Source organism: Pseudomonas sp. GW456-12-1-14-TSB6, from assembly GCF_059424205.1.
This window is the reverse complement of sequence record NZ_JBWKZE010000012.1, coordinates 1-57,671: the sequence shown is the minus strand read 5'-3', so window position 1 is coordinate 57,671 and position 57,671 is coordinate 1. Positions and strand designations below refer to the sequence as shown.

General features: G+C 61.1%; 52 protein-coding genes and 1 pseudogene (1 of these 53 running past the window's edge). 52 read left to right on the top strand and 1 reads right to left on the bottom strand.

Features of this window, described 5'->3' with window-relative positions:
- The 52 genes from AC07Y2_RS13450 to flhB form a co-directional block, all read left to right on the top strand.
- On the top strand, nt 1-432 hold the 3' portion of the coding sequence (locus AC07Y2_RS13450) for a flagellar basal body rod protein FlgF (RefSeq protein ID WP_007958343.1). It extends 309 nt beyond the left edge of the window; only the last 432 of its 741 coding nucleotides appear in the window; its start codon lies beyond the left edge, outside the window; it ends in the stop codon at nt 430-432.
- A gap of 45 nt (nt 433-477) precedes the next feature.
- Nucleotides 478-1,263, top strand: coding sequence for a flagellar basal-body rod protein FlgG (gene flgG / locus AC07Y2_RS13445; protein WP_039765524.1), 786 nt, complete (start codon nt 478-480; stop codon nt 1,261-1,263).
- A gap of 53 nt (nt 1,264-1,316) precedes the next feature.
- Nucleotides 1,317-2,012, top strand: a complete 696-nt coding sequence (gene flgH / locus AC07Y2_RS13440) for a flagellar basal body L-ring protein FlgH (RefSeq protein WP_011333018.1) — start codon at nt 1,317-1,319, stop codon at nt 2,010-2,012.
- 27 nt (nt 2,013-2,039) lie between these two features.
- On the top strand, nt 2,040-3,128 hold the full coding sequence (locus AC07Y2_RS13435; protein WP_164747921.1) for a flagellar basal body P-ring protein FlgI: 1,089 nt from the start codon (nt 2,040-2,042) through the stop codon (nt 3,126-3,128).
- Between the two features lie 11 nt (nt 3,129-3,139).
- Nucleotides 3,140-4,432 carry a flagellar assembly peptidoglycan hydrolase FlgJ gene (flgJ, locus tag AC07Y2_RS13430; protein WP_207273868.1) on the top strand — a complete coding sequence of 431 codons (1,293 nt, stop codon included), beginning with the start codon at nt 3,140-3,142 and terminating at the stop codon, nt 4,430-4,432.
- 21 nt (nt 4,433-4,453) lie between these two features.
- Complete coding sequence (gene flgK, locus AC07Y2_RS13425) at nt 4,454-6,499, top strand: flagellar hook-associated protein FlgK (RefSeq protein ID WP_039765533.1); 2,046 nt, start codon at nt 4,454-4,456, stop codon at nt 6,497-6,499.
- Nucleotides 6,500-6,512: 13 nt separating this feature from the next.
- Nucleotides 6,513-8,084, top strand: coding sequence for a flagellar hook-associated protein 3 (locus tag AC07Y2_RS13420; protein WP_074692274.1), 1,572 nt, complete (start codon nt 6,513-6,515; stop codon nt 8,082-8,084).
- A gap of 117 nt (nt 8,085-8,201) precedes the next feature.
- The gene (locus AC07Y2_RS13415) at nt 8,202-11,795 is read left to right on the top strand and encodes a glycosyltransferase (RefSeq protein WP_103385731.1); all 3,594 of its coding nucleotides are present in this window, start codon (nt 8,202-8,204) and stop codon (nt 11,793-11,795) included.
- 222 nt (nt 11,796-12,017) lie between these two features.
- On the top strand, nt 12,018-14,033 hold the full coding sequence (locus AC07Y2_RS13410) for a calcium-binding protein (RefSeq protein ID WP_103385730.1): 2,016 nt from the start codon (nt 12,018-12,020) through the stop codon (nt 14,031-14,033).
- A 246-nt stretch (nt 14,034-14,279) separates the two neighbouring features.
- On the top strand, nt 14,280-15,053 hold the full coding sequence (gene rfbF / locus AC07Y2_RS13405; RefSeq protein ID WP_103385729.1) for a glucose-1-phosphate cytidylyltransferase: 774 nt from the start codon (nt 14,280-14,282) through the stop codon (nt 15,051-15,053).
- The gene (gene rfbG, locus AC07Y2_RS13400) at nt 15,035-16,117 is read left to right on the top strand and encodes a CDP-glucose 4,6-dehydratase (RefSeq protein ID WP_074687524.1); all 1,083 of its coding nucleotides are present in this window, start codon (nt 15,035-15,037) and stop codon (nt 16,115-16,117) included. The genes rfbF and rfbG overlap by 19 nt, the downstream gene beginning before the upstream one ends.
- Nucleotides 16,114-16,674 (top strand): dTDP-4-dehydrorhamnose 3,5-epimerase, encoded by a 561-nt coding sequence (gene rfbC, locus AC07Y2_RS13395; RefSeq protein ID WP_103385728.1) that lies wholly within the window; start codon nt 16,114-16,116, stop codon nt 16,672-16,674. The genes rfbG and rfbC overlap by 4 nt, the downstream gene beginning before the upstream one ends.
- Nucleotides 16,671-17,897, top strand: a complete 1,227-nt coding sequence (locus AC07Y2_RS13390; RefSeq protein ID WP_103385727.1) for a class I SAM-dependent methyltransferase — start codon at nt 16,671-16,673, stop codon at nt 17,895-17,897. Before rfbC ends, AC07Y2_RS13390 begins: the two co-directional genes overlap by 4 nt.
- Nucleotides 17,894-18,745 carry an NAD-dependent epimerase/dehydratase family protein gene (locus AC07Y2_RS13385; protein ID WP_207273867.1) on the top strand — a complete coding sequence of 284 codons (852 nt, stop codon included), beginning with the start codon at nt 17,894-17,896 and terminating at the stop codon, nt 18,743-18,745. Before AC07Y2_RS13390 ends, AC07Y2_RS13385 begins: the two co-directional genes overlap by 4 nt.
- Nucleotides 18,742-19,815, top strand: coding sequence for a class I SAM-dependent methyltransferase (locus AC07Y2_RS13380; RefSeq protein ID WP_103385725.1), 1,074 nt, complete (start codon nt 18,742-18,744; stop codon nt 19,813-19,815). Before AC07Y2_RS13385 ends, AC07Y2_RS13380 begins: the two co-directional genes overlap by 4 nt.
- Nucleotides 19,816-19,832: 17 nt before the next feature.
- Entirely contained in the window at nt 19,833-20,570 is a 738-nt protein-coding gene (locus AC07Y2_RS13375) for a cephalosporin hydroxylase family protein (RefSeq protein ID WP_039765554.1), read from the top strand.
- Between the two features lie 55 nt (nt 20,571-20,625).
- Nucleotides 20,626-23,541, top strand: a complete 2,916-nt coding sequence (locus AC07Y2_RS13370) for a TIGR00180 family glycosyltransferase (RefSeq protein ID WP_103385724.1) — start codon at nt 20,626-20,628, stop codon at nt 23,539-23,541.
- A gap of 30 nt (nt 23,542-23,571) precedes the next feature.
- Complete coding sequence (pseB, locus tag AC07Y2_RS13365) at nt 23,572-24,573, top strand: UDP-N-acetylglucosamine 4,6-dehydratase (inverting) (RefSeq protein WP_103385723.1); 1,002 nt, start codon at nt 23,572-23,574, stop codon at nt 24,571-24,573.
- Nucleotides 24,570-25,727, top strand: a complete 1,158-nt coding sequence (gene pseC, locus AC07Y2_RS13360) for a UDP-4-amino-4,6-dideoxy-N-acetyl-beta-L-altrosamine transaminase (protein WP_103385722.1) — start codon at nt 24,570-24,572, stop codon at nt 25,725-25,727. The genes pseB and pseC overlap by 4 nt, the downstream gene beginning before the upstream one ends.
- Nucleotides 25,728-25,758: 31 nt before the next feature.
- Nucleotides 25,759-26,379: a pseudaminic acid biosynthesis-associated methylase gene (locus AC07Y2_RS13355; RefSeq protein ID WP_011333034.1), complete on the top strand. Its 621-nt coding sequence runs from the start codon at nt 25,759-25,761 to the stop codon at nt 26,377-26,379.
- Entirely contained in the window at nt 26,376-27,071 is a 696-nt protein-coding gene (gene pseF / locus AC07Y2_RS13350) for a pseudaminic acid cytidylyltransferase (RefSeq protein ID WP_103385721.1), read from the top strand. The genes AC07Y2_RS13355 and pseF overlap by 4 nt, the downstream gene beginning before the upstream one ends.
- Nucleotides 27,068-28,570 (top strand): UDP-2,4-diacetamido-2,4,6-trideoxy-beta-L-altropyranose hydrolase, encoded by a 1,503-nt coding sequence (pseG, locus tag AC07Y2_RS13345; protein WP_103385720.1) that lies wholly within the window; start codon nt 27,068-27,070, stop codon nt 28,568-28,570. The genes pseF and pseG overlap by 4 nt, the downstream gene beginning before the upstream one ends.
- Nucleotides 28,567-29,619 (top strand): pseudaminic acid synthase, encoded by a 1,053-nt coding sequence (gene pseI, locus AC07Y2_RS13340; RefSeq protein ID WP_103385719.1) that lies wholly within the window; start codon nt 28,567-28,569, stop codon nt 29,617-29,619. The genes pseG and pseI overlap by 4 nt, the downstream gene beginning before the upstream one ends.
- 226 nt (nt 29,620-29,845) lie before the next feature.
- The gene (locus tag AC07Y2_RS13335; protein WP_039765565.1) at nt 29,846-30,772 is read left to right on the top strand and encodes a ketoacyl-ACP synthase III; all 927 of its coding nucleotides are present in this window, start codon (nt 29,846-29,848) and stop codon (nt 30,770-30,772) included.
- 86 nt (nt 30,773-30,858) lie between these two features.
- Nucleotides 30,859-32,151: a motility associated factor glycosyltransferase family protein gene (locus AC07Y2_RS13330; RefSeq protein WP_103385718.1), complete on the top strand. Its 1,293-nt coding sequence runs from the start codon at nt 30,859-30,861 to the stop codon at nt 32,149-32,151.
- Nucleotides 32,148-32,414 (top strand): hypothetical protein, encoded by a 267-nt coding sequence (locus AC07Y2_RS13325; protein WP_064378614.1) that lies wholly within the window; start codon nt 32,148-32,150, stop codon nt 32,412-32,414. Before AC07Y2_RS13330 ends, AC07Y2_RS13325 begins: the two co-directional genes overlap by 4 nt.
- Nucleotides 32,415-32,657: 243 nt before the next feature.
- Entirely contained in the window at nt 32,658-33,518 is an 861-nt protein-coding gene (locus tag AC07Y2_RS13320; protein ID WP_007958307.1) for a flagellin domain-containing protein, read from the top strand.
- A gap of 71 nt (nt 33,519-33,589) precedes the next feature.
- Entirely contained in the window at nt 33,590-33,946 is a 357-nt protein-coding gene (locus tag AC07Y2_RS13315; RefSeq protein ID WP_039765579.1) for a flagellar protein FlaG, read from the top strand.
- Between the two features lie 80 nt (nt 33,947-34,026).
- Nucleotides 34,027-35,490, top strand: coding sequence for a flagellar filament capping protein FliD (gene fliD, locus AC07Y2_RS13310; RefSeq protein ID WP_103385717.1), 1,464 nt, complete (start codon nt 34,027-34,029; stop codon nt 35,488-35,490).
- A 129-nt stretch (nt 35,491-35,619) separates the two neighbouring features.
- Entirely contained in the window at nt 35,620-36,018 is a 399-nt protein-coding gene (gene fliS / locus AC07Y2_RS13305; protein ID WP_007958302.1) for a flagellar export chaperone FliS, read from the top strand.
- Between the two features lie 10 nt (nt 36,019-36,028).
- The gene (fliT, locus tag AC07Y2_RS13300; protein WP_007958300.1) at nt 36,029-36,325 is read left to right on the top strand and encodes a flagellar protein FliT; all 297 of its coding nucleotides are present in this window, start codon (nt 36,029-36,031) and stop codon (nt 36,323-36,325) included.
- 172 nt (nt 36,326-36,497) lie between these two features.
- Nucleotides 36,498-37,973, top strand: a complete 1,476-nt coding sequence (locus tag AC07Y2_RS13295) for a sigma-54 dependent transcriptional regulator (RefSeq protein WP_039765583.1) — start codon at nt 36,498-36,500, stop codon at nt 37,971-37,973.
- Between the two features lie 110 nt (nt 37,974-38,083).
- Entirely contained in the window at nt 38,084-39,295 is a 1,212-nt protein-coding gene (locus AC07Y2_RS13290; RefSeq protein WP_039765586.1) for a sensor histidine kinase, read from the top strand.
- Nucleotides 39,296-39,300: 5 nt separating this feature from the next.
- Complete coding sequence (locus AC07Y2_RS13285) at nt 39,301-40,692, top strand: sigma-54-dependent transcriptional regulator (protein ID WP_103385777.1); 1,392 nt, start codon at nt 39,301-39,303, stop codon at nt 40,690-40,692.
- A gap of 127 nt (nt 40,693-40,819) precedes the next feature.
- A complete protein-coding gene (gene fliE / locus AC07Y2_RS13280; protein WP_011333048.1) occupies nt 40,820-41,149 on the top strand; it encodes a flagellar hook-basal body complex protein FliE in 330 nt (109 codons plus the stop codon).
- Between the two features lie 15 nt (nt 41,150-41,164).
- On the top strand, nt 41,165-42,952 hold the full coding sequence (gene fliF, locus AC07Y2_RS13275) for a flagellar basal-body MS-ring/collar protein FliF (RefSeq protein WP_007958290.1): 1,788 nt from the start codon (nt 41,165-41,167) through the stop codon (nt 42,950-42,952).
- Nucleotides 42,945-43,964 carry a flagellar motor switch protein FliG gene (gene fliG, locus AC07Y2_RS13270; RefSeq protein WP_007958288.1) on the top strand — a complete coding sequence of 340 codons (1,020 nt, stop codon included), beginning with the start codon at nt 42,945-42,947 and terminating at the stop codon, nt 43,962-43,964. The genes fliF and fliG overlap by 8 nt, the downstream gene beginning before the upstream one ends.
- A gap of 4 nt (nt 43,965-43,968) precedes the next feature.
- On the top strand, nt 43,969-44,775 hold the full coding sequence (gene fliH, locus AC07Y2_RS13265; RefSeq protein WP_039765590.1) for a flagellar assembly protein FliH: 807 nt from the start codon (nt 43,969-43,971) through the stop codon (nt 44,773-44,775).
- On the top strand, nt 44,765-46,123 hold the full coding sequence (fliI, locus tag AC07Y2_RS13260) for a flagellar protein export ATPase FliI (RefSeq protein ID WP_039765593.1): 1,359 nt from the start codon (nt 44,765-44,767) through the stop codon (nt 46,121-46,123). The genes fliH and fliI overlap by 11 nt, the downstream gene beginning before the upstream one ends.
- 6 nt (nt 46,124-46,129) lie before the next feature.
- Nucleotides 46,130-46,579 (top strand): flagellar export protein FliJ, encoded by a 450-nt coding sequence (fliJ, locus tag AC07Y2_RS13255; protein WP_011333052.1) that lies wholly within the window; start codon nt 46,130-46,132, stop codon nt 46,577-46,579.
- Between the two features lie 101 nt (nt 46,580-46,680).
- A complete protein-coding gene (locus AC07Y2_RS13250; RefSeq protein ID WP_039765597.1) occupies nt 46,681-46,986 on the top strand; it encodes an STAS domain-containing protein in 306 nt (101 codons plus the stop codon).
- Nucleotides 46,987-46,991: 5 nt separating this feature from the next.
- Nucleotides 46,992-48,695 carry an ATP-binding SpoIIE family protein phosphatase gene (locus AC07Y2_RS13245; protein ID WP_103385716.1) on the top strand — a complete coding sequence of 568 codons (1,704 nt, stop codon included), beginning with the start codon at nt 46,992-46,994 and terminating at the stop codon, nt 48,693-48,695.
- A gap of 30 nt (nt 48,696-48,725) precedes the next feature.
- Nucleotides 48,726-49,073 (top strand): Hpt domain-containing protein, encoded by a 348-nt coding sequence (locus AC07Y2_RS13240; protein ID WP_007951942.1) that lies wholly within the window; start codon nt 48,726-48,728, stop codon nt 49,071-49,073.
- Between the two features lie 105 nt (nt 49,074-49,178).
- Complete coding sequence (locus tag AC07Y2_RS13235) at nt 49,179-50,537, top strand: flagellar hook-length control protein FliK (protein WP_103385715.1); 1,359 nt, start codon at nt 49,179-49,181, stop codon at nt 50,535-50,537.
- Nucleotides 50,538-50,849: 312 nt separating this feature from the next.
- Nucleotides 50,850-51,353, top strand: coding sequence for a flagellar basal body-associated protein FliL (gene fliL / locus AC07Y2_RS13230; RefSeq protein WP_007951946.1), 504 nt, complete (start codon nt 50,850-50,852; stop codon nt 51,351-51,353).
- Between the two features lie 9 nt (nt 51,354-51,362).
- Nucleotides 51,363-52,331, top strand: coding sequence for a flagellar motor switch protein FliM (gene fliM, locus AC07Y2_RS13225; protein WP_003222890.1), 969 nt, complete (start codon nt 51,363-51,365; stop codon nt 52,329-52,331).
- A gap of 57 nt (nt 52,332-52,388) precedes the next feature.
- Complete coding sequence (fliN, locus tag AC07Y2_RS13220; RefSeq protein WP_007951948.1) at nt 52,389-52,847, top strand: flagellar motor switch protein FliN; 459 nt, start codon at nt 52,389-52,391, stop codon at nt 52,845-52,847.
- Nucleotides 52,848-53,306, top strand: coding sequence for a flagellar biosynthetic protein FliO (gene fliO / locus AC07Y2_RS13215; RefSeq protein ID WP_074687540.1), 459 nt, complete (start codon nt 52,848-52,850; stop codon nt 53,304-53,306). It begins immediately after the preceding gene.
- Nucleotides 53,306-54,064 (top strand): flagellar type III secretion system pore protein FliP, encoded by a 759-nt coding sequence (fliP, locus tag AC07Y2_RS13210; protein ID WP_007951950.1) that lies wholly within the window; start codon nt 53,306-53,308, stop codon nt 54,062-54,064. Before fliO ends, fliP begins: the two co-directional genes overlap by 1 nt.
- On the top strand, nt 54,061-54,330 hold the full coding sequence (fliQ, locus tag AC07Y2_RS13205) for a flagellar biosynthesis protein FliQ (RefSeq protein ID WP_007951951.1): 270 nt from the start codon (nt 54,061-54,063) through the stop codon (nt 54,328-54,330). Before fliP ends, fliQ begins: the two co-directional genes overlap by 4 nt.
- Nucleotides 54,331-54,333: 3 nt before the next feature.
- Nucleotides 54,334-55,119 carry a flagellar biosynthetic protein FliR gene (gene fliR / locus AC07Y2_RS13200; RefSeq protein ID WP_085611525.1) on the top strand — a complete coding sequence of 262 codons (786 nt, stop codon included), beginning with the start codon at nt 54,334-54,336 and terminating at the stop codon, nt 55,117-55,119.
- Between the two features lie 3 nt (nt 55,120-55,122).
- On the top strand, nt 55,123-56,262 hold the full coding sequence (gene flhB / locus AC07Y2_RS13195; protein WP_039765610.1) for a flagellar biosynthesis protein FlhB: 1,140 nt from the start codon (nt 55,123-55,125) through the stop codon (nt 56,260-56,262).
- A 191-nt stretch (nt 56,263-56,453) separates the two neighbouring features.
- Here flhB and AC07Y2_RS13190 read toward each other — a convergent pair.
- Nucleotides 56,454-57,671 (bottom strand): annotated as a pseudogene (locus tag AC07Y2_RS13190) (hypothetical protein); the annotation flags it as partial.

Genomic DNA, 57,671 nt, shown 5'->3' with positions numbered 1-57,671 from the left:
AGCCTCAACATCGATGCCCTCGGCGTGTTGCGTGCCGGCAACGGCATGCCGGTCATGGGCAATGGCGGGCCGATCGCGGTGCCGCCGGAGCAGCAGGTGGAAGTCGGCGAAGACGGCACCATCAGTATTCGAGCGATGGGCGAGGGCCCGCGCGTCATGGCCGAAGTCGACCGCATCAAGCTGGTCAATCCGGACATCAAGAACATGAACAAGGGCCTGGACGGTTCGATTTACACCAAGGACGGCCAGCCTGCGCCGGCCGATGCCAACGTCAAACTGGTGTCGGGTTTCCTGGAATCGAGCAACGTCAATGCCGTGGAAGAAATGACGTCGGTGCTGGCCCTGGCCAAGCAATTCGAATTGCACGTCAAGATGATGAACACCGCCAAAGACGACGACCAGGCCATGGCTCGGGTCTTGCAGATCAGCTAATTATCAGAACGTCGCGCCGTAAAACAGGCGCACGAGGAGAATCGAATGCTTCCGGCTCTATGGGTTGCCAAAACCGGTCTGTCCGCCCAGGACACCAACCTGACCACCATTTCCAACAACCTGGCGAACGTGTCGACCACGGGTTTCAAACGTGACCGCGCCGAGTTCCAGGACCTGCTGTACCAGATCAAGCGTCAGCCAGGCGCCCAGTCGACCCAGGACAGCGAACTGCCGTCGGGTCTGCAAGTGGGTACCGGTGTGCGCATCGTCGGCACCCAGAAAAACTTCACCGCCGGCAGCCTGCAAACCACCGAGCAGCCGCTGGACATGGCCATCGACGGTCGCGGATTCTTCCAGATCCTGCAGCCGGACGGCACCACGTCCTACACCCGTGACGGTACGTTCCACCTCGACTCCAACGGCCAGATCGTCAACGCCAGCGGTTTCGCCCTGGAACCGGCCATCGTCATCCCGAACAACGCCCAGACCTTCACTGTGGGCCGTGACGGCACCGTGTCGATCACCACCGCCGGCAACGCCGCCTCGCAAGTGATCGGCAACCTGCAAACCGCCGACTTCATCAACCCGGCCGGTCTGCAAGCGGTGGGCAACAACCTGTTCCTGGAAACCGCCGCCTCCGGTGCGCCGCAAGTCGGTACGCCGGGCCTGAACGGTTTCGGTACCACCCTGCAGAACACCCTGGAAACCTCCAACGTCAGCACCGTGGAAGAGATGGTCAACATGATCACCACCCAGCGCGCGTACGAGATGAACTCCAAGGTGATCTCCACCGCCGACCAGATGCTCTCGTTCGTAACGCAGAATCTGTAATCAAGTCTATGAGGCGGCCATGAGGCTGCCTGCAACACCGTGAGGTAAGGGTCATGAAACGCTTTGTATCTGTTGTGGCATTGAGCGGGGTCGTCTCGCTCGCGGGCTGCGTCGCTCCGACGCCCAAGCCCAATGATCCTTACTACGCCCCGGTGTTGCCGCGCACACCGTTGCCGTCGGCCGCCAACAACGGCTCGATCTATCAGGCCGGTTTCGAGCAGAACCTGTACAGCGACCGCAAGGCGTTCCGGGTCGGTGACATCATCACCATCACCCTGAACGAGAGGACCCAGGCCAGCAAGAACGCCAACTCGCAGGTGGCCAAGAACAGCAAGACCGGTATCGGCCTGACGTCGCTGTTCGGCGGCAGTGCCACCACCAACAACCCGTTGGGCGGTAACGACCTGAGCCTGGATGTCGGTTACAGCGGCGACCGCGCGACCAAAGGTGACAGCAAGGCCGCCCAGGGCAACACCCTGACCGGCTCGATCACCGTGACCGTCGCCGACGTGTTGCCCAACGGCATCATCGCCGTGCGTGGCGAGAAGTGGATGACCCTCAACACCGGCGACGAGCTGGTGCGGATCGCCGGTCTCGTGCGGGCCGATGACATCGCCACCGACAACACCGTGTCCTCGACCCGGGTCGCCGATGCGCGCATCACCTACTCGGGCACCGGTTCGTTCGCCGATGCGAGTCAGCCAGGCTGGTTCGACCGTTTCTTCCTCAGCCCGCTGTTCCCTTTCTAGGTGGCTACGTTGAATCTGAAAAGCTTCATGCTGGCGGCGGCCATGATGTCCGCCGCCTTTGGTGCCCATGCCGAGCGGCTGAAGGACATCGCCAGTATTTCCGGCGTGCGTTCCAACCAGTTGATCGGCTACGGCCTGGTGGTCGGCCTCAATGGCACCGGCGACCAGACCACGCAGACCCCGTTCACCCTGCAGACCTTCAACAACATGCTCTCGCAGTTCGGCATCAAGGTGCCGCCGGGATCGGGCAACGTGCAGCTGAAAAACGTTGCGGCGGTATCGGTGAGTGCCGATCTGCCGGCGTTCGCCAAACCGGGTCAACAGGTCGACATCACCGTGTCGTCCATCGGTAACTCCAAGAGCCTGCGCGGCGGCACGCTGTTGCTGACCCCGCTCAAGGGTATCGACGGCAACGTCTACGCCATCGCTCAGGGCAACCTGGTGGTCGGTGGTTTCGATGCTGAAGGTCGTGACGGTTCGAAGATCACCGTCAACGTTCCGTCGGCCGGTCGCATCCCTGGCGGTGCGTCGGTCGAGCGTTCGGTGCCGAGCGGTTTCAACCAGGGCAACAGCCTGACGCTGAACCTCAACCGTTCCGACTTCACCACCGCCAAGCGCATCGTCGACAAGATCAACGACATGCTCGGCCCTGGTGTCGCCCAGGCCATCGACGGCGGTTCGATCCGTGTGACCGCGCCGCTCGATCCGAGCCAGCGCGTCGACTACCTGTCGATCCTGGAAAACCTCGAAGTCGATCCGGGTCAGGCGGTGGCGAAAGTCATCATCAACTCGCGTACCGGCACCATCGTCATCGGCCAGAACGTGAAGGTGTCGCCGGCCGCCGTGACCCACGGCAGCCTGACCGTGACCATCACTGAAGACCCGATCGTCAGCCAGCCGGGCCCGCTGTCCAACGGCCAGACCGCCGTCGTGCCGCGCTCGCGGGTGAATGCCGAACAGGAAGCCAAGCCGATGTTCAAGTTCGGCCCGGGTACCACCCTCGACGAGATCGTCCGTGCGGTGAACCAGGTCGGCGCAGCGCCGGGTGACCTGATGGCCATCCTTGAAGCACTGAAGCAGGCCGGCGCGTTGCAAGCCGACCTGATCGTGATCTGAGGACGGCGACCATGGATATGCGCAAAAGCGGTCTGGTCAGCAGCAGCGATTCGGGTTCGTACTCCGACCTCAATCGTCTGAATCAGCTCAAGGTCGGCGACAAGAACAGCGATGCGAACATGCGCAAGGTTGCGCAGGAATTCGAATCGCTGTTCCTCGGTGAAATGCTCAAGTCGATGCGTTCGGCCACTGAAGCGCTGGGTCAGGACAACCCGCTGAACACGCCGGCGGCCAAGCAGTATCAGGAAATGTACGACCAGCAACTGGCGGTCTCCATGTCCCGCGAGGGCGGGGGTATCGGCCTCGCCGACGTGCTGATGCGCCAGATGTCGAAGAACAAACCGATGGCGCCGGGCGAGGCTGCGGCCGCATCCGCCGCCAAGCAGGAAGAAGCCAAGGCCAAGGCTGCAGCCGTGGCCACGCCGATTGCCGCCGGCACCGTGGCTACGAATGGTCCGTTGTCGCGACTCAATGGCGAGCGTCCGCTGTGGGCGTCGCGTTCGGTGCATGCGCCGAGCACCGAACTGACCCATCGCAATGACATGGAAATGATCAACCAGCGTCGTCTGGCACTGCCGCCGAAACTGGCGGACCGCTTGCTCGCCGGTCTGGTGCCGTCGGCCACGCCGGCGGCGGCAACTCAGCTGCCGCAACGCGCCACGACCGCCGCTGTCACCGGTTCCGGCCCGCTTTACAACGGCGACTGGCTGGACCGCGCCGAGGCAGATAAAGCCTCGGGCGGGCAGATGCAGATTTACGGCCGCGCCATGGCGCAGATCCCGCTGGCACCGGCGAAGAAAGCGTTCGGCAACGCCGACGAATTCGTCAACACCATGCTGCCGATGGCGCAGGAAGCTGCGGCACGCATCGGCGTCGATCCGCGTTATCTGGTGGCTCAGGCTGCGCTGGAAACCGGCTGGGGCAAATCGGTCATGCGCGCCCAGGACGGCAGCAGCAGTCACAACCTGTTCGGCATCAAGGCGAGCAGCAACTGGAAGGGCGATTCGGCCCGGGCGATCACCAGCGAATTCCGCAACGGGCAGATGGTCAAGGAGACGGCCGAGTTCCGTTCCTACGCCTCGTACAAGGACAGCTTCCACGATCTGGTGACTTTGCTGCAGAGCAATAATCGCTATCAAGATGTGCTGAAGTCGGCCGATAACCCAGAACAGTTTGTGCGCGAATTGCAAAAGGCCGGTTACGCGACCGACCCGAACTACGCGACGAAGATTTCGCAGATTGCCAGGCAGATGACGGTCAATCAGAACTACGCTGCGGCCGGCGTTTCAACAACGCCCTTATAAACACAAGGTAAGGTTTGAATCATGAGTTTGCTCAATATCGGGATGTCGGGGTTGGCCGCGAGTTCATCCTCTCTGGCTGTGACGGGTAACAACATTGCCAACGTCGACACCGCCGGTTATTCACGCCAGCAAACCGTGCAGGGCACCAAGTCCTCGATTCAATACGGTAACGTGTTCATCGGTACCGGTACGACCCTGGCCGACGTGCGCCGGGTGTACAACTCCTACCTCGAATCTCAGCTGCGTACCGCCACGTCGCTCAATAGCGAAGCCGCCGCTTTCGGTGCGCAGGCGACCGCACTGGACGGCTCGCTGTCCGACACCAACACCGGCCTGACCGGCGTGCTGCAGAAATTCTTCACCTCGATGCAAGGCGTATCGACCTCGGCCACCGACGACACTTCCCGTCAGTCGGTACTGACCGGCGCGCAGGCCCTGACCAGTCGCTTCAATGCACTGGCCAAGCAGATGAACGATCAGAACGCCACGCTCAATGGCAACCTGTCCGACATGGCGTCCCAGGTGAACAAGCTGGCAACCTCGATTGCCACGCTGAACCAGAAGATCGGCGAGATCTCCACCAGCGGCGGCCAGCCGAACGATCTGCTCGACAGCCGTAACGAAGCCGTGCGTCAGCTCTCCGAGCTGACCGGCGCGCAAGTCGTTGAGCGTGGCACCAGCTTCGACATCTACATCGGCAGCGGCCAGCCGTTGGTCATCGGCAATACCACCAATACCCTGAGCACCGTGCCGCTCAAGGGTGACCCATCGCGCATGGGCATCCAGATGGATCGTGGTTCGAGCACCATCGACATCACCTCGGCGATGACCGGCGGTGAAATCGGCGGTCTGCTGACTTATCGCAAGGAAGTGCTCGATCCTGCACTCAACGAGCTGGGCCGTGTGGCACTGGTCGTTGCCGACCAGATCAACCGCCAGCAAGCCCAGGGCATCGACAAGAACGGTGACTTCGGCGCAGCGATTTTCAACAACATCAACAGTGCCGCCCTGATCAGCCAGCGCAGTATTGCCCAGTCCGGCAACAGCGCAGGTTCGGGCAACCTTGATGTCACCATCAAGGACACCGGCAAGCTGACCACCAGCGACTACCAGGTCACCTTCACCAGCGCGACCAACTACACGGTCAAGCGCTCCGACGGCACCGACATGGGTTCGTTCAGCACCACGACCACGCCGCCTCCGGTAATCGACGGCTTTACCCTGGCCCTTAACGGTGGTGCCCTGAGTGCCGGCGACACGTTCAAGGTCACCCCGACCCGCAACGCGGCGGCCAGCATCCAGACCGTGCTCACCGATCCGAAGAAAATCGCGGCAGCCGCACCGTTGACCGGCGTGGCCAGTGCCAACAACTCAGGCACCTACACCCAGCCGACGCTGACAGACGTCGTCGATATCTACAACCCGGCGTCCCAGGCGGAGCTGCAGAACGCGCTCAAGTATTCGACCCCGGTCAAACTGGTATTCGGCGCCACCACCAGCGGCAGCCAGACTTACAACATGGTTGATGCCAAGGGTGCCACGATCGGTTCCGGCGTCATCGTTCCCGGTCAGGCGAACACCCTGAACCTGAAGATCGGCATGGTCGACTCCACCGGGGCTCCGGTGATGGACACCACCGTCATCCCGAACGTGCAAAAGACCTTCACCGTGCAGACCACCGTGGGCGCGACGCCGAAGTCCGGCGAAACCTTCACCATCAACCTGACCGGCGCAGCGTCTTCGGACAACCGCAACGCCCAGGCACTGGTCGGTCTGCAGACCAAGCAGACCGTCGACACCGGCACGGCGAGCAAGGGCATCAGCCTGACCGACGCCTACAACAAACTGGTGACCAACGTCGGTACCCAGGCCGCCCAGAGCAAGTCCGACGGTGCGGCCACCACGGTGATCCTGGATCAGGCCCAGGGTGCGCGGGACTCGCTGTCCCAGGTCAACCTGGATGAAGAGACCGGCAACCTGGTCAAGTATCAGCAGTACTACACAGCGTCTTCGCAGATCATCAAGGCTGCGCAGGAAACTTTCGCCACGCTGATCAACAGCCTTTAAGGAGCCGTAATTCATGCGCATTTCCACCGCCCAGTATTACGCGACACAAGCTGCCCAATATCAGCGCAACTACAGCAAGACGGTCGCGACCGCCAACGAAGCCAGCAGCCTGCAGCGCATCAACACCGCCGCCGACGATCCGATCGGGGCTGGTCGTTTGCTGCGCCTGGGTCAGCAGGCCGCGATGCTCGATCAGTACAAAGGCAACATCGACACCACCAAGAGCTCGCTGACTGTTCAGGAATCTACGCTGACGGCCATCACCGACGCTTTGCAGCGCGCCAAGGAAATCGGGCTGGCAGCCAATAACGGCATCGCCACCGACAAGGACCGCCAGGCTTACGCCGCCGAACTGAGCCAGATCCAGCAACAAGTGCTGGGCCTGATGAACTCCAAGGACGCCAACGGCAACTACCTGTTCTCCGGCTCGAAGACCGATACCGCGCCGTACTCGCAGAACGCCGATGGCACCTACACCTACAACGGTGACCAGACCCAGATCAACCTGGGCATTGGCGATGGTTTGTCGGTGGCCACTAACACCACCGGTTGGGATGCTTTCCAGCAGACCATCAATACTGCGCGCACCCAGACCAACATGACGGCTCCGGCCGTTGATGACGGTCGCGTTGTGCTGACCAACGGTGTCGTTGGCAACGCGGCGACGTACAACTCCAAGTTCACGGCCGGCCAGCCGTACACCGTGGACTTCATCAGCAGCACTCAGCTGAAGATTACCGATGCCTTGGGCAACGATGTGACGGCCGAAGCCAGCCAGAACGGTCTGATCAGCAACAGCAACGGCGCCAACCAGACGGTCAGCTTCCGCGGTGTCGATCTGAAGCTGAACATCAATCTCAAGGCTGGTGATACCAACCCGGATGCGGTGATTGCCGGCCACAGCTTCCAGCTGTCGGCCACGCCGGACACTTTCAATACCGCACGCAGCCCGGGCAACCCGTCGACTGCGGTTATCACCGGTTCCAGCGTGACCAACCAGGCAGCCTACAACGCGGCCTTCCCGTCGGGCGGCGGTGCAGTCTTGAAATTCACCAGCGCCACCGCGTTCGACTTGTATGCGGCGCCTGTCACCGCTGACAGCAAGCCGATCTCGTCGGGCACCGTGGCTGGCGGCAACGCGACGGCGGCCGGTGTGACCTTCGCTCTCGGTGGCACGCCCGCGGCCGGTGACCAGTTCTCGATCCAGTCCAACAACCACCAGACCCAGAACGTGCTCGACACCCTGGGCCAGATGGTCGCGGCGCTGAACACCCCGATCGACGGTGATCCGGTGGCCAAGCAGAAATTCCAGGGGGCAATGGAGTCGGCACTGGGCAACATCGACAGTGCCGCCAACCAGATCGGCAGTGCGGTGACGTCCATCGGTGCCCGCGGGCAGTCGCTGGATGACCAGAGCACCACCAACCAGAGCCTGCAACTGGCGAACGCCACCACCCAGGGCACGATCCGTGATTCGGATCCGGCCGAAGTGATGACCCGCCTGACCTTGCAGCAGACCATGCTGCAGGCCTCGCAGCTGGCGTTCAGCAAAATCTCTCAGTTGGGCCTGTTCAACAAGATCTGAAGCCTGAGCGGGCGCGCAAGCGCCCGCTTGCTCCGTTCGCTCTGTATCATTTGTCTTTTTCTGCGGTTTCAAAGGGCTCGCTGTTCCGGGCGGGTTCCCGCCGCTTGCGAGTCCGCCGTGAATTCACTTCCTCTTGTCAGCCTCGTCATTCCTGCCTTCAATCCGCGCTTCTTCGAGCGGACATTGAACAGTGCTGTCAGCCAGACTTACAGCCCTCTGGAAATCATCGTCTGCGATGACAGTCGGGGTTCCGAGATCGAACGCATCGTCGCGTCGGTCATCGAGCAGTCCGGCGTCGAGGTGCGCTACGTGCGCAATCCGCGCACCCTGGGAATGATCGGCAACCTCAAGGCGTGCCTGAGTCAGGCGCAGGGCGAGTTCATCAAGTTCCTGTGCGACGACGATCACTTGTATGCCGACTGCATCCGGCAGCAGGCCCAGGAGATGATGCGTGAAGAGGTCAGGCTGGTACTGGCCCAGCGACTGTTCTGGGATGCGCAGGACATCATCCTGCCCGCTCGCCTGGAAAACACGTCGTTGTCGCCGCACAGCGGTCTGTTCAAGGGCGACGATCTGCTGGGCATCTTCGAGAAATTCCCGGTCAACGTCCTCGGTGGATTCACCAACGCACTGTTCCGGCGTGCCGACGTTGAAGAGCTGTTGCCGGCGCTGACTCAGGAAGGTCACTGCTTCGTCGCGTCGCTGGATTTTGCCCTGTACGTCTGCCTGCTGCGGCGCGGCAATCTGGCCGTCTCCAACAACGTGCTCAGCGCCGAGCGGCTCTACCCGGAACGTCTGAGTGCGCAACAGCCGATGAAAGACGCGCTCGAGGTCGAGCGTGAGTGGATGCTGCAGATGCTCAAATCGCGCAGCGGCGAAGCCGCGCCGGCGCCGGGATGGGTTCGCTATGTTCCGCTGAGCAAGGCCGATGAGTCTCCGCGGGTCTGGGAAGAGCTGCCGCTGAGTCGCACCCTGGGCTCCAAACAGAGCCGTCAGGAGTGGAGTGTCGGCATCGACAGCTGGAGTTTTGCCGAGCTCTACGCGCAGTGGCTCAACTGCAGGGTACTGACCGAAGGTCAGCGCACGTTGCTGCCGGAAACCCTGGCCGGCTGGTCGCATCAACCCCGGATCGTGCCGATCGTCATCGACGGGCAGGGCAGTCGTGACAGTGTCGAACGCACACTGGCGTCGCTCGCCGCTCAGGATTATCCGCCGGAGCTGATCCTTGTCCTGTCCGCCTCGTGTACCGAAACCGAGCTGGACGGGCGGGTGTTCCGCATGCCTTTGCAAGACGACGGCATGGAGCAGATCAATACGCTGCTGCCGCAACTGGCGGGAGCCGACTGGTTCTACCTGCTGCAGGCGGGTGATCGGCTGGTGGCGCCGGCGTTGCTGGTCATGGCCGAGCGCATCGTGCATTCCCCGTCACTGAAATGTCTGTACAGCGACGAGGGCAGCTTGCGTGACGGGGAGTCGGCAGAACCTGCGTTCAAGCCGGATTTCAACCTCGACCTGATGCGCAGCTACCCTTATGTGGGCCGGGCACTGGCGTTCGAGCGTGAGCGTTTTCTGGCGCTCGGTGGTTTTGCACCTGACTTCGCTCAGCTCGCGCCGCACGATGTGTTGTGGCGTCTGGTCGAGAGCGATGGCACACAGGTTGTCGGCCACATTGCCGAGGTCATGCTGGAGTCGCCTTTCGACCTGTCGAAGTGGCTGGCGGCCCCGGGCGTCCTCGAACAGAATCCGCGCGTGCTCGAAGCGCATCTGCAGCGTCTGGGTCTGGCCCACGACATTCGCCGTGGCAGCTGCGAGCTGCTCAATCGTATCGACTATCATCACGCCCGGCGTCCGCTGGTGTCGGTCATCATTGTGACCCGGGACCAGACCGCCGCCTTGCAGCGTTGCGTCGAGACGCTGCTGGAAAAAACCGCCTACACCGAGTACGAGCTGCTGCTGGTCGATAACGGCAGCACCAGTGCCGAGGCGCTGGCCTGGCTGGACGGCATGGCGCAACTGGGCAGCGACCGGGTTCGCGTGCTGAGCTTCGCGCAACAGGGCAATGCAGCCGCCACGCACAACTTTGCGGTAGGGCAGGCCCGCGGCGAATACGTGCTGATGCTCAATACCTTTGCGGTGATCACCCAGTCCGACTGGCTGGACGAACTGCTCAATCATGCGCAGCGCCCGGAAGTCGGGGTCGTCGGCGCCAAGTTGTACAATCCGGACGGTTGTGTGCTGCATGCCGGCCTGATTCTGGGTATGCAGGGCGCCGTGGGATTGCCCTTCTATGGTCAGTCGCTGCAGGCGGACGGGTACATGTTCCGCTTGCAGGCGGTGCATGACCTGAGTGCGGTCGGCGGTGATTGCCTGATGATTCGCAAGGCTGTCTTTGATGCTGTCGACGGGCTCGACGAACAGGATCTGGCGCAGGCCCTCAATGTGGCGGATCTGTGTCTGCGCGTCGGCCGGGAAGGTTACCTGGTGGTCTGGACTCCTTATGCCATGCTGGCCCTGGGCGCGCGGCCGACGGCCGAGGCCACGGCAGAAGAAGAGCAACTGCAGATTCAGGAACACGAAACGTTCTACAAGCGCTGGTTGCCACTGATTGCGCGCGATCCTGCGTTCAACGTCAATCTGGCGGTGCAGGGTGTCGGTGCGACCAGCTTCAGTCTGGAGCCGGGCCTGCGTACCGGCTGGAGTCCGTTTTCGCGCAAACAGTTGCCGAATGTGCTGGCGGTGCCCATCAACGCTTCCGCCATTGGTCACTATCGCATCAGCCAACCGATGATCGAACTGGAGGCGGCCAACCGTGCCGAGGGGCGGATCTGCTACGGTTTGCCTTCGATCATCGACATCGAGCGGCAGGCTCCCGATGTGATCGTATTGCAGGGGCGCTATTCGGAAAGTGCCATCGATGAAATTCCACCGCTGAAAAACTTTTTCAACGCCCGGCGGATCTACGAGCTCGATGACTATGTCATCGATGTCCCTCATCGCAACGCGCACATTCGCAACATGCCGAACAAGCAGGAAATGGAGCGGCTGGTGCGGCGGGCGATCGGTCTGTGCGATCGGGTGGTGGTGTCTACCCAACCGCTGGCCAACGTTCTGTCGGACATGCATCACGACATCCGGGTCGTACCGAACATGTTGTCGCGGCACTTGTGGACCGACTTGCGCAGCCAGCGTCGCACCTCGAAAAAGCCGCGGGTCGGCTGGGGCGGCGGCACCAGCCACCACGGTGATCTGGCGGTGATTGCCGATGTGGTCCGTGAACTGGCAAACGAGGTCGACTGGGTGTTCTTCGGCATGTGCCCGGATGACTTGCGTCCGTACATGCACGAGTTCCACGGCGTGATCCCGCTGGATGTGTATCCGGCGAAACTGGCCAGCCTCAACCTTGACCTGGCCCTGGCACCGCTGGAGTTCCACATCTTCAACGACTGCAAGAGCAACCTGCGCCTGCTGGAGTACGGCGCGTGCGGCTACCCGGTGGTCTGCACCGATACCGAGGCCTATCAGGGTTACCTGCCGTGCACCCGGGTCAAGACCAACTCCACGCAGGAGTGGCTGCAAGCGATCCGCATGCACCTGGCTGATCCGGATGCCAGTTACCGCATGGGTGATCAGCTGCGTGAAGTCGTACTGCGCGACTACGTGCTGCGCGGCGACAACCTGCGGTACTGGGAAAACGGCTGGCTGGCCGACTGACCGGCACTGCTGAAAAAAGGCGACTTTCGAGTCGCCTTTTTTGCGTCTTCAAGATTCTGTTTGTATCGGTATCGATATTTTTTTCACCGCAGAGCCTCAAGAGTCGGAATTTTCCTGTCGATACTTCTCTATTCGCTGACCTCGGACGGTTGCTGCTGGCGTGATCGGCTTGTGCCCGGGAGGCCGGTTTCCCGATTCAACAACAACGCAAGGAAGACGCAAATGTCAGTAGTGAATGGAACGAGTGAGGCAGATGTCCTGTCGGGCACCGATGGCAATGACGAACTCTATGGAATGGAGTCGGACGATGTGTTGCTGGCAAGTGCCGGCAATGATCTGCTGGATGGCGGTGAAGGGTTTGATACGGCGAATTATTACGCCTTGTCCTCGGGGGTGAGCGTCGAGTTCAACGATACCTCGACGACCGTCACTGCCGCTGACGGCAAGGTCGATACGCTGATCGGCGTGGAGAAGGTCTTCGGCACTTTTCAAAATGACACCTTCACCAGCAATGTGGCCGGCGTGACGCTGGAAGGCAGTGCCGGTGACGATGTGTATATCGTCGGCAGCGAAGGTGTAACGATCATCGAGGAAAACTATATCGGCTACGACGAGCTGCGCACCAGTCTCAATACCATCAAGATGGACCCGTTCATCGAGAAGCTGACCTTTACCGGCACGGGCGACTTCAAGGGTTACGGCAATGCCAGCGACAACGAGATCATCGGTGGCACCGGCAACGACTGGCTGTGGGGCGGCGCCGGCGCTGATCACTTCGTGGGTGGCGAAGGCTTCGATACCGTCAGCTATAGCGACAGCCTTGAAGGTGTGAGAGTCCACGACTTCGAGAACTACGACGCATTGACCATCGCCGCTGGCGACACCTTCACCGGCATCGAGGCGATTCAGGGATCGAATTTCGATGACGTGGTGTATCTGCTCGATAACGCCATGATCGTGGATGGCGCTGATGGTTACGACACCGTGAGCTACCGCCTCTCCTGGGACGGCGTCAATATCGGCATTGGTCAGCAGGCAGGTGCTCCGGATGTCACGTTGGTGAACGTGGAGAAAGTCATCGGTACGCCGTTCGCTGACCACTTCACCGCCAACGTCGGCGGCCTGACCCTGGAGGGCGGCGCGGGTGATGATGTGTACACGATCAACAGCGAGGGCGTGACCATCGTCGAGCAGAATTTCCCCGGTGGCATCGATCAACTGAACACCAGCCTGTCGTCGATGCACATGGCTGCGTTCATCGAGAACATGACCTACACCGGCACTGCGGACTTCACTGGATACGGTAATGACGAATCCAACAGAATCATCTCCGGTGCCGGCAATGACGTCCTGTCGGGTGGCGCGGGCGGTGATCGCTTTGAGGGCGGAGCCGGTATCGACATCGTCAGCTACGACGACAGCAACGAAGGGTTGAGCGCCTCGCTGGGCTGGGGGCCGCAAAGCGGTATCGCGCTCTACGATACCTACGTCGATATTGAAGGGCTGCGCGGTAGCCGGTTCGATGACTTCCTGCGAGGCGACTCGGGTGACAACGTCCTCGAAGGCGGGTCTGGTAGTGACCAGATTGTGGGTGGCGATGGCAATGACTATCTCTATGGCGGACTGAAATCCGGTCTCGACACAAATGTCGCGCAGGCCGACTTGCTGTCTGGCGGTTCGGGCGATGACGTCATCGTCAGTGTCGTGAATGACCTGGGTACATTGGCCCATGGAGACGAGGGCGATGACACCGTCACGGTCAACCGCGGCGGTGCCTACGGTGATGAAGGCAATGACGTGCTGACCGGGACCGGCAGCAACTACATGCTGTTCGGTGACAGCGGTAATGACGTGCTGGTTCTCAACCTTGCGGGCCAGTCCGGCACTGGCGGCTTCGCGTTCGGCGGTACGGGTGATGACACCTATGTCGTGAACACCACCGGGCTGGTAACGATTCAGGACGAAGGCTGGGACCTCAATGACACGCTGATCCTGAATACTGTCGCCAATCTCAGCCAGCTGAACGTCACTCGCATCGGTGATGACGCCTATCTGCATGGCGCCAACGACGGCAGCGTCGGCGTTCCCGACAGCGGCGTGAAACTGCAAGGCTGGTACGCCGAGTCTGCCGGGTATCCCGGGTATGCCGGGTACAACAAAATCGAGCATCTGCAGACCGCTGACGGCCAGGTCTACGACCTGCCGGCCACGATCGATGGATTCGCGATGTTTGGCTGATCCGTTCGATTCACTGAAGTAGCTTGATGAGAGGGATGAATCCGGCAACGGATTCATCCCTTTTTTCATGCCCGGACTTCCCGCCGACGCCGGGCCTGTGGAGCTGGCGCGTTTCCTGCAAGTCCCCCTCAAATCGCCATAAAACGAGCGCTCGCGGTCATTCACCTGCGCCCGGACTGGCAAAGGTTCAGCTGCAAAGGCCTGCAACAGTGAGGCCAAGCCCTGTGACGTAGAAGAGGGGAGACGATGAAGGCAGTTATTTTGGCGGGTGGCCTCGGCACGCGCATCAGTGAAGAGTCGCACCTCAAGCCCAAGCCGATGATCGAGATCGGCGGCAAGCCAATTCTCTGGCACATCATGAAGCAGTATTCCGCCCACGGAATCCACGACTTCGTGATCTGCCTCGGCTACAAGGGCTACGCGATCAAGGACTTCTTCGCCAACTACTTCCTGCACACCTCCGACGTCACGTTCGACATGCGCAACAACCGCATGGACGTTCACCAGAACTACAGCGAGCCGTGGAGCGTCACCCTGATCGACACCGGCGAGGAAACCATGACCGGCGGCCGTCTGCTGCGCGCCGGCCGTTACCTCAAGGACGAAGAAGCGTTCTGCTTCACCTACGGCGACGGCGTCTCCGACATCAACATTGCGCAACTGGTCGACTACCACAAAGGGCACGGCCGTCTGGCGACCGTCACCGCCGTGCAGCCGCCGGGCCGCTACGGCGCCCTTGAGCGGCAGGGTGATCAGGTCCTCGGCTTCACCGAAAAACCGCGCGGCGACGGCGGCTGGATCAATGGCGGCTTCTTCGTGCTGTCGCCAAAAGTGCTGTCGTATATCGCTGGCGACGAAACTACCTGGGAAGCGGAGCCATTGGCTCGACTGGCCCAGGACGAACAACTGAAAGCCTTCGAGCACGAAGGCTTCTGGCATCCGATGGACACCCTGCGCGACAAGAACCATCTCGAAGCGCTGTGGCAGAGCGGGGAGGCCCCATGGAAGCAATGGGCCTGAGTTCTGAGTTCTGGCGCGGCAAGCGGGTTCTGGTCACCGGGCATACCGGTTTCAAGGGCAGCTGGCTGACCCTGTGGCTGCAAAGCCTCGGCGCGCAGGTCAGCGGTTTTTCCCTCGATCCGTCGACCGAGCCGAGTCTGTTTGAACTGGCGCGCGTGCACGAAGGCATCAACGATCAGCGCGGCGACCTGCGTGATCTGGGCGCCTTGCTCGAGATCATCGCCGACACCGAACCGGAGATCGTCCTGCACCTGGCGGCCCAGCCGCTGGTGCGCGAAGGCTATCGCGATCCGCTCGGCACTTATTCCAGCAACGTCATGGGCACCCTCAACCTGCTCGAAGCGATTCGTCAGGTCGGTTGCGTGCGGGCCTGCGTGCTGGTGACCACCGACAAGGTCTACGCCAACAAGGAATGGCTGTGGCCGTACCGCGAGGACGAAGCCCTCGGTGGCCACGACCCTTACAGCAGCAGCAAAGCCTGTTGCGAGTTGCTGGCGCAGTCTTACGCGGCATCGTTTTTCCCGGCCGACAAGTACGCCGAGCACGGTCTGGCCCTGGCCACTGCGCGCGCCGGCAATGTGCTGGGCGGCGGCGATTTCGCCCCAGAACGGCTGATTCCCGATGTACTGAAAGCCTGGTCGGCCGACGAGCCGGTGACCCTGCGTTACCCGCAAGCCGTGCGCCCGTGGCAGCACGCGCTGGAGCCGCTGGCCGGCTACCTGCAACTGGCCGCCGGGCTCTACGAACAAGGCCCGGAATACGCCGGGGCGTGGAACTTCGGCCCGGGCGAAGCAGACATGTGCAGCGTCGGCGAAGTGGTTGAACTGCTCTCCAACCGCTGGCCTCAGGCCCGTGGCCTGCGCCTCGAAAAGAGTGACCTGCACGAAGCCGGCCTGTTGCGTCTGGACAGCAGCCGCGCTCGTCAGGTGCTGGGCTGGCAACCGCGCTGGTCGTTGCAGCAATGCCTGACCCAGACCCTCGACTGGCATCTGGCGTGGCAGAACGGCGACGACATGCGCACCGTGACCCTCGGCCAACTGAACCTGTACCGGGGCGCGCTGTGAGCGAGTTTTCCTTGAAACAGCTACCGCTGGCCGGATTGTTCAGCGTTCAGCACAAACGCTTCCAAGACCAGCGCGGGCACTTCGCCCGGCTGTTCTGCGAGGGCAGTTTGAAGGCGTTCGGCAGTGAATTTCACATCCGCCAGATCAACCATTCCTGCACCCGCGAGAAGGGCAGCGTGCGCGGTCTGCATTACCAGAATGCCAACGCGCCGGAAGCCAAGTTGATCACCTGCCTGCGCGGTGAGGTGTGGGACGTGGCGGTAGACCTGCGCCCGGACTCGGAAACCTTCCTGCACTGGCACGCCGAGCACCTGAAGGCCGGCGACGGTCGTAGCCTGTTGATTCCGGCCGGTTTCGCCCACGGTTTCCAGACCCTTACCGAAGACGCCGAACTGCTTTATCTGCACAGCGCCGATTACGCGCCGGAGCACGAGGGCGGCCTGTCGGTGAACGATCCACGGCTGGCGATTGCCTGGCCGTTGCCTGTCAATAATTTGTCAGCGCGTGATTCCAGCCATCCCGCGCTCGATCAACACTTTGCTGGAGTGCGTCTATGAACTGCCGTGGGTGCGCTGCACCGCTGAGCCTGCCGCTGATCGACCTCGGCACCTCGCCACCGTCCAATGCCTACGTCCACACCGATCGGCTGGAGCAGGCCGAACAATGGGTGCCGCTGAAGGTCGCCGTGTGCGAGCAATGCTGGCTGGTGCAGACCGAGGATTACACCTCCGCCGACAGCCTGTTCGACGCCGAGTATGCCTACTTCAGTTCGTTCTCCAGCACCTGGCTGGCCCACGCCGAGCGTTATGTGGCCCAGATGGTCGAGCGCTTTGGCCTGACCGCTGACAGCCGCGTGGTGGAAGTCGCGGCCAACGACGGCTACCTGCTGCAATACGTGGCCGGTCGCGGCATCCAGTGCCTGGGCGTCGAGCCGACCCGCAGTACCGCGCAAGCGGCGCGGGAAAAAGGCCTGGAGATTCGTGAACTGTTCTTCGGTCGCGATACCGCCACCCAGCTGAAAAGCGAAGGCTGGGCCGCCGATCTGATGGCCGCCAACAACGTGCTCGCCCACGTGCCGGACATCAACGATTTCCTCGGTGGTTTCGCTGCGCTGCTCAAACCGACCGGCGTCGCCACCTTCGAATTCCCGCAACTGCTGACGCTGATGGCCGGCGCGCAGTTCGACACGCTGTATCACGAACACTATTCGTACCTGTCGTTGACCGCCGTGCAGACCCTGTGCGAGCGCAACGGCCTGGAAGTGTTCGACGTCAGCCAGCTGACCACCCATGGCGGATCGCTGCGGGTGTTCGTCCAGCGCAAGGATGGCGAACGCCGCGCCGTGCAGCCGACCGTGCAACAGCAGTTGCAGGCCGAGCTCGACGCTGGGGTGAAAACCTCCGAGTACTACGCGACGCTGGCGCCGGCTGCCGAACGTATCAAGCATGATCTGCTGCGTTTCCTGTTGCAGGCCAAGGCCGATGGCAAGCGTGTGGTCGGTTACGGCGCTGCTGCCAAGGGCAACACCTTGCTCAACTACGCCGGGGTCAAACCGGATCTGCTGGCCTGGGTCGCCGATGCCAACCCGCACAAGCAGGGCAAGTTCTTGCCGGGCAGCCGCATCCCGATTGTCGCGCCGGCGCAGATCGATATCGAGAAGCCGGATTACGTGCTGGTGCTGCCATGGAACCTGTTGCATGAAGTCAGCCAGCAGCTGGCTCAGGTGCGTCAGTGGGACGGTCGCTTCGTGATCGCCGTGCCTGAGTTGAGCGTGCTGTGAAGGTGCTGGTCACCGGGGCCACGGGCTTCGTCGGTCGTCATCTGGTCGCAGCGTTGCTGACCCGTGGTTACACGGTGCGGGCGGTGGCGCGCGATGTGCAGAAAGCTGCGGACATGCCGTGGATCAAGGACGTCGAGTTCGTGAGCGCGGATATTCACGCGGCGGATCTGAATGTCGCGGCGCTCACCGAGGGGGTCGATGCACTCGCCCACCTGGCCTGGCCGGGGTTGCCGAACTATCGGGCGCTGTTCCATTTCGAGCACAACCTGATGGCCGACTATCGCTTCATCAAAGGCGCGGTAGAGGCGGGCGTGAAGCAGGTGCTGGTCACCGGCACCTGCTTCGAGTACGGCATGCAGAGCGGCCCGCTGAGCGAGCAGAACGACTCGCAGCCGGCCAATCCTTACGGTTTGGCCAAACACACGCTGCACCTGTTTTTGCAACATCTGCAGCAGGAGCATCCGTTCACCCTGCAATGGGCACGGCTGTTCTACCTGCACGGTGAAGGGCAGAACCCCAACAGTCTGTTGGCCGCGCTGGACCGGGCAATCGATGCCGGCGATGCGACGTTCAACATGTCGGCCGGTGAACAGCTGCGCGATTTTCTGCCGATTGAAACCGCTGCCGCTCATCTCGCCGCGATCCTGCACAAACGCGACTTCGACGGCACGATCAACTGCGCCAGCGGCCAGCCGGTTTCGGTGCGGTCGCTGGTCGAACAGCACGTGCGTGAACGCGGCGCGACCATCGGCCTGAACCTCGGCCATTACCCGTATCCGACCCACGAACCGCTGGCGTTCTGGGCGGTGACCGAGCGCTTGCAACAGTTATTGGGAGAGCCGCAATGAGGCACGAGTTGTATCGGGTCACCGACCTGCCGGTGCTGCAGAACCGCACCTTTGCCGATCCCGAATCGGCGAAGGCATCGGCCAGCGCCGACATGTTGCTGGTGCAGGATGAACGCAGCGGTCTGATCTTCAATGCGGCGTTCGACGCCGACAAGCTTAGCTACGACGCCGACTACCAGAACGAGCAGGCGCATTCCGGTCAGTTCCAGAAGCACTTGAGCGATGTCGAAGGCATCATTGCCCGGCACTTCAAGGGTCAGGAACTGATCGAAGTCGGCTGCGGCAAAGGCTATTTCCTGGAGCTGCTCAAGGGCCTGGGTTATCGCATCACCGGCATCGACCCGGCCTATGAAGGCGATAACGCCGACGTGATCAAGGCCCCGTTCACCCAAGGTCTGGGCCTTGAGGCGGACGCCATCGTGCTGCGTCATGTGCTGGAACATATCCAGGATCCGCTGGGCTTTCTGGCGGTGATCGCCGAAGCCAACCAGGGCGGCGGGCAGATCTACATCGAAGTGCCGTGCTTCGACTGGATCCTCGAACACCGCGCCTGGTTCGACCTGTTCTACGAGCACGTCAATTACTTCCGCCTCGATGACCTGCGCCGGATGTTCGGCACCGTGCACGAGGCCGGTCACCTGTTCGGTGGCCAATACCTGTACATCGTCGCTGACCTTGCCACGTTGCGCCTGACCCCGGAACAACCGGTGCCACGCCTGGCCTTGCCGGACGATTTCACCGCCAGCCTCGAGCGCGCGGTGCAGATTATCCAGGGCGCACCCGAGCAGGGTTCGGCGATCTGGGGCGCCTCGTCCAAAGGCGTGATCTATTCGCTGTTCCTGCAACGCGCCGGCGTGGCGGTGGATCGCGTGGTCGATATCAACCCGGCCAAGCAGGGGCGTTACCTGCCCCTGAGCGGCGCCCGGGTGTCCTCGCCGCAAGAGGCAATGGATGCCTTGCCCGAGGGCGCCAACCTGTTTGTGATGAATTCCAATTACCTCGAAGAGATCAAGCGGATGACCGGTGGACGTTACGTCTATCACGCCGTCGACAGCGCTTCGTTCCAGTGACCCTTGAGATTTTGAAAATGACCGACAACAGCATCAACAAAGCTTTCGAAGCCGAATGCCGCGAGCAGATCGCCCAACAGGGTGACGACCAGAAACTCACCGGCCTGGCCCGCGATTTCTTCAACGAATCGGCCAAGCACAAGTACAGCTACCACTTCTCGTGGATGGGCCGTCCGATCATCCAGCTGCCGCAAGACATGATGGCCATGCAGGAAATCATCTGGCAGGTGAAGCCGGATCTGGTCATCGAGTGCGGTATCGCCCACGGCGGTTCGATCATCTACTACGCCTCCCTGCTGGAACTGCAAGGTCACGGCGAGGTGCTGGGCATCGATCTGGACATCCGTGCGCACAACCGCGAAGCCATCGAAAGCCACCCGATGAGCAAGCGCATCAAGATGATCGAAGGTTCGAGCATCGACCCGGCCATCGCCGCTCAGGTTCGCGCTGCCGCCGAGGGCAAGAAAGTCATTCTGGTGCTCGATTCCAACCACACCCACGACCACGTGCTCGAAGAGCTGCGCCTCTACGCGCCACTGGTTTCGGTCGACAGCTACTGCGTGGTGATGGACACCGTGGTTGAAGACATGCCGGCCGATTTCTTCCCGGATCGTCCATGGGGGCCGGGCGATAACCCGAAGACTGCCGTGTGGAAATACCTGGAAGAGAGCAAGGATTTCGAGATCGACGTTCAGCTGCAGAACAAGCTGCTGATCACCGTGGCGCCGGACGGCTATCTGCGTCGCGTTCGTTAATTCGCAACATCACCAAAGCGTTGTCTCGGCGAGTCGCCGGTTGTGGAGAGAAGTTATGCAAGGCAAGTACAGTTCTGAACTGACGCTACCGCTCAACGAGCTGTTGACCGTAGTGCTGATTACGCACAATCGTCCGGCGTTCCTGCGTCGGGCGGTGAAGTATTACAGCAGCCTGCCCTGCAGAATCATGGTGCTGGACTCCACGGCCGAGCGGCCGGAAGGCGACTTCTCCGCAGTTGATTACCACCACGTGCCGCAGTTCGCTTACTGGGGCATGCAGGCCAAGCTGGCCTATGGCGTGGAGCAACTGACCACGCCGTACATGGTGCTGGCGGCCGACGACGACTTCATCCTGCACGATTCGCTGGCCGAGTCGGTGGGCTTCCTGCAGGCGAATCCGGATTACGGCATGTGCCACGGTTACTGCATGATGTACCTGACGCTGGGCGGTGGCGTGAGCTACTACCGCCGCGACAAGAAAGTGCAGGAAGACTATGCGTCCGAACGGGCGCAGGACCGCGTCGTCGACTACATGAGTCAGTACATCCCGCCGTTCTACGCGGTCACCCGTACCGACCTGATGAAAACCTGGCATTCGGCATTGCCGCCGGGCACCAGTTTCCAGTGGCAGGAAATCGGCCATGTATATTTCCTGCTGGCCAGTGCCAAGGCGCGAATCCTGCCGATCCCGTATGTGGTTCGTGAGATCAACTATGGCAACTCTGAGCACAGCACAGAGGTCTACCACTCGCTGACCTATATCGATGCGAAATCCGTGGCCGAACGCGAAGCCTTCGCCGAGTTCCTCGCGGGTCTGCCAACCGGTATCAAAGACTTGAACGCAGAGCAGGGCAAGGCGTTTGCCCTGCAAAGTTTCGAGGCGATGGTCGACAGTCTGCAAAGCGGCCGCGCCCTGACGGCGGAGCTGATTATCCAGTCGACGTGGAACCAGGAGCTCAAGCGGCCGGACCGCCGCTTCGGCCCCCTGCAGTACGTCGAAATGCCGTTCTACAACCAGGCATTCTTCGATCGCCTCGAACAGTTCGAATTCATGCTGCACGCGATGCCGGCCGGGCGCATTCAACTGGAAAAACTCGAGGGTGTGTGGACGCGTCAGGCGCACCTGATCCAGGCGCGCAACAACGATACCCCGGCCAGCGTGCTTGACCGTCTGTGGCAGGCCCATGATCTCAATGCGTTCAACCGCACCGTAGCCAAGCGCTTGGCCGAGCAACTGGAGCTGTCTGGCGAAAGTGAGGAAGCGCTGAAGATGCGTGACTGGATCGCACGTCTGGAAACGCTGACCGTCGCCGATCACCATCAGGTGTTCGACCAGATGCAATCCGGGCGTCTGCTCAAGTGGCTGGAGTCGCGTCAAGCTGATGCGGTGCAGATCGGGTCGATTGCCGAACATCTGGCCGTGAACGGTGGTGGTCCGCAATTCGGCATTTTCCTGCTGGATATGGATGACGACATCGACAAGTTGCAGGTCAGCCTCGACAGCCTGCTCGAAGGTCAATGCAAGGCATTTCGCATTGTCGTGTTCACCACCGGTGAAGCACCGGCGGCGACCACTGCGCAGAACACGCTGCACTTTGTCCGCGTGACTCCCGACAATCTGGTCGACAAGCTCAACCAGAGTGCTCGTCAGTCGCCTTGCGACTGGTTGCTTCTGGCTGAGGCGGGGGATGAGTTCACTGCCGGCGGCCTGTTGCGCGCCAGCCTGGAGCTGATGAACGCTGGCGGTATCAGCGCCGTTTCCACGGACGAGATTCAGCGCCGGGAAAACGGTGCGCTGATGGATGTGTTCCGTCCGGGCTTCAATCTCGACCTGTTGTTGAGCCTGCCGGGCCTGATGGCGCGGCACTGGCTGATACGGCGTGAGGTGTTGTTGGAAGTTGACGGCTACCGGGCCGATTTCAGCAAGGCGCTGGAGTTCGATCTGCTGCTGCGCATCATTGAACAGGGTGGCCTGAACAGCCTGGCGCACCTCGATGAGCCGCTGCTGATCACTCAGGCGCCGGAGCTTGAAGAGAATCCGCATGAGCGTCTGGCATTGCTGCGTCATCTGGGCAATCGCGGTTACAAGGCCAAGGTCACGTCGGCGGTGCCGGGGGTCTACCAGATCGATTATCACCATAGTGATCGCCCTCTGGTTTCGATCGTTATCCCGGCCGGGGACGATCTGTCTGCTCTGCAACGCTGCCTGGAAGGCGTGCTGTTGCGCACCCGCTATCACAAGTACGAAATCCTGATTGCAACCACGGCTTCGCAATCGGCCGAGGTCAATGACTGGCTCGGGACTTATCAGCATCCGAAAGTCAGCGTGCTGCGCGCCGATCAATCGCTCAGCACGGCCGCGCGGTGCAACGCGGCCAGCCAGCAGGCTCAAGGCGAGTTTCTGGTGCTGTTGGCGGCGGACGCGGAAGTGGTCAATCCGAACTGGCTCGACTCGCTGCTCAACCATGCGCTGCGTCCGGAAATCGGGGTGGTCGGTCCCAAACTGGTCGACCGCGACGGCAAGGTCAGCCAGGCCGGTCTGATCCTGGGCATGAACGGTGGTGTCGGCTCGGCATTCGTCGGCGAGAAACACGACGCCGAAGGCTATCTGTACCGGTTGTCCGTGGACCAGAACTACTCGGCGGTTTCCAGCGTTTGCCTGATGGTGCGCAAAGAATTGTTCGAGGCTCTGGGCGGTCTGGACGACAGCACGTTCGCTGCCGGCTTCAGCGATGTCGACCTGTGCCTGAAGGCCGGTCAGGCCGGCTACCTGACTGTCTGGACGCCATCGGTGCAAGTCATCCATCAGGGCGATATCGCCCAGGCTGATCAGGCACTGGCTGCATTGCAGGAAAAATGGGCGGCGGCGTTCGCTCAGGATCAGGCGTACAACGCCAACCTGAGCCTGACTGGCAAAGGCTTTGTGCTGAACGACAGCGCTTCGCTGAACTGGGCGCAATTGATCGCCTAGGCCTGGCGTACAAGGAACGGAACTCAAGACATGTTCAACGGTAAATCGATTTTCATCTCCGGTGGCACCGGCTCGTTCGGGCGCAAGTTCATCGCGCGCCTGCTCGAGCAATACCAGCCCAAGCGCGTGGTGGTGTTCTCCCGGGATGAGCTCAAGCAATACGAAATGCAGCAGGCGTTCAACGCGCCGTGCATGCGTTACTTCCTCGGTGACGTGCGCGACGCTGATCGCCTGCGTCAGGCCATGCGCGGCATCGATTACGTGGTGCATGCCGCAGCTTTGAAGCAAGTGCCGGCGGCGGAATACAACCCGACCGAATGCATCCGCACCAACGTCAACGGCGCGGAAAACATCATCGCCGCCGCCATCGACAACGGCGTGAAGAAAGTCGTCGCGCTGTCCACCGACAAGGCCGCCAGCCCGATCAACCTGTACGGCGCCACCAAGTTGCTGTCGGACAAGTTGTTCGTGGCGGCCAACAACATTGCCGGTGAACAGCAGACGCGTTTTGCCGTGGTGCGCTACGGCAACGTCGCCGGTTCACGCGGGTCAGTGGTGCCGTTTTTCAGCAAACTGATCGCCGACGGTGCGACAGAGCTGCCGATCACTGACGAGCGCATGACCCGCTTCTGGATCACCCTCGATCACGGCGTGCAGTTCGTGCTCGACAGCTTTGCGCGGATGCACGGCGGCGAAGTGTTCGTGCCGAAGATCCCGTCGATCCGCGTGGTCGATCTCGCGCGGGGAATGGCCGAGCACCTGCCGCACAAGAACGTCGGCATTCGTCCGGGCGAGAAGCTGCACGAGTTGATGGTGCCGCTGGACGATGCGCGGATGACCCTGGAATTTGCCGATCACTACACCATCCAGCCGTCGATTCGTTTCACCAGCGTCGACGTGGATTTTGCCGAGGACAAACTCGGTGAGCGTGGGGTGCCGGTCGGCGAAGACTTCGAGTACCGCTCCGACACCAACCCGCACTTCCTTTCGGTGGGGCAGATCGCCGACCTGCACGCGAAGCTGTCGGTATGATTCCCTACGGCCGGCAAAGCCTCGATCAGGCGGACATCGACGCGGTCGTCGAGGTGTTGCAGTCCGACTGGTTGACCCAGGGGCCGACCATCGAACGCTTCGAGCAGGCGATGGCCGAGCGTTGTCAGGCCGATTTCGCCGTGGCGGTGTGCAACGCCACGGCGGCGCTGCACATTGCCTGCATGGCCGCGGAGCTGGGACCTGGCGACCGCTTGTGGACCACGCCGAATACCTTTCTCGCGTCGGCCAATTGCGGCCGTTATTGCGGTGCCGACGTTGACTTCGTGGACATCGACCCGCTGACCTGGAACCTCGATGCTGAAGTTCTGGCGAGCAAACTTGATGCTGCCGAGCGCGACGGCACCTTGCCCAAAGTACTGGTGGCGGTCGCGTTCTCCGGGCAGAGCTGCGACATGCGGCGGATTGCCGAACTGGCCGTGCGCTACAACTTCACCGTCATTGAAGATGCCTCCCACGCGGTCGGCGCCCGTTACGCCGGGCGCCCGGTGGGCTGCGGTGAATTTGCCGCGATGACCGTGTTCAGTTTTCATCCGGTGAAGATCATCACCAGCGGCGAGGGCGGCATGGTGCTGACCAATCGCCCGGAACTGGCCGAGCGTCTGCAACGCCTGCGCAGCCACGGCATGACCCGCGATCCGCAGCAGATGACCGAACCCAGCCACGGCCCGTGGTACTACCAGCAGGTCGAGCTCGGGTTCAATTACCGGATCACCGATCTGCAAGCTGCGCTGGGCCTGTCGCAGCTGAACAAACTGGACGAGTTCATTGCCCGTCGTCGGGAGCTGGCCGCGCGTTACGACCGTCTGCTGGCGTACTTGCCTGTCACCGTGCCGAGCCTCCAGCCGGAAGCCAAATCGGCCTGGCATCTTTATGTGGTGCGTTTGCAGACCGAGCGCATCAGCCTCAGTCACCGTCAGGTGTTCGAAGGCTTGCGTGCCGCCGGCATCGGCGTGAACCTGCACTACATTCCGCTGCATTTGCAGCCGTACTATCGTGATCTGGGTTTTGCCGAGGGAGACTTTCCCGAAGCCGAGCGTTATTACGCCGAAGCGATCAGCCTGCCGCTGTTCCCGTTGCTGAGCGATCAGCAGCAGGACTACGTGGTCGAGCAATTGCGTCGGTTGACTGAATGATTGCCGCCGTGGCGGTGGATGGAAAACGGTAATGCGTGATCTGAGCGAGCAGGAACAATTCTGGCAGGGCGAATTCGGTAACCAGTACGTTGACCGCAACGTCGGCCAGCCACTGGTGGCGGCCAATCTGGCGTTGTTCGCCAAGGCGCTGACCCGGGCCGGGCGGATCGACAGCCTGCTGGAGCTGGGCACCAACGCCGGCAACAACTTGCAGGCGCTGCGTCAGCTGTTGCCCCGCTGCGAGCTGTTCGGGGTCGAAATCAATGCCAGTGCCTGTGCCCAGGCGCGTGCGCTGGAGATTGCGAACATCTGGCACGGTTCGCTGTTCGACTTTCCCCGTGAACGCCAATACGACCTGACCCTGAGCAAAGGCGTGCTGATCCATCTGGCGCCGGAGCTACTGGCGACGGCGTATGCGCAGTTGTATGCGTTGAGTTCGCGCTACATCTTGATCGCCGAGTACTACAATCCGTCGCCGGTGGAAGTGTCCTATCGCGGCAACAGCGGCAAGCTGTTCAAGCGTGATTTCGCCGGGGAAATGCTTGATCGCTATCCCGATCTGCAACTGCTGGATTACGGCTTCGGTTATCACCGCGATCCGCAATTTCCGGTGGACGACATCACCTGGTTCCTGCTGGAAAAACGTCCTTGAACAACGTCGCAATCATCCCGGCCCGCGGGGGCAGCAAACGCATCCCGCGCAAGAATCTCAAGCCGTTCGACGGTGTGCCGATGATTGTCCGTTCGATTCGTACGGCCCTCGATTCAGGCTTGTTCGAGCAGGTGGTGGTCAGCACCGACGACGCAGAGATCGCCGACATGGCGCGAGCCAACGGTGCTCAGGTGCCGTTCATGCGTCCGGCGGAACTGGCCGATGATTTCACCGCTACTGCGGCGGTGATCGCGCATGCCCTGCTGCAACTGCCGGCCTTCGAATACGCCTGCTGTGTGTACGCTACGGCGCCGCTGTTGCAGGCGCGGTTTCTACGTCAGGGCCTGGAGTTGCTGGCGCAGCATCCGGACAAGTCCTTTGCTTTTTCAGTCACCGATTTCGGCTTTCCGGTGCAGCGCGCCCTGACCCTGGACGGGCAGGGCGCACTGACGGCGTTGTACCCCGAGTTTCGCAATACCCGTTCGCAGGATCTGCCGGCTGCCTTTCAGGATGCCGGCCAGTTCTATTGGGGTCGCCGCGAGGCGTGGCTGGGTAGCGAGGTGTTGTATTCGCCGGCCAGTCTGCCGGTGATCCTGCCCCGGCATCTGGTGCAGGACATCGATACCGCCGAAGACTGGAAGCGCGCCGAGTACCTCTACGCCGCCCTCAAGGCTGGTGGAGAGTTGCAATGAGAGTGCTGATCCGCGCCGACGCCTCGCCGACCATCGGCAGTGGCCACATCGCCCGGTGCCTGACACTGGCGCGAGTACTGCGCACGCAAGGCAGTCATGTCGCGTTCGCCTGTCGTCGTTTGCCGGGGCATCGGCTTGATGCGTTGCAGCGCGAGGGTTTCGAGACCTTCGCGTTGCCGGATCGCTATGCCGGTGAAGACCCGGAGCAGGCCATCGAATCGATGCTGCCGTGGCAGGCGGATATCGATGCACTGGCGGCGCAACTGGAAGGGCAGCCCGGATTTGACTGGGTCGTCGCCGACCATTACGGCCTCGACCATCACTGGCAGACTGCAGCTCGTCGCTTCGCACCACGGGTCGCCGCCGTCGATGATCTGGCGACCCGCCGCTACAGCGTGGACCTGTTGCTCAATCAGAACCTCTCCGGGCTCAGCGAAAATTATCAGCCGCTGCTGCCGGCCGGGTGCCGAACGCTACTCGGTCCGCGCTTCGCCATGTTGCGCGAAGAGTTCAGTGCTCCGGCCATCGAGATCAAACCGGTGGCGCGCCGGGTGCTGGTGAATTTCGGCGGCTTTGATGCGGCACGCCAGACTCATCACGCGATGCTGGCGCTGGCGGATTTTTCGGCGCTTGAAGTGGATTTCGTCGCCGGCGCTGACAACCCGGCCTGGGCAGAGATGCAGGCGCTGGCCGAAACGCGGCCGCACTGGCGCCTGCACAGTTTTGTCAGCGATTTTCATCGGCGCATGACCGAGGCCGACCTGTTTATCGGTGCCGGCGGCGGCACCAGTTGGGAACGCGCGGCCCTGGGCCTGCCGACGATCTGCATTGCGGTGTCGAACAACCAACAGGCCAACGGCGAGGTGATGGCGGCGGCCGGGGCGCATGTGTTCATGGGCGCGCGCGAGCAGGTCAGCGTCGAGCAACTGCGCGATGCCATCGGCTTTGTCGTGGGCAACTTTTATCTGCGCCAGAGCCTGGCCGAGCGTTCGCGGCAACTGGTCGACGGACGCGGTGCGCTGCGGGTGGCGACGGCACTGGCCGGCGCGGTGCTCAAGTTGCGTCCGGCGACGCCGGATGACGCGCAGTTGCTGTTCGACGGACGCAATGCCGAGGCGGTGCGCCGCTGGTCGCTGGACAGCGCTGCGATTGACTGGACGCAACATGTGAACTGGCTGGGCGCGAGCCTGCGCAATCCTCAGCGGTTGCTGCTGGTGGCCGAGGCGGATGACGGCCCGGTCGGTGTCCTGCGCTACGATTTGCGCGGCTTTGAGGCAGAGGTTTCGCTGTATCTGCTCGAGGGGCGTTTCTGCCTCGGCTGGGGCAGGGCGCTGCTGGCACAGGGCGAAGCCTTTGTGGCAGCGCACTGGCCGCAAATGACCGCCATTACCGCCCAGGTCTTGCCGGCCAATCAGCCCTCGATGAATGTTTTCCGTGACGCCGGGTTCACCCAGAGTGCCTGCGCGTTCACCAAGGTTTTGAAGGAATCCCGTCAATGAGCAGTTTCAAGATCGGCAGCCGCCGGATCGGTGCCGATGCGCCGCCGTTCATCATCGCTGAAATGAGCGGCAACCATAACCAGTCGCTGGACGTCGCCTTGCAGATTGTCGAAGCGGCGGCCAAGGCCGGTGCCCATGCCTTGAAGCTGCAAACCTACACCGCCGAAACCATGACCCTGGATCTGGCGGAAGGCGAATTCTTCATCAAGGATCCGAACAGCCTGTGGGCCGGCACCTCGCTCTATGACCTGTATGAAAAGGCCCACACACCCTGGGAATGGCATGTGCCGATCTTCGCCCGGGCCAGGGAATTGGGCATGCTCGCGTTTTCGACACCGTTCGATGACAGCGCCGTGGACTTTCTCGAAAGCCTTGATGTGCCGGCCTACAAGATCGCCAGTTTCGAGAACACCGATCTGCCGTTGATCCGCCGTGTCGCAGCGACCGGCAAACCGCTGATCATTTCCACCGGCATGGCCAGCCTCGCCGAACTCGATGAAACCGTGCGCGCCGCCCGTGAGGCGGGATGCAAGGATCTGGTGCTGCTCAAGTGCACCAGCACCTACCCGGCGACCCCGACCAACAGCAACGTGCGCACGATCCCGCATCTGCGTGAGTTGTTCGGTTGTGAGGTCGGGCTGTCAGACCATTCGATGGGCGTTGGCGTATCGGTGGCGGCGGTGGCGCTGGGCGCGACGGTGGTAGAAAAACACTTCACCCTCGACCGTGCGGCCGGCGGGGTTGACGCCAGTTTCTCGCTGGAACCGGCGGAACTGGCCAGTCTGGTGGTCGAGACCGAGCGCGCCTGGCAGGCCATGGGCCAGGTGCATTACGGCGTGACCGAGGCTGAGCAAAAGTCGCTGGTCTACCGCCGGTCGCTGTACGTCACGACCGATATGGCGACCGGTGAACCCTTCACGGTGGCTAATGTGCGCGCCATTCGTCCCGGTCTCGGCTTGCCGCCCAAGCACACCGATGCCGTCCTCGGGCGTCGTGCGCGCCAGCCGATCAAACGTGGTACGCCGCTGGACTGGTCATTGGTCGAATGACCCGATCTGTCATCGATTCGGCAAAATAGCGTGACCTGCGAGTCATAACGCGCATCTTCACTGTATTGTAATGACCGGGGAGATGGCGCCTGGCCCGTTTTCGGTTCCAGTGATAGCCCTTTGCGCTCCCCGTGGCTGCCCGTTGTGGCGGCCGTTTTCTGTTTGTCGGCGCCCCTCGAATCCTTGCGAGCGGTGGTATTGGGCTGTTTATTATTGGGAAGCCGTAATGATTGGCATAAAAAGCATTGCGAGCTACGTTCCTGTAGCCGGCGTGGACAATTACGCACAAGGTGCAAAATTCGAGAAGGATGAAGAATTCATCCTCGGCAAGATCGGTTCGGCCTTCCTCCCACGCAAAGACGCGGAACAGGAAACCTCCGATCTGTGCGTTGAAGCGGCCAATGCGCTGTTTGCCAACAACCCTGAACTGAAGCGTGAATCCATCGATGCGCTGATCGTCGTCACACAGAACGGTGACGAAGAAGGCCTGCCGCACACCGCTGCCATCGTCCAGGACAAACTCGGTCTGCCGACCCATGTCGCGGCGTTCGATATTTCCCTCGGCTGCTCCGGTTACGTCTACGGCATCTACGCGATCAAAGGCTTCATGGAAGCCGCCGGCCTGAAGAATGGGCTGTTGATCACCGCCGACCCGTATTCGAAGATCGTCGATCCGGAAGACCGCAACACCACCATGCTGTTCGGCGATGCCGCCACTGCCACCTGGATGGGCGAAGACCCGGTCTGGGCGCTGGGCAAGGCCAAGTTCGGCACTGACGGTTCCGGCGCACCGCACTTGAAAGTCACCGATGGCGTGTTCTTCATGAACGGCCGTCAGGTGTTCAACTTCGCACTGCTCAAGGTGCCTGCGCATCTGCACGAACTGCTCGACGATTCCGGTCTGAAGGCCGATGACATCGATGCCTTCTGCATTCACCAGGGCAGTGCGGCGATTGTCGACGCCGTGGCGCGGCGGTTCGAAGGCGAGCCGGAGAAGTTCATCAAGGACATGGTCGAGACCGGCAACACCGTGTCGTCCAGTGTGCCGCTGCTGCTGGAAAAACACGTGATGGATTCCGACTGGAACCGCATCGCGATCAGTGGTTTCGGCGTCGGTCTGTCGTGGGGTTCGGCGATTATTTATCGTCCTTGAATCGGTTAAAAACGGCGGATACAAAAATAGCGTTCAAGGGTTAACCTTGAACGCTATTTTTTTGCCTGAAGGGAGCGCGAGGCGCCATGAGTGAGTTTTTCCAGGCCAATGCTGAAGTCGTCGAGCGACGCTGGCCGGCGCTGTTCGCACGATTGCTCGGCGAAGACAGTTCGGCGATCGAGGCTGAGCTGACGCAGGGGCTGGGCTCGACGCTGAGCATTGGCGGCATTCAGCTCACCAGCCGGCATGACCGTGTCCGCGAGGCACAGATTCAGGCTGCCACCCTGCCGGCGGACAAGCCGCAACTGCATGTCTACGGCACCGGCCTCGGGGACTTGCCCACGGTGCTGCTGGAGCGCACCGGGCTCGAACGCCTGTATGTGCACATCCTCAACGGCGCGCTGTTTGCCCTGGTGCTGCAATTGATCGATCAACGGGAGTGGTTGCAGGACCCGCGGGTTGAATTGCTCTACGCCGGCGACCTGTCCGACATCTGCACGCCGTTTTTCGCCTTGCCCGCCGAGATGCTGCTGGCCGATGACTTCAACGCGAAGATTCGTGATCGGCTGGTCAGCGAAGTGCACCTGAGCTTCAACAATCGTGAGTTCGATCCGCAGTCACCGTTCATACAACAGCGTCTGCGCGACTGCTTGCCTGTGTTGCTCGCCGATGATGATGTGGCGATCTTGTTCGGCACCTGTGCCGGTCGGGAGATCTATGTGATCGGCACCGGGCCGACGCTGGAACAGCATTTCGAACGTCTGGCCGCGATCCGCGAGCGGGCCGGGCGTCCGTTGTTCATTTGTGTCGATACCGCGTACCGGCCGCTGCGCGAGCACGGGATCGTGCCCGACTATGTGGTGAGCATCGATCAGCGCATCAGCTTCCGGCATTTGCCCTTCGAGGAATCCGACGGCATCCCGCTGGTGTATCTGCCGATGAGTGACCCGCAGGTGTTGAGGGCCTGGAAGGGCAGGCGTTATGGCGCTTACTCGGCCAGTCCGGTCTATGCGGCATTGCGTGAGCAGCACCCGAGGGCGCTGCTGCATGTGGGTGGCAGCGTGATTCACCCGGCCGTGGACCTGGCTGTGAAGATGGGCGCTGCACGCATCACCCTGTTCGGCGCCGATTTTGCCTTCCCGATGAACAAAACCCATGCCGGCTGGAATGACGGTGACCTCGGGCCGTCGGTGAATCAGGCGCGGCACTGGGTGCGTGACGGATATGGCCAGCGTGTCAGTACCCAGCTCAATTTTCGCGGTTACCTGTGCGTGCTGGAGCGATACATCGCCAGTCAGCCGCAGGTGGCGTTCTTCAACAGCAGCCGCGCGGGGGCGCAGATTGCCGGTACAGCGTTCAATCAGGAGTTTGTGCAATGACTGCGCTGAAAGGCTGGGTAGACGAGTGCCACCAGTGTGCCGGGCTGTTCCGCTTGGGACGTGACGTCGAGGCCGCGTTGACCATGGTCGATGTATTCGAGGGCGCGCAGCGGTCATTGCAGTCGGCCGGTGTACAGAAGCAGCACGCCTGGGCGCAGTTGCTCACGCAGATGCTCGAGTGCCAGGAGCGTCAGGACTGGTTGGGACTTGCCGATTTCATGGAGTACGAGTTGATTCGATTGCTGGAAGAATCGTCCGCCTGACGAGGGGCGAAGGCGCTGGCCCGCCGGTTTGCGCCATGGACGGTTTTATGACGTCATTTTTTCGAGGGTAAAGTGCTGCTAAGTCTTTGTTTTCTAGGGGGTGGCAGGGTGATGGCAAATTTTTTCAAAAAAGCCCTCAAGCAACCTGCAAACCCGACGATAACTATTACGAAGGTTCTCTAGGCCATACCCGGCGGTTGCCAGGGCCGGAAGCCGCAGTACCCAACCAACGAGGAATTCGTCATGGCTTTAACAGTAAACACCAACACCACGTCGTTGAACGTTCAGAAAAACCTGAACCGCGCTTCCGACGCTCTGTCGACTTCGATGCAGCGCCTGTCTTCCGGCCTGAAAATCAACAGCGCTAAAGACGACGCCGCTGGCCTGCAGATCTCCAACCGTATGTCTTCCCAGATCCGCGGTAACACCCAGGCAATCCAGAACGCCAACGACGGTATCTCCGTTGCCCAGACCGCTGAAGGCGCTCTGCAAGCTTCAACCGACATTCTGCAGCGTATGCGTGAACTGGCTGTTAAAGCACGTAACGGTACCAACGGCACTGCTGACCAGACCGCTACCAACGCTGAATTCGCTCAGATGTCCGACGAGATCACCCGTATCTCGGCTGCTACCAACCTGAACGGCAAAAACCTGCTGGACGGTTCGGCTGGTACTGTGACCCTGCAAGTGGGCGCAAACACCGGTTCGGCTAACCACATCGACCTGGTACTGAGCTCCAAGTTCGACGCCGTCAGCCTGTCCGTAGGCAGCGGTACTGTAGTTCTGACCGGTACTACCGGTACTGGCGCTGGTTCTGCTTCGCAGAACATCGACAACGCGATCACTGCAATCGACGCCGCTATCGCTGCAATCGGTGCAACTCGTGCCAGCCTGGGTGCTTCGCAAAACCGTCTGACCAGCACCATCCAGAACTTGCAGAACATCACCGAGAACACCACTGCTGCACAAGGTCGCGTACAAGATACCGACTTCGCCGCAGAGACTGCTAACCTGACCAAGCAGCAAACCCTGCAACAGGCTTCGACCTCTGTTCTGGCTCAAGCCAACCAACTGCCTTCCGCTGTACTGAAGCTGCTTCAGTAATTTCGGAATGAGTTTTAGCGGGGGAGTGCGCTTGCGTGCTCTCTCGCTTTTTACGTTATGAGGTGATGAGCATGGACATGAGCGTCAAGCTTAACGTGTCTTATCCGGCTCCCAAGCCAGTCAATACCGTTGCCGACAAGCCGTCGGAAACCAAGCCTCAGACCGTTGATGCTGTTCCTGCCTCGAAAAAGAGTCAGGAGTCAGATGAGACCAAGCTGAAGCTGGCGGTGCAGGAGATCGAGAAGTTCGTTCAGTCGATCAAGCGCAATCTGGAGTTCTCGATCGACGAGCATTCCGGCAAGGTCATCGTCAAGGTGATCGCAAGCGAGACGGGCGAGGTCGTACGACAGATCCCTTCCGCAGAAGCCCTCAAGCTGGCAGACAGCCTCGCCAACGCAAGTCACGTGTTGTTCGACGCCAAAGTCTGATAGCTGGCATGAATAGTGTTTGAAGTTCTTTAGACGCAGGTATTGGTCAAAAGACTGGCAACAACCCAAGGGAGATGCACATGGCAAGTCCAATTTTACCGGGTTCTGGCCTGGGTTCCGGCCTGGACATCGGTGCGATCGTTACTGCGCTGGTCAACGCCGACAAGTCGCCGAAGCAGACGCAGATCGACAATGCGACGAAAACCAACACGCTGAAGATTTCCGGTGTAGGTACGCTGAAGAGTGCGCTGACGGCATTCCAGACCGCGATGACCAATCTGGGCAGCAAGACCAACCCAGCGTTTGCCGGTTACACGGCGACTTCGGGTAATCCAACTGTTCTGGGCGCTACTTCGGATAACACCGCGGTCTCGGGTACTTACAGTGTTGTTGTGAATAATCTGGCCACCGGCTCGAAAGTAGCCAGTGCATCCTTTGCCGGCGGTGCTGCCAGTGCCATTCCGAGTGGTACCCTGAAAATCAGTCAGAATGGCACTGATTACAATGTCACGATCCCGGCCAATGCGACCCTGCAGAGCACTCGTGATGCCATCAACACGGCTCAGGGTGTCAATGGTATCTCTGCCAACATCGTGACGGACAGCACCGGTGCCTCGCGCCTGGTGATCAGTTCGAGCAAGACTGGCGCAGGCTCTGACTTGAGTGTGAGCGGCATTGCCGGTCTGGAAATCGATGGCACCAAAACAATGGGTGCCACTCCGGCGGCGGGTGATTCCGGAGCGGTCAACGGGCTCGCCAAAGATGCATCGCTGACCATCGATGGGCTGACAGTGACCAGCAAGAGCAACACGGTGACCGGCGCCATCAGTGGTTTGTCGTTGAACCTGCTGACTGTCCCGAATCCGCAAGGCACGCCTGTTGTGGTGAGCGTCGACACGAACACCAAAGGTCTGCAGACGTCTGTCCAGGCTTTCGTCGATGCCTACAACACGTTGAAGACCACCATCGACACCCTGTCCAAGGCGACGCCGGATGAAGATGGCAAGCTGACTGTTCAGGCGGCTTTTACCGGTGACTCCCTGCCGCGTTCGCTGATTGCCGATATCCGTAGCCAATTGACCATGCCGAGCGGGACCAGCACCGGTCCGATGGCCTACCTGTCGCAATTGGGCGTGATGACTGACAAGCTCACCGGTAACCTGACATTCGACACCGTTGCATTCAACAAGACCATGTCCACGCCGGGCATGACCGGTCAGGTCCAGCAGATGTTTACGGGTACCAACGACACCAACGGTTTGTTGGCGCGCATGAGCAAGGCGGTGGATCCGTACCTGAAGCCTCCTGCCGGTAGTCTCCCTACCGCCGCGGGCTTGCTTGATCAGCGCATGGCGATCCTGAACAACAACACCAAGAGCCTGACCAGTCAGCAACTGGCGCTCGATCTGCGTGTTGCCAACCTGACCAAGACGTTGACTGCAAAATACAACGCCATGGACTTGCTGGTAGGCCAGATGAAGTCTACGGCGAGCAACATCACGTCGTTCTTCGCCTCGCTCAACGCTCAGCAATCCGCGAAGTAACATGCAAGAGCGACAAAAACCCGGCTACGCTTTCGAGCGTGCGCCGGGTTTTTGTCTTGTGGTCTAAAGTTTTTCGACTCGCTGGCGATACACTGTTCATACGAGTCATTGTGGCAAATGAGGTAGAACATGAATCCGATGTTAGCCCTTCGGCAATACCAGAAAGTAGGCGCGCACGCTCAGACATCTGAAGCGAGCCCTCATCGCCTGGTGCAAATGCTGATGGAAGGCGGCCTGGACCGTATCGCTCAGGCCAAAGGTGCGATCGAGCGCAAGGATATTCCTGCCAAGTGCACGTCGATCAGCAAGGCCATCGGCATCGTCAGCGGACTGCGCGAAGGCCTGGATCTGGAAAATTCCGCGGATACGCTGGCTGATCTGGACGGTCTTTACATCTACATGATGAAGCGTCTCGCCGAGGCGAACATCAGCAGCGATCCGCGCATTCTTGATGAGGTTGCCGGCTTGCTGAGCACCGTCAAGGAAGGCTGGGATGCGATCGCACCTGCGCCCGCTCCGCAGTTCTGAGGAGATCACCATGAGTCTTGTTTTGCAGCGAATTGAAGAAACCCGAGCAGCCTTGGTCGGAGCCCTGGCCGAGCGCAATTGGGAGGCGATCGGTCAACTGGACCTCGATTGCCGTTCCTGCATGGAAGATGTCTTGAGTGAAGCTTCGGTGGACGAGGTCGCGCTGCGCGATAATCTTGAGGAGTTGCTGCATGTCTACAAGCAGCTTCTGGAAGTGGCGATGGGTGAGCGTCAGGCGATAGTCGACGAGATGTCGCAGATCACCCAAGCGCAGAACGCGGCAAAGGTTTACCATCTGTTTGGTTAATTAACCCTCAGTTAATCCAGACATGTGCGCCATAAATTTGACTGTGCACGGTTTTTTGACTTAACTAGTGGCTGTTTTCAGATTTCAGGCGTCTACAGGCACAAGGTGTCCTGCAAGCGTCTCGCTTGCCCCTCATTTTGGGCATTGAGTTGACTAGGGAAGTTGCTATTGCATGTGGCGTGAAACCAAAATTCTGCTGATCGATGACGATAGCGTCCGCCGCCGCGACCTGGCGGTGATCTTAAATTTTCTTGGCGAAGAAAATTTACCCTGCGGAAGCCATGACTGGCAGCAGGCAGTCGGCTCTTTGTCGTCTAGTCGTGAGGTCATTTGCGTACTGATCGGGACGGTCAATGCTCCTGGTGCGCTTTTGGGCTTGCTAAAGACACTCTCAACCTGGGATGAGTTCCTTCCGGTTTTGCTGATGGGCGATAATTCTTCGGTGGACCTGCCCGAAGACCAGCGCCGCCGGGTGCTTTCGACCCTCGAAATGCCACCGAGCTACAGCAAACTGCTGGACTCCCTGCACCGTGCCCAGGTCTATCGCGAGATGTACGACCAGGCCCGCGAGCGCGGCCGTCATCGCGAACCCAACCTGTTCCGCAGCCTGGTCGGCACCAGCCGCGCGATCCAGCATGTGCGTCAGATGATGCAGCAAGTCGCCGACACCGACGCCAGCGTTCTGATCCTCGGCGAGTCCGGTACTGGCAAGGAAGTGGTTGCACGCAACCTGCATTACCACTCCAAGCGCCGCGACGCGCCGTTCGTACCGGTCAACTGCGGGGCGATCCCGGCCGAGTTGCTGGAAAGCGAATTGTTCGGTCACGAGAAGGGCGCCTTCACCGGCGCGATCACCAGCCGTGCCGGCCGCTTCGAGCTGGCCAACGGCGGTACGCTGTTCCTCGACGAAATCGGCGACATGCCGCTGCCGATGCAGGTCAAGCTGCTGCGCGTGCTGCAGGAGCGCACCTTCGAGCGCGTGGGCAGCAACAAGACCCAGAGCGTCGACGTGCGCATCATCGCCGCGACCCACAAGAATCTCGAAAGCATGATCGAGATCGGCACCTTCCGCGAAGACCTCTACTATCGCCTGAACGTGTTCCCGATCGAGATGGCGCCGCTGCGTGAGCGCGTCGAAGACATTCCGTTGCTGATGAACGAGCTGATCTCGCGCATGGAGCACGAGAAGCGCGGTTCGATCCGCTTCAACTCCGCCGCAATCATGTCCTTGTGCCGCCATGGCTGGCCAGGCAACGTCCGCGAACTGGCCAACCTGGTGGAGCGCATGGCGATCATGCACCCGTACGGGGTGATCGGCGTGGTCGAGTTGCCGAAGAAATTCCGCTACGTCGACGACGAAGACGAGCAGATGGTCGACAGCCTGCGCAGCGATCTGGAAGAGCGCGTGGCGATCAACGGCCATACGCCGGACTTCAGCGCCAACGCCCTGTTGCCGCCGGAAGGTCTCGACCTGAAGGACTACCTCGGTGGTCTGGAGCAGGGCCTGATCCAGCAGGCGCTGGACGATGCCAACGGCATCGTGGCGCGTGCGGCCGAGCGTCTGCGCATTCGCCGCACCACGCTGGTGGAGAAGATGCGCAAGTACGGCATGAGCCGTCGTGAAGGTGATGAACAGGCGGATGATTGACGCCTGTTTTTCAACTGCTTCATTTATAAGTGGTTTTTTTTAGGCACGGGTATTGCTACATCCCTCGCAACGTTCCGTTTCACTGACGGTCAGCCAAGCGAGAAAGCACAATGCCCCAAGCCTCCCAGATGTCTTCTGTTCCCGAGTCCTCGGGGCAACTGCCGTCCGTAGAGCAGGCGAGCCGCCAGGGGCTTGAGCAGGCATTCGCCCTGTTCAACCAGATGTCCAGCCAGTTGACCGACTCCTACAGCATGCTCGAAGCCCGGGTCACCGAGCTCAAGGGCGAGCTGGCCGTGGTCAGTGCCCAGCGCATGCAGGAACTGGCGGAAAAAGAACGCCTGGCCAACCGTCTGCAAAACCTCCTCGACCTGTTGCCCGGTGGCGTCATCGTCATCGACGGCCATGGCATTGTGTGCGAGGCCAATCCTGCCGCCATCGAATTGCTCGGTCTGCCGCTGGAAGGCGAGCTGTGGCGCCACGTTATCACCCGTTGCTTCGCGCCCCGTGAAGATGACGGTCACGAAATTTCCTTGAAAAACGGTCGACGCCTGTCGATTGCCACCCGCTCGCTGGATGCCGAGCCGGGGCAGTTGGTGCTGCTCAACGACCTGACTGAAACCCGTCACTTGCAGGATCAGCTGGCGCGCCACGAGCGATTGTCGTCCCTGGGGCGGATGGTCGCGTCGCTGGCTCATCAGATCCGCACACCGTTGTCCGCCGCCTTGCTGTACGCCAGTCACTTGACCGAGCAGGAATTGCCGGTCGCCACTCAGCAGCGTTTTGCCGGTCGCCTCAAGGAGCGTCTGCACGAGCTGGAGCATCAGGTGCGCGACATGCTGGTCTTCGCCCGTGGCGAGCTGCCGCTGACCGATCGTGTCACACCGAATGCCTTGATGCAGTCGTTGCAGGCCGCGGCGCTGACCCATGTGCAGGATCTGCCGATCCGCTGGCAATGCGACAGCCATGCCGGCGAGTTGCTTTGCAATCGCGACACGCTGGTCGGGGCGCTGCTCAATCTGATTGAAAACGCGATTCAGGCGAGTGCCGGTGAGGTGCGTCTGAAGGTGCATTGCTATACCCGCGACAACACCTTGCGTTTGTGTGTCAGCGACAGCGGCAGCGGTATTGATGCGGCAGTGCTGGCGCGGCTGGGCGAGCCGTTTTTCACCACCAAAGTCACCGGGACCGGCCTGGGCCTGACCGTGGTCAAGGCCGTGGCGCGTGCGCATCAGGGAGAATTGCAGCTGCGTTCGCGGGTCGGGCGCGGTACGTGCGCGCAGGTCATCCTGCCGTTGTTTTCTGCTGTTCAGGGAGCTGAGTGAAGGTCATGGGCATCAAGGTTCTGCTGGTCGAAGACGACCGCTCGTTGCGCGAAGCGCTGGCCGATACGCTGCTGCTGGCCGGTCACGACTATCACGCAGTGGGTTCGGCCGAAGAGGCGCTGAGCGCCGTCGAGCGCGAAGCGTTCAGTCTGGTGGTCAGCGACGTCAACATGCCGGGTATGGACGGCCATCAATTGCTCGGCCTGCTGCGCGCGCGACAACCGCAATTGCCGGTGCTGCTGATGACCGCCCATGGTGCGGTCGAGCGCGCAGTCGATGCGATGCGTCAAGGCGCGGCGGATTATCTGGTCAAGCCGTTCGAACCCAAGGCTCTGCTGGATCTGGTGGCGCGTCACGCCTTGGGCAGCCTTGGCGTCAGTGATACCGAAGGCCCGGTCGCGGTCGAGCCCGCCAGTGCTCAATTGCTGGATCTGGCGGCGCGAGTCGCGCGCAGCGATTCCACTGTGCTGATTTCCGGCGAGTCCGGCACCGGCAAGGAAGTGCTGGCGCGCTACATTCACCAGCAATCCCATCGTGCCAGTCAGCCGTTCATTGCGATCAACTGCGCGGCGATCCCCGACAACATGCTCGAAGCCACCCTGTTCGGTCACGAAAAGGGCTCGTTCACTGGCGCCATCGCGGCCCAGGCCGGGAAGTTCGAACAGGCGGACGGCGGCACCATTCTGCTCGATGAAATTTCCGAAATGCCCCTGGGTCTGCAAGCCAAACTGCTGCGCGTGTTGCAAGAGCGGGAAGTGGAGCGGGTCGGTGCACGCAAGCCGATCACCCTCGATATTCGCGTGGTGGCGACCACCAACCGTGATCTGGCCGGTGAAGTGGCGGCGGGGCGGTTCCGTGAGGATCTCTATTACCGTCTTTCGGTATTTCCGTTGGCCTGGCGTCCGTTGCGCGAGCGCACCGCCGATATCCTGCCGCTGGCCGAGCGTCTGTTGGCCAAACACGTCAATAAAATGAAGCATGCGACGGCGAAGTTCTCGCCCGAGGCGCAAGCGTGCCTGATCGGTTATCCGTGGCCGGGCAACGTGCGCGAGCTGGATAACGCGGTCCAGCGGGCCTTGATTCTGCAGCAGGGCGGCTTGATCCAGCCGCAGGATTTCTGTCTCTCCGGGCCTGCGTTATTCGCTCCATTGCCGGCGGCCGTTCCGGCAACGCCGGTCATTCGTGAAGTCGAAATCGAGGCCGATTCGGCCGGTGCGCTGGGCGATGACCTGCGTCGGCGCGAGTTCCAGATGATCATCGACACCCTGCGTACCGAGCGCGGTCGGCGCAAGGAGGCCGCGGAAAAACTCGGCATCAGCCCGCGCACCCTGCGTTACAAACTGGCGCAAATGCGCGATGCGGGCATGGATGTCGAAGGCTACCTGTTCGCCACCTGACCGGTTGCGCAAACGTTTGAAACGGCTTTTCTGAAAGCGGTGCCATGAGCTGGCACCGTTGTTGCTAACACCTGAGTACCCGCCGAGTGAGTGTCAAAAAATTGCGGGCCGCCCAAGAGAGTAGACCATGAGCCAAGGTATTGAATTTAATCGGTTGATGATGGACATGAAGGCCATGCAAATGGACGCCATGTCGAAGCCGAAATCGACTTCCGCTGTCCCGGAAGTGGCAGGCAGCAACTTTTCCGACATGCTCGGTCAAGCCATCAACAAAGTGAACGATACCCAGCAGGCGTCGAGCCAATTGGCCAACGCGTTCGAGATCGGCAAGAGCGGCGTCGATCTGACGGACGTGATGATTGCCTCGCAAAAGGCCAGCGTGTCGTTCCAGGCTCTGACCCAGGTGCGCAACAAGCTGGTTCAGGCTTATCAAGACATCATGCAGATGCCGGTTTAAGGACGAGATTGAGTCATGGCAGAAGCAGTCGCCGATAACGTTCCGGCCAAGGCCACCCCGATAGACGGCAAACCGCCGTTGTTCGGCCTGTCCTTCCTGGAAAACCTCTCCGAGATGACCGTGCTGCGTCAGGTGGGCCTGTTGGTCGGCCTGGCCGCGAGCGTGGCGATTGGCTTTGCCGTGGTGCTGTGGTCGCAGCAACCGGACTACCGGCCTCTGTACGGCAGCCTTGCCGGCATGGACGCCAAGCAGGTCATGGACACCCTGGCCTCCGCCGACATTCCCTACACCGTCGAACCGAATTCCGGCGCCTTGCTGGTCAAGGCCGATGACCTGTCCCGTGCGCGGCTCAAGCTCGCGGCCGCTGGTGTCACTCCCAGCGACGGCAACATCGGTTTCGAAATTCTCGACAAGGAACAGGGTCTGGGCACCAGCCAGTTCATGGAAGCGACCCGTTATCGTCGCGGCCTGGAAGGCGAACTGGCCCGCACCATTTCCAGCCTGAACAACGTCAAGGGCGCGCGCGTTCACCTGGCGATCCCGAAAAGTTCGGTGTTCGTGCGTGATGAACGCAAGCCAAGCGCTTCGGTACTGGTCGAGCTGTACTCCGGTCGTTCGCTGGAGCCAGGCCAGGTCGTCGCCATCATCAACCTGGTGGCCACCTCCGTTCCCGAGCTGAGCAAATCGCAGATCACCGTCGTCGACCAGAAGGGCAACCTGCTGTCGGATCAGGCGGAAAACTCCGAAATGACCATGGCCGGCAAGCAGTTCGACTACAGCCGCCGCATGGAAAGCATGCTCACCCAGCGCGTGCACAACATTCTGCAACCGGTACTGGGCAACGATCGCTACAAGGCTGAAGTCTCGGCTGATGTCGATTTCAGTGCCGTCGAATCGACCGCCGAACAGTTCAACCCGGATCAACCGGCCCTGCGCAGCGAACAGTCGGTCAACGAACAACGCACTGCCAGCAATGGCCCGCAAGGTGTGCCGGGTGCCTTGAGCAACCAGCCACCTTCGCCGGCTTCGGCGCCGCAGACCACCGGTGGCGCAGCCGCCCCGGCGAGCATGGTGCAGCCAGGCCAGCCACTGGTTGATGCCAACGGTCAGCAGATCATGGACCCGGCCACCGGCCAGCCGATGCTCGCGCCGTACCCGGCGGACAAGCGTCAACAATCCACCAAGAACTTCGAACTCGACCGTTCCATCAGCCACACCAAACAGCAGCAGGGTCGCCTGAATCGCCTGTCGGTGTCGGTGGTGGTGGACGATCAGGTCAAGATCAACCCGGCCAACGGCGAAACAACTCGCGCGCCGTGGAGCGCCGACGAATTGGCGCGCTTCACCCGTCTGGTACAGGACGCCGTCGGCTTCGACGCCAGCCGTGGCGACAGCGTCAGCGTGATCAACATGCCGTTCTCCGCCGAGCGCGGCGAAGTGATCGCCGACATTCCGTTCTACTCCCAGCCATGGTTCTGGGACATCGTCAAGCAAGTGCTGGGCGTGTTGTTCATCCTGGTGCTGGTGTTCGGCGTGCTGCGTCCGGTGCTCAACAACATCACCGGTGGCGGCAAAAGCAAGGAGCTGGCCGGTCTGGGCGGCGACATGGAACTCGGTGGCATGGGCGGTCTGGACGGTGAACTGTCCAACGATCGCGTCAGCCTCGGCGGCCCGACCAGCATCCTGCTGCCGAGCCCGAGCGAGGGTTATGACGCTCAGTTGAACGCAATCAAGAGTCTGGTGGCAGAAGACCCGGGTCGTGTGGCCCAGGTCGTGAAAGAGTGGATTAACGCAGATGAGTGATAACCGAGCCGCCGTCGCCAAACTGTCCCGGGTCGATAAAGCCGCGATTCTGCTGCTGTCCCTGGGTTCGACCGATGCCGCACAAGTGCTGCGCCACATGGGCCCCAAAGAGGTCCAGCGAGTCGGCGTGGCCATGGCCCAGATGGGCAACGTCCACCGTGAGCAGGTCGAGCAGGTCATGAGCGAGTTCGTCGACATCGTCGGCGACCAGACCAGCCTGGGCGTCGGCTCCGACGACTACGTGCGCAAAATGCTCACCCAGGCCCTGGGTGAAGACAAGGCCAACGGCCTGATCGACCGCATTCTGCTGGGCGGCAACACCAGTGGCCTCGACAGCCTGAAATGGATGGAGCCGCGCGCCGTTGCCGACGTGATCCGTTACGAACACCCGCAGATCCAGGCGATCGTGGTCGCGTACCTCGATCCGGATCAGGCCGGTGAAGTGCTGGGCAACTTCGACCACAAGGTGCGTCTGGACATTATCCTGCGCGTCTCGTCGTTGAACACCGTGCAGCCGGCCGCGCTGAAAGAATTGAACCAGATCCTCGAGAAGCAGTTCTCCGGCAACTCGAACGCTTCGCGCACCACCCTGGGTGGCATCAAGCGGGCGGCGGACATCATGAACTTCCTCGACAGCTCGATCGAAGGCCAGCTCATGGACTCGATCCGCGAAGTCGACGAAGACCTGTCCGGTCAGATCGAAGACCTCATGTTCGTGTTCAACAACCTGGCCGATGTCGACGACCGCGGGATCCAGGCACTGTTGCGCGAAGTCTCTTCCGACGTGCTGGTGCTGGCCCTCAAGGGTTCGGACGAAGGCGTCAAGGAGAAGATTTTCAAGAACATGTCCAAGCGTGCCGCCGAACTGCTGCGCGACGACCTCGAGGCCAAGGGCCCGGTGCGCGTCAGCGATGTGGAGACCGCGCAGAAGGAAATCCTCACCATCGCCCGCCGTATGGCCGAAGCCGGAGAAATCGTGCTCGGTGGCAAGGGCGGCGAGGAAATGATCTAAGCCCATGGACAAGCATGACGACGATGTGACGGACCTGATCCGTGCCCGGGACGTCCGCGGTTTCGATACCTGGGCCTTGCCCAGCTTCGATCCGCCGGCGCCTGAGCCCGAGCCGGAACCGGAGCCCGAACCGCCGGAAATGGAAGAAGTGCCGCTGGAGGAAGTCCAGCCACTGACCCTCGAAGAGCTCGAAAGCATCCGTCAGGAGGCCTACAACGAGGGCTTCGCCATCGGCGAAAAGGAAGGCTTTCACAGCGCCACCCTCAAGGTGCGTCAGGAAGCCGAAGTGGTCCTGACGGCCAAGGTCGACAGCCTTGAGCAACTGATGGCGCATCTGTTCGAGCCTATTGCCGAGCAAGACACCCAGATCGAAAAATCGCTGGTCGACCTCGTGCAGCACATCGCCAAACAGGTGATTCAGCGCGAACTGGCCATCGACTCGACGCAGATCGAACACGTCATGCGCGACGCGCTCAAGCTGTTGCCGCTGGGCGTGGGCAATGTGCGGCTGTACGTCAATCCGCAGGATTTCGAGCAGGTCAAAGCCCTGCGCGAACGTCATGAGGAAACCTGGCGCATCGTCGAGGACGAAACCCTGCTGCCGGGCGGTTGCCGGGTCGAGACCGACCACAGCCGGATCGACGCCAGTATCGAAACCCGCGTCAGCCAGGTCATGTCCAAGCTGTTCGACCAGTTGCATGAGCAGGCCCTGCACCCGGCCGCGCCGGACCTGAGCCTGGACTTGCCGGAAACGCCGAAACCGGCACCGGTCGCAGAAGAGCCGCTCGCGGACGCCCCCGATGCGCCTTGAACGCACCAGTTTCGCCAAGCGCCTGAGCACCTACGCCGAGGCCACCGAAATCGCCGGTGCGCCGATTCTCGAAGGTCGCCTGCTGCGCATGGTCGGCCTGACGCTCGAAGCCGAAGGCCTGCGCGCCGCCATGGGCACCCGCTGCATGGTGATCAACGACGACACCTATCACCCGTCCCAGGTTGAGGCCGAAGTCATGGGCTTCTCCGGCAGCAAGGTGTTCCTGATGCCGGTCGGCAGCGTGGCCGGCATTGCCCCGGGCGCCCGCGTGGTGCCGCTGGCCGACACCGGTCGCTTGCCTATGGGCATGAGCATGCTCGGTCGCGTGCTGGACGGCGCCGGACGGGCGCTGGACGGCAAGGGCGGCATGAAGGCCGAAGACTGGGTGCCGATGGACGGCCCGACGATCAACCCGCTCAACCGAGACCCGATCAGCGAACCGCTGGACGTCGGCATCCGTAGCATCAACGGATTGTTGACGGTCGGTCGCGGTCAGCGTCTGGGTCTGTTCGCCGGTACCGGTGTCGGTAAATCCGTGCTGCTGGGCATGATGACCCGCTTTACCGAGGCCGACATTATCGTCGTCGGCCTGATCGGTGAGCGGGGTCGAGAAGTTAAAGAGTTCATCGAGCACATCCTCGGTGAAGAAGGCCTCAAGCGCTCCGTGGTGGTGGCGTCGCCGGCGGACGATGCGCCGCTGATGCGTTTGCGCGCGGCGATGTACTGCACGCGGATCGCCGAATATTTCCGCGATAAGGGCAAGAACGTCCTGTTGCTGATGGATTCCCTGACCCGTTTCGCCCAGGCCCAGCGGGAAATCGCCCTGGCCATCGGTGAGCCGCCGGCGACCAAGGGTTATCCGCCGTCGGTATTCGCCAAACTGCCGAAACTGGTGGAACGCGCCGGTAACGCGGAGAAGGGCGGTGGTTCGATCACAGCGTTCTATACCGTGCTGTCCGAGGGCGATGACCAGCAGGACCCGATTGCCGACTCCGCGCGGGGGGTACTCGACGGGCACATCGTGCTGTCCCGGCGGCTGGCCGAGGAAGGGCATTACCCGGCCATCGATATCGAAGCCTCGATCAGCCGGGTGATGCCCGCAGTCGTGGCGCCGGAACACATGCAGCGCGCGCAATACTTCAAGCAGCTGTGGTCGCGCTATCAACAGAGCCGCGACCTGATCAGCGTCGGCGCCTATGTCGCTGGCGGTGACCGCGAGACGGACCTCGCCATCAATCTGCAACCGCAACTGGTCAGATACCTGCGTCAGGGGCTCAACGACAAAATCAGCCTGGGTGAAAGCGAGGCGTACCTCGAAACGATTTTCGCCCCGGCGGCCGGCGGGTAACCGGTCATGGCTCTGAGTCGAGCCGCGCGTCTGGCGCCGGTGGTGGACATGGCCGAGAAGGCCGAGAAAACCGCCGTGCAACGCCTGGGCTACTTTCAGGGGCAGGTGAAAGTCGCCGAGAGCAAACTCGCCGACCTCAACGCCTTTCGTCTGGATTATTCGCAGCAGTGGATCGTGCGCGGCAGCACCGGCGTGACCGGCCAATGGCTGCTGGGTTTTCAGGGCTTCCTGGCGCAACTCGACACCGCCGTCGATCAGCAGCGCCAGAGCCTGCAATGGCACCAGAACAACCTGGACAAGGCCCGTGACGCCTGGCAACAGGCATTCGCCCGGGTCGAGGGCCTGCGCAAACTTGTACAACGTTATCGTGATGAGGCGCAGCGCGCCGAAGACAAGCGCGAACAGAAGCTGCTGGACGAGTTGTCCCAGCGTTTGCCGCGTCATGAGGCGTTTTGACGAGCCGATCTCTGACAGATCCCGACGCTATCGCGCCTTGCCCATGACCCCTCCAAGTGCTACACCTTGTACAGGTTCGTCAATGACAAGGAAGCCAGTACATGTCAGTCGTTACAGAAGTGTCTGCGGATGGGCAAAAGTTGACGATTTCCGTCAAGGGCCGATTCGACTTCGGTCGCCATCAGGAATTTCGCGAGTCCTACGAGCGGCTCACTAAAAAGCCTGACTCCATTGTGGTGGATCTCAAGGATGCCACCTATCTCGACAGTTCGGCCCTGGGCATGTTGCTTCTCTTACGTGATCACGCCGGCGGTGACGACTCGGATGTGCGGGTGGTCAACAGCAATTCGGATGTGCGCAAGATCCTCGCCATCTCCAACTTCGACAAATTGTTCGACATCAGTTGACGGCCATGCAGCCGCTAGAGCCGCTGACGATCCTGATCGCCGAAGACAGCGCCGCCGACCGGCTGTTGTTGTCGACCATCGTCCGTCGTCAGGGGCATGAAGTGCTGACGGCCACTCACGGTGCGGAGGCGGTTGAAGCCTTTATCCGGCAAAAACCGCATCTGGTATTGATGGACGCCATGATGCCGGTGATGGACGGGTTCGAAGCTGCACGCCAGATCAAGAAGCTGGCGGGTGAAAGCCTGGTGCCGATCATCTTCCTCACTTCGCTGACGGAAAGTGAAGCGCTGGCCCGTTGTCTTGAGGCCGGCGGTGACGACTTTCTGGCGAAGCCGTACAACCAGGTGATCCTCGCCGCCAAAATCAAGGCGATGGATCGCTTGCGACGTTTGCAGGCCACGGTTCTTCAACAGCGCGACCTGATCGCAAAACACCACGATTATCTGCTCAACGAGCAGCGGGTCGCCAAGGCCGTGTTCGACAAAGTCGCGCATTCCGGTTGCCTGAGTGCACCGAACATCCGTTACCTGCAATCACCCTATGCGCTGTTCAACGGCGATCTGCTGTTGGCCGCGTACACCCCGGCCGGCGACATGCATGTGTTGCTCGGTGATTTCACCGGTCACGGTTTGCCGGCGGCGGTCGGCGCCATGCCGCTTGCCGAGGTGTTCTATGGCATGACGGCCAAGGGTTACGGCCTGGCCGAGACCCTGCGGGAAATGAACGCCAAGCTCAAGCGCATCCTGCCGGTGGACATGTTCTGCTGCGCGACGCTGTTGTGCCTGAGTTTTCAGCGGCGCTCGGTGGAGGTCTGGAACGGCGGCATGCCCGACGGCTATCTGCATTGTCTCGCCACCGGGGAGCGCACGCCGCTGGCGGCACGCCACCTGCCGCTGGGGGTGCTCAGCCCGCAGACTTTCGATGACCGCACCGAGGTTCACCCGATGGCGGTGGGTGATCGGGTGTTCTTGCTCTCGGACGGGGTCATCGACACCTGCGATGCCAACGATCAGTTGTTTGGTGTCGAGCGCCTGCACCAGGTGTTCGCTGCCAATCGCCAGCCGGATCGGCTGTTCGAGGACATCGAGCAGGCGTTGCAGGACTTTCGCGGTGAGGCCCGGGACGATGTGAGCATGGTCGAAGTCAGCCTGCTGGAGGCCGAGCAGATCAATCCATCGGCGCCGGTGTATTCCGACAGCGGCCAGTCCTGTCCGCTGGACTGGTCAGTGAGCTTCGAATTTCGCGGTGCCACGCTCAAGCGCTTCAATCCGTTGCCTTACCTGTTGCAGTTGCTGCTGGAAGTGCATGGATTGCGGGCGCAGAGTGGCGCGTTGTACAGCGTGCTGGCCGAGCTTTATTCCAATGCGCTGGAGCATGGTGTACTGGGCCTGGACTCGAGCCTCAAGCGCGATGCTTCGGGTTTCGCCCATTATTACGAGCAGCGCAATGCGCGCCTCGAGGCCCTGCAGGACGGTTACGTGCGGGTGCATTTGCAGGTGCGGCCGGAAGGCGAGGGTGGTTGTCTAGTGGTGCGAGTCGAAGACAGCGGCCAGGGATTCGATGTCGCGCGCGTGATGGAGCGGCCGCTCGACGATGTCCGTCTGTCGGGGCGCGGTGTCAGTCTGATCCGGCAATTGGCCCGAAATGCCAGCTGGTCAGACGATGGTCGCAGTGCCCGCGTGGAGTTTTTCTGGGAGGCTCTGGCATAATCCGCGCATTCTTGATCAAGGAGTGAACAAGTGGCTGATACACATGTGGACCACGAAGCGCTGAGCGCGCTGCGGGAAGTGATGGAAGACAGCTATCCGGAACTGCTGGATACCTTCCTCGCCGATTCCGAAAATCGCCTGCGGGAGTTGCAGCAGACTGCCGATGCTGACGCATTGTCTTCCGTTGCGCACAGCTTCAAGGGCAGCAGCAGCAACATGGGCGCGACCCGTCTTGCCGTTCTGTGTCAGGAGTTGGAACAGCATGCCAAAGACAAAAGCCCTTCTGAAATCATCAAACTGGTTGCCGACATCCATAGCGAATTCGCCGATGTGCGGCCCGTTTATGTCGCCGAGCGACAGCGCTCGCTGACGCACTGATTCTGCCGTCGGGCGGTTTTGCAGGTTTCCTGGCGAAACTGGCCCGGCACTTGCAGTCATCTATCCCAACTGTACCTACGATCCCAGTGCAGCGGAGACCGTGCCATGCCTGCAAGCCCCAACATTCTTCTTCAGACCGCCGCCCAGGCCAAGGCGCAAGCTGCCTCGGCCAAATCATCGGCAGTGGCCGCAGAGCCCGGGGACAAGGCCTCCAGCTTCGCTCAGGTGTTCGCCGACCAGGGCGCGAACAAGCCCTCGGTGACCGTCGACAATTCGCTCAAACCTGCCCGTGACAAGGTTGCCGACAACAGCGGCAAGAAAGACCTCGGCAAGGATCAGTCTGCCGCCCCGACGCCGACGGTTGCCGATAGCGGCAAAGCCTTGCCCGCCGACAAACCGGCGACGGCGGCAACGGACGACAGCACTACCGATGACGAAGCGGTTGAAACGCTGCCCACCCCGGTCGCTGATGCTGCTCCGGTGGACCCGGCGCTAATGGCGGCGGTAGAACCGGTCGTCACGGCGCCGGTAGTCGCCACTCCAGTCGTCGATACCGCCGCGAAGCCTGAAACCGACAAGCCAGTCGTGGCGGCATTGCCGGGTATGGTCAAGGATCCGGCGCCGGCCGCTGACCCGGCTTTCGACCCCGAAGCGGATCCGCTGGATTCGCTGCCCGCCGTGCGCATGGCCATGGAGCAGAGTGGTCACATTTCCGCTTCCAGCCAGTCCCAGCCCAAGGCTACTCCTGCCCAGGGTCAGGCCGACGGCGAATTGACCTCGGCGCAGAGCTTCGCTGCCGGTATGGCCAGCATGCTGGATGTGCAGGCTGACAAGGACAGCACCAGTCAGGGCGGCGAGAAGGCGTTCAGCGGTCTGATCGATGACGGCCTGAAAGACCTGAAGACTGCCACCAGCGACACCCGCGTGGATGATTTCGCCAACCGTCTGGCGGCGCTGACTCAGGCAGCCACACCGAAAACCGCCAACGCGGTGCCGGTGAACCAACCGATTGCCATGCACCAGAACGGCTGGACCGAAGAAGTGGTCAACCGGGTCATGTACCTGTCGAGCAACAACCTGAAGGCCGCCGACATCCAATTGCAGCCTGCGGAGCTTGGGCGTCTGGATATCCGGGTGAACATGGTGCCGGACCAGCAGACCCAAGTGACCTTCATGAGCGCGCATCCGAGCGTGCGTGAAGCCCTCGACGGTCAGATGCACCGCCTGCGCGACATGTTCAACCAGCAAGGCATGGGGCAGGTCGACGTCAACGTGTCCGACCAGAATCGTGGTTGGCAGGGCCAGGGCCAGGAACAGGCGCAGCAGGGGCAGAGTCGTCGCACCAGCGCTGCCGGCGGTCGCCTGGATTCGGCTGAAGAAGAGTTGACCCCGACGGCCGTGGCTGAAGCGGCAGCTACTGCCACTCACGTGATCGGCTCCAGCGCCGTCGACTACTACGCCTGATCAAATCAAAAGCCCCTCACCCTAGCCCTCCCGAAACGTCGGACCGCCCGGAGGGAGAGGGAACTGATTGGGGGATGCTTGAGATGCTCGCTAACCTTATTGTTTGGGCTGAATCCAAGTCGACTCGGTGCCTCAGGTCGATATATCACAACAAGACAACTCGATCGGCTCCCTCTCCCTCCGGGAGAGGGCTGGGGTGAGGGTTGCTTTTGACTTCAGCGTTGTCTCCGCTACTACCTACACTTCTGGCATAACACTTGCTCTTGCCTTGCCGTGCGACTGTGAAAACCCGATTAGTGACGGATTATTGGCATGGCGAAGAGCGAAGCTGCAGCAGTAAAAGACCCCGCAACCAAAGGCAAACTCAAGATGATCATTGCGATCGTGCTCGGGTTGCTGCTGGCCATCGGCGCATCTGTGGGGGCGACCTGGTTCTTCATGCACAGTGCCCAGAGCAAGCCCGAGGCGGCGGCCGAAGCGGCCCCGGTCGGCAAGCAGCCGGCGATTTTCGAGCCGATGGCGCCGGCCTTCGTGGCCAACTACAACCAGAACGGCCGTCAGCGCTACATGCAGGTGAGCATCACCATGCTGGCGCGCAATCAGGCGGATCTGGAAGCGCTCAAAGTGCACATGCCGGTGATTCGCAACAACCTGGTGATGCTCTTCTCCGGTCAGGATTTCGCCACGCTGGCGACCCCGGTCGGTCAGGAGATGCTGCGCCAGAAGGCCACAGCCAGCGTCCAGGAAGTGGCGCAGAAAGAGCTGGGCAAAGTGGTGATCGAACAGTTGCTTTTCACTAATTTCGTACTGCAGTAGGAACACGACATGGCCGTGCAGGATCTGCTGTCCCAGGATGAAATCGACGCGCTGTTGCATGGTGTCGACGATGGTCTGGTACAGACCGATAACGCTGCCGAACCCGGCAGTGTCAAAAGCTACGACCTGACCAGCCAGGATCGCATCGTCCGTGGACGCATGCCGACTCTGGAAATGATCAACGAGCGTTTTGCCCGCTACACCCGCATCAGCATGTTCAACATGCTGCGCCGCTCGGCGGACGTTGCCGTCGGTGGCGTACAGGTGATGAAGTTCGGCGAATACGTGCACTCGCTGTACGTGCCGACCAGCCTCAACCTGGTCAAGATCAAACCCCTGCGCGGCACCGCGCTGTTCATCCTCGACGCCAAACTGGTGTTCAAACTGGTGGACAACTTCTTCGGCGGCGACGGCCGTCACGCCAAGATCGAAGGGCGTGAATTCACCCCGACCGAACTGCGCGTGGTGCGCATGGTGCTGGAGCAGGCGTTCGTCGATTTGAAGGAAGCCTGGCAGGCGATCATGGAAGTCAACTTCGAGTACATCAACTCGGAAGTGAACCCGGCGATGGCCAACATCGTCGGCCCGAGCGAAGCGATTGTGGTCTCCACGTTCCACATCGAACTCGACGGCGGTGGCGGCGATCTGCACGTGACCATGCCGTACTCGATGATCGAGCCGGTGCGCGAAATGCTCGACGCCGGTTTCCAGTCGGACCTCGACGACCAGGACGAACGCTGGGTCAATGCCCTGCGCCAGGACGTGCTCGACGTCGACGTGCCGATCGGTGCCACCGTGGCCCGCCGCCAGTTGAAGCTGCGCGACATCCTGCACATGCAGCCGGGTGACGTGATTCCGGTCGAGATGCCGGAAGACATGATCATGCGCGCCAACGGTGTGCCGGCCTTCAAGGTCAAGATGGGCTCGCACAAAGGCAACCTCGCGTTGCAGGTTATCGAGCCGATCGAGCGCCGCTGAAGCGGCGCCCTCACTCCCTGATTCTTTTACCGGTTTTTTGCCCGCCGAGGACAAATGATGAACGACGATATGAACACCCAGGACGATCAGGCACTGGCCGATGAATGGGCTGCCGCCCTGGAAGAAACCGGTGAAGCCGGGCAGGCCGACATCGACGCGCTGCTGGCCGCCGATGCAGGTGCTTCGAGCTCCAACCGTCTGCCGATGGAAGAGTTCGGCAGCGTGCCGAAGAACAACGATCCAGTGACCCTCGACGGTCCGAACCTGGACGTGATTCTCGACATCCCGGTGTCGATCTCGATGGAAGTGGGCAGCACCGACATCAACATCCGCAACCTGCTGCAACTCAACCAGGGTTCGGTGATCGAGCTCGATCGTCTGGCCGGCGAGCCGCTGGACGTGTTGGTCAACGGCACCCTGATCGCTCACGGTGAAGTGGTGGTGGTCAACGAAAAGTTCGGCATCCGTCTGACCGACGTGATCAGCCCGAGCGAACGCATCAAGAAGCTGCGCTGAGTGAAAAAGCTTCTGGGGGCTTTGTTCGGCCTGGCACTGGCGTTGCCGTTCAGCGTGCTGGCGGCCGAGCCGGTGGCGACCACGGCAGCGGCGGCTGCACCGGCCGTCAACAGCGGCGTGGCGGGTCAGCTGACGCAACTGGTGCTGGGTCTGTTGCTGGTGCTGGGGTTGATTTTCTTCCTCGCCTGGCTGTTGCGCCGGGTGCAGCAGGCAGGTCCCGCCGGCAAGGGCCAGGTGATCGAGTTGATCGGTTCCCGCGCGCTCGGGCCGCGTGACCGTCTGATGCTGGTGCAGGTCGGCAACGAGCAGATCCTGCTCGGCCTCAGCCCCGGAACCATCACTGCGCTGCACGTGCTCAAAGAGCCGGTCGAGGTGCCGAGCACCGCCGACAAAGCGACTCCGGAATTTGCCCAGCATCTGTTGAAGATCCTCGGCAAGGATCAGAAGGATAAGAAGTAATGGGTGCGTTGCGCATCGTCTTGACCCTGGCCTTGATGTTGGCCGCGCCGCTGGCATTCGCCGCCGATCCGTTGTCGATCCCGGCGATCACCCTGGGCACCAACGCCGAGGGCGCGCAGGAGTACTCGGTCAGCCTGCAGATCCTGCTGATCATGACGGCGCTGAGCTTCATTCCGGCGGCCGTCATCCTGATGACCAGTTTCACCCGGATCATCATCGTCTTCTCGATCCTGCGTCAGGCCCTCGGCCTGCAGCAGACGCCGTCGAACCAGATCCTCACCGGCATGGCGCTGTTCCTGACGCTGTTCATCATGGCGCCGGTGTTCGATCGCGTGAACAACGATGCCTTGCAGCCGTACCTTGCGGAAAAGCTGACGGCCCAGCAGGCAGTGGAAAAGGCCCAGGTGCCGATCAAGGACTTCATGCTCGCCCAGACCCGCTCCAGCGACCTGGAGCTGTTCATGCGCCTGTCCAAGCGCACCGACATCGCGACGCCGGATCAGGCGCCGCTGACGATTCTGGTGCCGGCATTCGTGACGTCTGAACTGAAGACTGCGTTCCAGATCGGCTTCATGATCTTCATCCCGTTCCTGATCATCGACCTGGTGGTCGCGAGCGTGCTGATGGCGATGGGTATGATGATGCTGTCGCCGCTGATCATCTCGCTGCCGTTCAAGATCATGCTGTTCGTGCTGGTGGATGGCTGGGCGCTGATCATCGGCACCTTGGCCAGCAGTTTCGGAGGTGTATCGCCATGACGCCAGAAGTAGCGGTCGACATCTTTCGCGAGGCCCTGTGGCTGACCACCATGATGGTGGCGATCCTGGTGGTCCCGAGTCTGCTGGTGGGCCTGCTGGTGTCGATGTTCCAGGCCGCCACCCAGATCAACGAACAGACCCTGAGCTTCCTGCCGCGTCTGCTGGTGATGCTGGTGACGCTGATCGTCGCCGGCCCGTGGCTGGTGCAGACGTTCATGGAATACATCACCCAGTTGTACAAAAACATTCCGATGGTCATCGGCTAAGCCATGCAATCGCTGCTTCAGCTGACCGATACCCAGATCAGTACCTGGGTGGCGACGTTCATGCTGCCGCTGTTTCGCGTCGCCTCGATGTTGATGGTGATGCCGGTCTTCGGAACCACGCTGGTGCCCCGGCGGATCCGTCTGTACTTCGCCTTCGCGATCACCGTGGTGATCACGCCCAACCTGCCGCCGATGCCGGCGGTCAGCCCTCTGGACCTCAGCGGTCTGCTGTTGATTGCCGAGCAGATTCTGGTCGGTGCGGTGTTGGGCTTCTCTCTGCAATTGTTCTTTCAGGCCTTCGTGGTGGCGGGGCAGATCGTCGCGATCCAGATGGGCATGGGCTTCGCGTCGATGATCGACCCTACCAACGGCGTGTCGGTGGCGGTGATCGGGCAGTTCTTCACGATGCTGGTGACCTTGCTGTTCCTGTCGATGAACGGGCACCTGGTGGTGTTCGAAGTGCTCACGGAAAGCTTCACCACGCTGCCGGTCGGCGGCGGGCTGATGACCACGCATTACTGGGAGCTGGCCGGCAAGCTCGGCTGGGTGCTGGGCGCCGCCTTGTTGCTGGTGCTGCCGGCGGTCACCGCGCTGCTGGTGGTCAACATCGCCTTTGGCGTGATGACCCGGGCCGCACCGCAGCTCAACATTTTCTCCATCGGCTTTCCGCTGACCCTCGTACTCGGCCTGTTCATCGTCTGGGTCGGGCTGGCGGACATTCTCAATCAGTATCAACCGCTGGCCACCGAGGCCTTGCAGTTTTTACGCGAACTGGCAAAGGCGCGCTGAGTCATGGCTGAGAGCGAAAGCGGTCAGGACAAAACAGAAGACCCCACGGAGAAGCGCAAAAAGGACTCCCGGGAAAAGGGTGAGATTGCGCGTTCCAAGGAGCTCAACACCCTGGCGATCATGCTCGCCGGCTCTGCCGCGCTGCTGATTTTTGGCGGGATGCTGGCGCAGGATTTGATGGACCTGATGCGCCAGAACTTCACGCTGTCGCGGGAAGTGATCATGGATGAGCGCTCCATGGCGACGTTTCTGATGAGCTCCGGATTGCAGGCATTGCTGGCGATTCAGCCGATCATGATCACCCTGTTGCTGGCGGCTTTCCTCGGGCCGATCGCGCTGGGCGGCTGGTTGTTCGCCGCCGGTTCGCTGGCACCCAAGTTCAGCCGGATGAACCCGGCGGCGGGCCTCAAGCGGATGTTCTCGATGAAGGCCGTGGTCGAGTTGCTCAAGGCGCTGGCCAAGTTTCTCATCACGCTGGGTGTAGCGCTGGTGGTACTCAATGCGGACATCGACGATCTGCTGCGCATCGCCCACGAGCCGCTGGACCGGGCGATCATTCACAGCTTGCAACTGGTGGGCTGGAGCTCGCTGTGGCTGGCGTGCGGATTGATCATCATCGCCGCCGTCGACGTGCCCGTGCAGATCTGGGAGAGCATCAAGAAGCTCAAGATGACCAAGCAGGAAGTGCGCGACGAACACAAGGATCAAGAGGGGCGGCCGGAGGTCAAGCAGCGCATTCGCCAGCTCCAGCGCGAGATGTCGCAGCGGCGGATGATGGCGGCGATCCCGGATGCCGACGTGGTCATCACCAACCCGACCCACTACGCCGTGGCGCTCAAGTACGACGCCGAGAAGGGCGGGGCACCGATGCTGCTGGCCAAGGGCAGCGACTTCCTGGCGCTGAAGATCCGCGAAATCGCCGTGGCCAACAACGTCATGCTCCTCGAATCGCCAGCGCTGGCGCGTTCGATCTACTACTCCACGGAGCTGGAAGAAGAAATCCCCGGCGGCCTGTACCTGGCAGTCGCCCAGGTGCTGGCCTACGTCTACCAGATCCGCCAGCACCGCGCGGGCAAGGGCAAGTTCCCGGAACCGCTCAAGGACGACCTGCCGATCCCGCCGGATCTACGGCGCGATTCCTGATGCTGATGAAGTAAAAAAACCGCCATCCGGTTGAATCCGGTGGCGGTTTTTTTATGCCCGATGAGCTGTGTTGTTTGTGAGGTCGCTTTCGCGAGCAGGTCGAACCGTCGCTCCCACATCTGGAATGCATTTCTCTGTGGGAGCGAATTTGCTGGTAAATAAATACGTCCCCTTTTTTACGTCCCCTTTTTTTAGTTTATCGTAAGGTCATCTAGATAGAACCAGCGTAGATGGCCGGTCCCGGGGTCTTGCGCTGCATTGATCTGAAAGTGCGAAATATATCGTCCTGCAGGCGCTTTATATTCAAAATCAAGTGGGATTAGGTCGCCACTGGAGCGATAAGGAAGTTGCTTGGTTTCTATTGTGTTACCGCTGGGGTCAAAGAAAATAATAGTGTGCGGTCTGTGAGCTTGACGAACCTCGAGTTTTATTGTGGTCGCAAGGCCCGCCCAACTAAATTTGACTATCGAGCCGGCAGTAACGCGCAGGGTCTGAAGTCTTGGAGGGGATGGGTCCTCAATTGTTTGGTTATGATGAATACCGTGTGCATCTTTTAATACATTTATAGTCAGGCCGCTATAAAGTGTCACAGGTTTATTTTCATAGAATACCTGTTTCGGAGCGCTTTCAAAGTTTTCATATATTGAAACGGTACTTTTTATTATGTAAGAGCGTTGCGGAAAACTCACCGCTTCAGCTTCAGTTGCAGATCCGTCCAGATTGACTGCACAGGCAATCGTCAGCTCACTTCCATCTTTTAGTGTTTTCAACCACTCAACCGGCGCGAGCACCGACAATCCATCCGGTGAATCATTGGGCTCTCCCGACCTGACGTCTTTGTTGACGGGATCCCCATTCTTGTCAAAGCCTGAACAGGACACCCAGATCGGTTGCCTAGCCTCGAACAGCGGCCATTTTGCTGCGAGAATCCGCGCATCTGTTGTGAGTTCTTGAACCTTCAGTTCTGAACTCGTATTGCTGGCGATATTGGGTGTCGGCAAGCGCGGATCATCCTCGGCGATAGGATGGATGGTCAGCGCCAAATCAGTCGACTCGTCTTCGGGTTTTCCTCCTCGAATCAATTCCCAGCGTAACTTGATGGCTGTCCCGCGCCGTGCCACGAGAAACGCTGGGTCAAGTTTGAAGTTGGCGCGCTTGTTCTGGTTGAGTGTCAGTATTGGAAAGGGTTGTGCGCCAGGTAACGGGTTAACTTCCAGCAACCGAGCCTGGTCACCCGGCAATGCTGACAGGTGCTCGACGCGCACGGTGACTCCGTTTTCGTAGGCCAGCACATCAATGGGGTTGGTCGCCGGTGCCACCAGTGTTGGCGGCTTCAGATTGACCGGGGCTGTCCCTGTCACCGTTGCGGTAGCCATGTTGGAAATCCCCACCAAACCAACTGTGGGCCT

Excerpts from the sequence above, each read along its gene's own strand:
- flgG (WP_039765524.1), top strand. The coding sequence starts at position 478 with ATGCTTCCGGCTCTATGGGTTGCCAAAACCGGTCTGTCCGCCCAGGAC.
- flgH (WP_011333018.1), top strand. The coding sequence starts at position 1,317 with ATGAAACGCTTTGTATCTGTTGTGGCATTGAGCGGGGTCGTCTCGCTC.
- AC07Y2_RS13435 (WP_164747921.1), top strand. The coding sequence starts at position 2,040 with ATGCTGGCGGCGGCCATGATGTCCGCCGCCTTTGGTGCCCATGCCGAG.
- flgJ (WP_207273868.1), top strand. The coding sequence starts at position 3,140 with ATGGATATGCGCAAAAGCGGTCTGGTCAGCAGCAGCGATTCGGGTTCG.
- flgK (WP_039765533.1), top strand. The coding sequence starts at position 4,454 with ATGAGTTTGCTCAATATCGGGATGTCGGGGTTGGCCGCGAGTTCATCC.
- AC07Y2_RS13420 (WP_074692274.1), top strand. The coding sequence starts at position 6,513 with ATGCGCATTTCCACCGCCCAGTATTACGCGACACAAGCTGCCCAATAT.
- AC07Y2_RS13410 (WP_103385730.1), top strand. The coding sequence starts at position 12,018 with ATGTCAGTAGTGAATGGAACGAGTGAGGCAGATGTCCTGTCGGGCACC.
- rfbF (WP_103385729.1), top strand. The coding sequence starts at position 14,280 with ATGAAGGCAGTTATTTTGGCGGGTGGCCTCGGCACGCGCATCAGTGAA.
- rfbG (WP_074687524.1), top strand. The coding sequence starts at position 15,035 with ATGGAAGCAATGGGCCTGAGTTCTGAGTTCTGGCGCGGCAAGCGGGTT.
- AC07Y2_RS13390 (WP_103385727.1), top strand. The coding sequence starts at position 16,671 with ATGAACTGCCGTGGGTGCGCTGCACCGCTGAGCCTGCCGCTGATCGAC.
- AC07Y2_RS13380 (WP_103385725.1), top strand. The coding sequence starts at position 18,742 with ATGAGGCACGAGTTGTATCGGGTCACCGACCTGCCGGTGCTGCAGAAC.
- AC07Y2_RS13375 (WP_039765554.1), top strand. The coding sequence starts at position 19,833 with ATGACCGACAACAGCATCAACAAAGCTTTCGAAGCCGAATGCCGCGAG.
- AC07Y2_RS13370 (WP_103385724.1), top strand. The coding sequence starts at position 20,626 with ATGCAAGGCAAGTACAGTTCTGAACTGACGCTACCGCTCAACGAGCTG.
- pseB (WP_103385723.1), top strand. The coding sequence starts at position 23,572 with ATGTTCAACGGTAAATCGATTTTCATCTCCGGTGGCACCGGCTCGTTC.
- pseC (WP_103385722.1), top strand. The coding sequence starts at position 24,570 with ATGATTCCCTACGGCCGGCAAAGCCTCGATCAGGCGGACATCGACGCG.
- AC07Y2_RS13355 (WP_011333034.1), top strand. The coding sequence starts at position 25,759 with ATGCGTGATCTGAGCGAGCAGGAACAATTCTGGCAGGGCGAATTCGGT.
- pseG (WP_103385720.1), top strand. The coding sequence starts at position 27,068 with ATGAGAGTGCTGATCCGCGCCGACGCCTCGCCGACCATCGGCAGTGGC.
- pseI (WP_103385719.1), top strand. The coding sequence starts at position 28,567 with ATGAGCAGTTTCAAGATCGGCAGCCGCCGGATCGGTGCCGATGCGCCG.
- AC07Y2_RS13335 (WP_039765565.1), top strand. The coding sequence starts at position 29,846 with ATGATTGGCATAAAAAGCATTGCGAGCTACGTTCCTGTAGCCGGCGTG.
- AC07Y2_RS13330 (WP_103385718.1), top strand. The coding sequence starts at position 30,859 with ATGAGTGAGTTTTTCCAGGCCAATGCTGAAGTCGTCGAGCGACGCTGG.
- AC07Y2_RS13325 (WP_064378614.1), top strand. The coding sequence starts at position 32,148 with ATGACTGCGCTGAAAGGCTGGGTAGACGAGTGCCACCAGTGTGCCGGG.
- AC07Y2_RS13320 (WP_007958307.1), top strand. The coding sequence starts at position 32,658 with ATGGCTTTAACAGTAAACACCAACACCACGTCGTTGAACGTTCAGAAA.
- AC07Y2_RS13315 (WP_039765579.1), top strand. The coding sequence starts at position 33,590 with ATGGACATGAGCGTCAAGCTTAACGTGTCTTATCCGGCTCCCAAGCCA.
- fliD (WP_103385717.1), top strand. The coding sequence starts at position 34,027 with ATGGCAAGTCCAATTTTACCGGGTTCTGGCCTGGGTTCCGGCCTGGAC.
- fliS (WP_007958302.1), top strand. The coding sequence starts at position 35,620 with ATGAATCCGATGTTAGCCCTTCGGCAATACCAGAAAGTAGGCGCGCAC.
- fliT (WP_007958300.1), top strand. The coding sequence starts at position 36,029 with ATGAGTCTTGTTTTGCAGCGAATTGAAGAAACCCGAGCAGCCTTGGTC.
- AC07Y2_RS13295 (WP_039765583.1), top strand. The coding sequence starts at position 36,498 with ATGTGGCGTGAAACCAAAATTCTGCTGATCGATGACGATAGCGTCCGC.
- AC07Y2_RS13290 (WP_039765586.1), top strand. The coding sequence starts at position 38,084 with ATGCCCCAAGCCTCCCAGATGTCTTCTGTTCCCGAGTCCTCGGGGCAA.
- AC07Y2_RS13285 (WP_103385777.1), top strand. The coding sequence starts at position 39,301 with ATGGGCATCAAGGTTCTGCTGGTCGAAGACGACCGCTCGTTGCGCGAA.
- fliE (WP_011333048.1), top strand. The coding sequence starts at position 40,820 with ATGAGCCAAGGTATTGAATTTAATCGGTTGATGATGGACATGAAGGCC.
- fliF (WP_007958290.1), top strand. The coding sequence starts at position 41,165 with ATGGCAGAAGCAGTCGCCGATAACGTTCCGGCCAAGGCCACCCCGATA.
- fliG (WP_007958288.1), top strand. The coding sequence starts at position 42,945 with ATGAGTGATAACCGAGCCGCCGTCGCCAAACTGTCCCGGGTCGATAAA.
- fliH (WP_039765590.1), top strand. The coding sequence starts at position 43,969 with ATGGACAAGCATGACGACGATGTGACGGACCTGATCCGTGCCCGGGAC.
- fliI (WP_039765593.1), top strand. The coding sequence starts at position 44,765 with ATGCGCCTTGAACGCACCAGTTTCGCCAAGCGCCTGAGCACCTACGCC.
- fliJ (WP_011333052.1), top strand. The coding sequence starts at position 46,130 with ATGGCTCTGAGTCGAGCCGCGCGTCTGGCGCCGGTGGTGGACATGGCC.
- AC07Y2_RS13250 (WP_039765597.1), top strand. The coding sequence starts at position 46,681 with ATGTCAGTCGTTACAGAAGTGTCTGCGGATGGGCAAAAGTTGACGATT.
- AC07Y2_RS13245 (WP_103385716.1), top strand. The coding sequence starts at position 46,992 with ATGCAGCCGCTAGAGCCGCTGACGATCCTGATCGCCGAAGACAGCGCC.
- AC07Y2_RS13235 (WP_103385715.1), top strand. The coding sequence starts at position 49,179 with ATGCCTGCAAGCCCCAACATTCTTCTTCAGACCGCCGCCCAGGCCAAG.
- fliL (WP_007951946.1), top strand. The coding sequence starts at position 50,850 with ATGGCGAAGAGCGAAGCTGCAGCAGTAAAAGACCCCGCAACCAAAGGC.
- fliM (WP_003222890.1), top strand. The coding sequence starts at position 51,363 with ATGGCCGTGCAGGATCTGCTGTCCCAGGATGAAATCGACGCGCTGTTG.
- fliN (WP_007951948.1), top strand. The coding sequence starts at position 52,389 with ATGAACGACGATATGAACACCCAGGACGATCAGGCACTGGCCGATGAA.
- fliP (WP_007951950.1), top strand. The coding sequence starts at position 53,306 with ATGGGTGCGTTGCGCATCGTCTTGACCCTGGCCTTGATGTTGGCCGCG.
- fliQ (WP_007951951.1), top strand. The coding sequence starts at position 54,061 with ATGACGCCAGAAGTAGCGGTCGACATCTTTCGCGAGGCCCTGTGGCTG.
- fliR (WP_085611525.1), top strand. The coding sequence starts at position 54,334 with ATGCAATCGCTGCTTCAGCTGACCGATACCCAGATCAGTACCTGGGTG.
- flhB (WP_039765610.1), top strand. The coding sequence starts at position 55,123 with ATGGCTGAGAGCGAAAGCGGTCAGGACAAAACAGAAGACCCCACGGAG.